This window comes from Salinarimonas rosea DSM 21201, assembly GCF_000429045.1.
In the GTDB taxonomy this organism is placed as follows: Bacteria; Pseudomonadota; Alphaproteobacteria; order Rhizobiales; family Beijerinckiaceae; genus Salinarimonas; species Salinarimonas rosea.
Genome location: NZ_AUBC01000012.1, coordinates 167214 through 208534, shown reverse-complemented (window position 1 = coordinate 208534; position 41321 = coordinate 167214). Strand labels below are relative to the sequence as shown.

Below are 41321 nucleotides of genomic sequence, written 5' to 3'. Positions count from 1 at the left end.
CGGCGGCGGCAACGGCGGCGGCGGCAACGGTGGCAACGGCGGCGGCGGCAACGGCGGCGGCGGCAACGGTGGTGGCGGCAGCGGCGGGTTCGGCGTGACGGTCGACGTCGACGTGGGATCCGGCGGCGTCGGGGTCGAGGTCGGCATCGGCGGGACGGGTCCCTCCGGCGTGTCCGTGGGCGTCGGCGGCAGCGAGCTCGGTCTCGGCTTCGGCCGCTGAGCGCGCCGGCACGCATGACCCTGCACGTTCGGGTATCCCCTCGGGAACCCCGCGCGACGGGACGCCTTTCCCAGGCTCGGACCATGCGGGCCCGAGACATTCGAGACCGGAGACGACCCATGTTGAAACGGACCGCCCTCCTCACCGCGATCCTCCTCGCCGCCCCCGTCGCGCCGGCGCTGGCGCAGAGCAACGATCGGCTCTGCCAGCCCTACATGCAGAGCGGAATGTACGAGGCCTGCCGCCTCGACACCGCCGCCGACGGCCAGCAGGAATGCGTCTGCCGCGAGTTCACCGACAGCACCGGCAGCCTGCTGATGGACATGGCGCCCGAGGGCGGCACCGAGGCCGACACGCTCTACGACCAGTGAGCGCTCGCCCCGGCGCACGCCTTCACACGCCGGAGGGGCGGCGCCGGTGCGCCGTCTCTCACCCCTCCACCGGCACGAGCCCCGGATCGATAGCGCTCGTGCGCTCGAGCCAGGCCGGCACCGGCAGGCCCTTGCTGCGCAGGAAGCCGGGATCGAACAGCTTCGACTGGTAGCGCGTGCCGTAGTCGCACAGGATCGTCACGATCGTGTGGCCCGGCCCGAGGTGCTTCGCCATGCGCATCGCGCCGGCGATGTTGATCCCCGACGAGCCGCCGAGCACGAGGCCTTCGTGCTCGATCATGTCGAAGACGATCGGGATCGCCTCCTCGTCCGGGATCTGGAAGGCGACGTCGACCGGCGCGCCCTCCAGGTTCGCGGTGATGCGCCCCTGCCCGATGCCCTCGGTGATCGAGGATCCGCTCGAGGCGAGCTCGCCCGTCGTGTAGTAGGAATAGAGCGCCGCCCCCATCGGGTCGGCGAGGCCGATCGTGACGGTGCGATCGCGCTCCTTGAGCGCCATGCCGACGCCCGCGAGCGTGCCGCCGCTGCCCACCGCACAGACGAAGGCGTCGATCTCGCCCCCGGTCTGCTCCCAGATCTCCGGGCCGGTGGTGCGGTAGTGCCCCGCGCGGTTGGCGACGTTGTCGAACTGGTTCGCCCAGATCGCCCCGTTCGGCTCCTCGCGCGCCAGCCGCTCGGCGAGGCGTCCGGAGAGCTTCACGTAGTTGTTCGGGTTCCTGTAGGGAACGGCGGGCACCTCGACGAGCTCGGCACCGACGAGGCGCAGCATGTCCTTCTTCTCGCGGCTCTGCGTCTCGGGAATGACGATCACGGTGCGATAGCCGAGGGCGTTGCCGACGAGCGCGAGGCCGATGCCCGTGTTCCCGGCCGTCCCCTCCACGATCACGCCGCCGGGGCGCAGGAGGCCCTTCTCCTCCGCGTCGCGGATGATGGCGAGCGCCGCGCGGTCCTTGACCGACTGGCCCGGGTTCATGAACTCGGCCTTGCCGAGGATCTCGCAGCCCGTCGCCTTGGACGGCCCCTCGAGCCGGATGAGCGGCGTGTTGCCGATGGCGTCGATGATACCCGTCGCGATCATTCCATCCTCGTGCCGATGCTGCCTGCGTGCTCGCGGTGATAGCGCATTCCACGACAGGAGACGAGGAACATTTCAAATCCCGAGAACGGAGGAGAATTGCGGAGTCAGCAGGCGCGCAGCACCCGCTCGGCGGGCAGCTCGAGCCGGTAGGAGAGGCCCTCCGGCGCCCAGCGCGTCTCCACACGCGCGCCGAGGAATCGCTCGGGCATGCGCTGGGTCACGGTCGTGCCGAAGCCGCTGTGCGTCGGCGGCGTCACCGTCGGGCCGCCCTCCTCGCTCCAGACGAGGACGACCGTCTCGCCCTCGTGGCGGCAGGCGACGCGCACGAAGCCGTTCTCGTCGCTGAGCGCGCCGTGCTTGGCGGCGTTGGTCGCGAGCTCGTGGACGATCATCGCCAGGACCTCCGCGGCGCGGCCCTCGAGCGCGAGGCCGCAGCCGGCGATCACGTTCGGCCGACGCCGCTCGCGAAAGGGCTCGAGCTCGCGGGCGACGATCTCGTCGACGTCGGATGTCCGCCAGCCGGATTCCGCGAGGCGTGTCTGCGCGGCCTCCAGCGAGGCGAGGCGGCTCTCGACGGCGCGCTTGTAGGGCGCGGCTTCCGGATGGCTGCGGATCGAGAGGTTGAGGATCGTGCCCACGATGGTGAACAGGTTCTTGATGCGGTGGCGCATCTCGCCGATCACCAGACGGTCGCGCTCCTCGCGCTGCCGATCGGCCTCGGCCTGCCGGCGCTCGGTGATGTCGGCGACGACGCCCACCACGTGCGCCTCGCCGCCGCGTCGCACCAGCCTGCCGCGCAGCGCCACCAGGCGCTCGGCGCCCTGCGCCGCGCGCACCCGCAGCTCCGCATCCAGCGCTCCGCCGCCGATGGCGTCCCCCAGCGCGTCGGCCAGGCGGCGCACGTCGTCGGGCACGAGCCGCGCTTCGACGTCCGCGCAGGTCGGATCCCCGTCGAACGGGAGGTCGAACGCCTCGCGGGCGCGCCGGTCGGCCTCGATCGTCCGCGACGCCAGCGAGATGTCGAAGGAGCCGAGCCCGCCCGCCTCGAGCGCGAGCGCGAAGCCGACGGCGCTCTCGTCGAGCACCTCGCTGCGGCGCTGCGCCGCCTGCCGCTCGGCAGTCGTCTCGACGCGCCGCACGAGACAGGCCCGCGCCCCGGCGATGGGTCGCGCCTCCAGGCGGAAATGGCGCCGCGCCTCGCCCTCCCCCGCTGAATACGCTCCGCTCGCTGTCTGCGCGCCCGCGTCGAGCGCCGCCCGCAGGCGCGCCACGAGGCCGGTGGTCTTGGGGCCGGCGAGGCAGGGCGCCCGGCGCCAGGCGGCGTTCGCGTGGCGGATCGAGCCGTCGGCCTCGACGAGCGCCGCCGGTTCGTCGGCTGCGTCCAGCAGGTCCTGCGCGCGCACGGTCATGGCGGTCCGCCGAGCTCCGTCCGGTCCTGTGCGGAATGCACGTATTGCACACGGGAAACGAGACATTCGGACTCGGCCCGCCCGGCTTGTCAACCTCGCGCACCGCGCGGGAAGCGGCCCGCACAACGCAGGGGTTACTGCCCCGGCATCCGTGACGCGGGGTCGACGGGCGTGCCCGTCGTCCTCCTCGACCTGCCTCGTCGCAAATGCGCTCGTCGTCGGGCGTCTCCGGCTGGCTCTCGGCGCTGCCGGCGTGAGCCGCCTCAGCCCACCTGGATCTTCGGCTCGCGCTCGAGTACCCGCCCGAGTTGCTTGAGCCGGCCGATCAGCCGCTCACCGACGAGATCGCTCATGTCCTCGGGCAGGTTGAGGACGATGCGCGGGCCCTTCGAGCCGCCCCGCGCGATCAGCGCCGTCTTCGGGAGCACGCCCTCCATCGCCACCGAGACCGGATAGGCCACGCGGAAGGCGCCGCCGAGAATGCGCGCCAGCGTGATCAGCCGCGGCGTGGCGAGGCCCTTCAGCTGCGCGCTCGCCTTCTCCAGCGACAGGCCCTCGTGGCGGAAATAGTTCGACAGCGCGAGATAGGCGCGGCCCGGATGGTCGATGCCGATGAAGGCCCCGTTGGCGATGATGTTGAGGCTCTGCTCGCCGCGATAGTCCGGATGCGCCCGCCAGCCGATGTCGGCGAGGAGGCAGGCGGCGTGGCGCAGCCGCCGCTCCTGCGGCGTCTCGTCGAGCCCGAGCGTCTCGAACAGCGTGTCCGTCCACGCGACGAGCTCGACCCCGTGCCCGGGCGAGCGGGCGCGCAGGACGTTGAAGTCCGCCGCCGCGGTGATCAGCGGGTCGCGGCTCTTGAGGGCGTCGTCGAGCCGCTCGAACAGGATGCCCTCGCGCACGCCGAGCGCCGAGACGGCGATGCTCGCCGGGCGCCCGAGCTTGATGATCTCCTCGAGCACGATCGCGCCGTAGGCGAGCAGCGGCCGGCGGGCGTCGGAGACCGCGTCGATCTCCTTGAGCGCGGCGGCGGGCGTACGCTCCACCATCTCGAGGAAGGCGAGCCCGTCGGCGGGATCGATGCGGTAGTCGTGCATGACGCGCAAGGGATAGCCGCGCTCCGCCATGTGCAGGCGCGCGAGGTTCCGCCAGGTGCCGCCGACCGCGTAGAAGGTGCGTCCCTTGAGGCGGGCGAGCTGGGTTGCGCGCGGCAGCGCCTCGCGCACGAGGCGTCGCGCCTTCCTGGGGCTGTCGTCGGACAGGTCCTGGAGCGTCAGCCCGCCGAGCGGCAGCGTCACGCCCTGCCCCGCCTCGAGACCGGCCACGTCGACGAGCTCGAGCGAGCCGCCGCCGAGGTCGCCGACGATCCCGTCCGCCTCGTGGAAGCCCGATATCACCCCGAGCGACGAAAGCTCCGCCTCGCGGGCGCCCGAGAGCAGCTCGATCGGCCGCCCGACGATCTCCTCGGCACGCGCCAGGAAGTCCGGCCCGTTCTGCGCGTCGCGCGCCGCCGCGGTGGCGAGGACGAGGATCTCGCCGACCCGGATCGTCTCGCACAGGACCTTGAAGCGGGCGAGCGCCTTCAGCGCGCGCGCGACCGCCTCGTCCTCGAGCCGCCCGGTCGACACCACGTGACGGCCGAGCCCGCACAGGACCTTCTCGTTGTAGATCGGCATCGGGGCGCGGGTGAGGCCCTCGTACACGACGAGGCGCACCGAGTTGGAGCCGATGTCGATGATCGCGATCGGTCGCCCCACCTTGAGGCGGCCGGGCGCGGCGTCCCGCGGGCTGGTCTTGTCGCTCGTGCTGTCCAACGATATCGCCCCTGTCCGCCCCCGCCGCACGGCGTCGCAGCCGTGCGCGCTAGCTCCTCGAGCGCCTGCGCCGCGACAGCTCCCGCGGGCTCGACGTCTTCAGCGACTTCCCTCGACCCGACAGGCTCGGGTTCGTCATGAAGAACTTGTGCGCGTTGAAAGGTTCCTCGTCCGGTTCCGGAACGACCCGCTCGCTCGACCCGTCGGGCAGGACACGCCAGCTCTGCTGGTTGTCCAGCAGATTCGCAAGCATGATCTGATCGAGCACCTGCTGGTGCACGGTCGGGTTCGTGATCGGCAGCAGCGCCTCCACGCGCCGGTCGAGATTGCGCTGCATCAGGTCCGCGGACGAGATGTAGACGTGCGCCTTCGCGTGCGGCAGGCCGTGGCCGTTGCCGAAGGCGTAGATGCGCGAGTGCTCGAGGAAGCGCCCGACGATCGACTTCACGCGGATGGTCTCGGACAGGCCGGGGATGCCGGGCCTGAGGCAGCAGATGCCGCGCACGACGCAATCGACCTGCACGCCGGCGGCGGAGGCGTCGTAGAGCGCGTCGATGATCTGCGCGTCGACCAGCGCGTTGCACTTGAGCCAGATCGCGGCGGGCCGCCCCGCCTTCGCGTGGGCGATCTCCTCCTCGATGTGCTGGAGGAGCCGCTTCTTGGCGGTCACGGGCGAGACCGCCATGCGCTCGAGCTCCGCGGGCTCCGCGTAGCCGGTGATGTAGTTGAAGATCCGCGAGACGTCGCGGGCGATCACCGGGTCGGCGGTGAAGAACGAGAGGTCGGTATAGATCCGCGCCGTGATCGGGTGGTAGTTGCCCGTGCCCACGTGGCAATAGGTGACGAGGTTGCCGCCCTCGCGCCGCACCACCATCGACAGCTTGGCGTGGGTCTTCAGCTCGATGAAGCCGAACACGACCTGGGCCGACGCGCGCTCGAGGTCGCGCGCCCAGCGGATGTTGGCCTCCTCGTCGAACCGCGCCTTCAGCTCGACGAGCGCGGTCACGGACTTGCCCGCCTCGGCCGCCTCGGCGAGCGCCGCCACGATCGGCGACTGCGAGGAGGTGCGATACAGCGTCTGCTTGATCGCCACCACGTTCGGGTCTCGCGCCGCCTGCTCCAGGAAGCCGACGACGGAGTCGAAGCTCTCGTAGGGGTGGTGAACGACGATGTCCTTCTCGCGGATCGCGGCGAAGGCGTCCCCGCCCTTCTCGCGGATGCGCTCGGGGAAGCGCGGCGTGTAGGGCTTGAATTTCAGCTCCGGCCGCTCGAGCCCGACGATCTGCGAGAGATCGTTCAGGGCGAGCACGCCGTCGACCTGGAAGACCTCGTCGGGCGCGACGTCGAGCTCGTCGGCGACGAACTGGGCGAGGTCGTCGGACATCGAGGCCTCGATCTCGAGCCGGATCACGCTGCCGCGCCGGCGCTGCTTGAGCGCCGTCTCGAACACGCGCACCAGGTCCTCCGCCTCCTCCTCGATCTCGAGGTCGCTGTCGCGAATCACGCGGAAGCAGCCCTGCCCGATGCGCTCGTAGCCCGGGAAGAGCCGCGAGGCGTGCATCTCGATCGCCTGCTCGAGCGCCACGAAGCGCAGGCCCGCCCCGCCGTCCGGCAGCTTGATGAAGCGGTCGATCTTCAGCGGCAGGCGGATCAGCGCATTGAGCAGCCGCCCGTCGCTCTGGCGGCGCAGCTTGAGCGCGATCGAGAGGCCGAGGTTCGGGATGAACGGGAACGGATGCGCCGGGTCGATGGCGAGCGGGGTCAGGATCGGGAAGACGTGATGGAGAAAGTGGTCCTCGAGCCAGGCGCGCTCGGCCTCGTCGAGATCCCCTTCGCCCACGATGGCGATGCCCTCCTCCAGCAGCTCCGGCGCCAGCACCCGCCACCGGGCCTGCTGGTCGCTCGCGAGCGTCGACACCGCCTGGGCGATCCGCGCGAGCTGCTCGGAGGGGATGAGCCCGTCCTGGCTCACGGCGGAGACGTTGGAGCGCACCTGGCCCTTCAGGCCGGCGACGCGCACCATGAAGAACTCGTCCAGGTTGTTTGCCGAGATCGACAGGAACCGGAGCCGCTCGAGCAGCGGATGATTCGGGTTCTGCGCCTCCTCCAGGACCCGGCGGTTGAACTGCAGCCAGGAGAGCTCGCGGTTGACGAACCGGTGAGGGGTGCCGCGCAGGTCCGCCCCTTCCGGCGCCTCGCCCTTCTGCACGACCGGTGGAGTCTCCACCTCGGCGATCGCCTGCGCTTCCTCGCGGGTGATGTTGGCGCGCAAGATCCTCTCCCTGTCGTCGCGTCGGGACCCGCACTTGGACGACACCGATGTGACAGGCCGATGATAGAGGCACGCGCCGCGCGCCGAAAGGCCCCCCGCCTCCTCAGCCGTCTCGGCAGGGAGCGATGCGCGCGCGCAGGCCCGCGGCGGCCTCTTCGTCGAGCTCCGCGAACAGGTCCGGGCTGCGCGTAAGCGTGGCGAATCCGGCCTCGGGGCTGGTGCGCAGGAAGGTGCGCGTCGGCAGCGTGGCGGGAACGGCGCCGGTCCGGCAGCCGCCGCGCACCGCCACGGCGAGCGTACCGGTGCCGCGCACGCCGCTTTCGCGCAGTGCCCGAATCCGCGCCTGCGCCGCGCGGAAGCGCGCCGCCTCCTGCGGGGCGACGCCGGCGAGGAAGATCCGCTCGCCCGCCCGGGGCTCCGGTGCGCCGGCGCGGCCCGCGCCCTCCACGATGGCGAGCGGCACCGTCTCGTCGACCACCGGCGCGTCCGCGCCGTCGCGCGTGAAGGCGATGCGCAGCGTCGCGTCGCCGTCACGCAGGCGGATCGTCTCGGGCAGGCCGAGGCCGACGGAGACGGCCTGCGGATCGCTGCCCAGCGGATCGAGCCGCGCCGCCGCGATCAGGCCGGACGGCGCGACGCTCGCGCAGGCGGCGAGGGTCGCCGGCAGGCAGAGGACGACGACGAGCGCGCGCGCAATCCGCGCACGGGGAGACGAGAGGCGCATGGCAAATCCTTCCACGGCGGTTCGAGACCAGCCGCATCATTATCGTCATGCGATAATTTTTTCAATCATTCCATTCAGGAATTCTCGTCGTCTTCGTATCCACCGTCGTCGTCCCCGGCCCGTCCGGTGGCGCGCAGCCACGCGGCCGCCATGGGCCGGGTGATCCGGCGCTTCTGCGCCAGCGCCTCGGCGTCGAGCCCCGCCACCGCCTCGCCCGCCGCAGCCAGAGAGCGCTCCAGGCGCACGGCGAGAAAGTCCACGACGCTGGTGTCGACGACCAGCTGGCGATCGAGGAAGAGCTTGACGAGCACGGCCTTGAACAGCCCGTCGTCCGGCGCGGCGAGCCGCGCCACCGGCGCGAGCCGCAGCCGGGAGAGGAGGTCGCGGATCGTGACGCCCCAGGCTTCCGGCGGGCTCGCCGCCGTGATCAGCACGAAGCCGCCGCGCTCGCGCACCCGGTTGAGGAGGTGGAACAGGGCCGGCTCGTCGAGCGGGCCGGCGTCGGCGTCCTCGACGAGGATCGCGCCCGCGGCGGCGAGGTGCGGCACGTCCTCGTCGCGCACGAGGCGCGCGGCGATGCGCACGGGGCCGGCGCGGGCCGCCCAGATCGCGCCGAGATGCGTCTTACCGGAGCCCCGCGGACCTTCGAGCCGCAGCACCGGGTCGCTCCAGCGCGGCCAGGACTCGATCGCGGCATAGGCCTCCTCGTTCGAGGGGCCGACGAGGAAATCCTCCTCGGCATGGCTCGGCGCGCCGGCGAGGTCGAGGGGCAGCTGGCGCATGCGCCCGCCCGGCTCAGCCATCCCCGTCCTCCGCGGGACGGCGCGGCGCGGGGCCGATACGGGGGTCGTAGAAGGGGCTGTCGAGGTAGCGCGAGAGCGCGAAGCGGGTGAGCACGCCCACCATCGCCGCGAGCGGCACGGCGATCAGCAGCCCGACGAAGCCGAACAGAGACCCGAAGGCGAACAGGGCGAACATCAGCCAGACCGGGTGGATGCCCACCGCCCCGCCGAGCAGCTTGGGGGAGAGGAAGTTGCCCTCCACGAACTGGCCGAACAGGAAGATCGCGAGCGTGGCGACGATCCAGATCCAGTCCGGCCAGAACTGGACGACGGCGACGCCCACCGACAGGAGGAGCCCCGTGATCGAGCCGACGTAGGGGATCACGGAGAGGAGCCCCGCCACGAGCCCGATCAGCGCGCCGAAGTTCAGGCCGATCGCCATCAGCGCGAGCGCGTAGAAGGCGCCCAGGATGAGGCACAAGGTCGCCTGCCCGCGCACGAAGCGCGAGAGCACGTCGTCGATGTCGCGCGCCAGCCGCCGGATCGTGGCGCGGTTGCGCAGGGGGAGCCAGCCGTCGACGGTGGCGACCATCCGATCCCAGTCGACGAGGAGGTAGAAGGCGATGATCGGGGTGAGCACGAGCAGCGAGAAGACCGAGATCACCGTCTGCCCGCTCGCCAGGATCGTGCCGAGCACGGCGCCGAGATGTCCCGCCCCGCGCGAGACGAGGTCGCCGATGTTGCGCTGCAGCTCGGGCCCGGCGATCTCGACGCCGAGATACTCGAGGAGCGGCGCGCCGCGCTCCACGATCAGCGCCTGCAGCCGCGCCACGTAGTCCGGCAGCGACTCGAGGAAGGCGGTGAGCTCGCGCACGACCAGCGGCAGGATCAGCACGAGGACGAGCACGACGAGCAGCACGAACGCGAGCAGGATGACGAGCGTTGCCCCCAGCCGCCCGAGCCCGAGCCGCTCCAGCCGATCCGCCACCGGATCGAGCAGGTAGGCGAGTGCCAGCGCGGCCACGAAGGGCAGCAGGATGTCGGAGAACAGCCACAGGAAGAACGCCGTGGCGACGAATGCCGCGAACCAGAACCCGGCCTGCTTCTGGATGGTCATCGATCACGCCTCGAGCCGCGCCCCGACTGTCGAGGCCGGCGACACCCGCAAAGGGCTACGCCGTGGCGCGGCGCGAGGCAAGACGGCACGCGGGCGGGGTGGAATGAGCGAACCCGAGGACGTCACGGTCGGCGACCGCACGGTCGCGACCCGACGCTCGCTGCGGCCGTGAGCGGGACGAACGGGGGGCGGGGAGACGCCGCCGGAGGCGACGGGACGCTGTCGCCCCTCGCGCTGGTTCCCGCCGGCATCGCCATCGTGGGCGCGACCTACGGCCTCGCGCGCTACACCTACGGCCTGTTCGTGCCGCAGATCGGCGCGGCGTTCGCGTTCGACGCCTTCGCGCTCGGGCTGATCGCCAGCGGCTCCTACGCCGCCTACCTGCTCGCGACCCTGTTCGGCTCGACCGTGTCCGCGACGCTGGGGCCGCGCCTGCCGGTCGTGCTCGGCGGGCTCGCTGCGGCGGGCGGCATGGCGCTGATCGGCATGTCGCCGAACGTCTGGGTCCTGGCGGCGGGCGTCGTGCTCGCGGGCGCGAGCCCCGGGCTCGCCTACCCGCCGATGTCGGACGCGGTGATGCGCCTCGTCGCCGAGCGCCACCAGAACCGCAGCTACGCCTGGATCAATTCCGGCACGAGCTTCGGCGTCATGCTCTCGGGCCCCGTCGCGATGCTGGCGGGCGCGCAATGGCGCACGGCCTGGCTCGTGTTCGCCGCGCTCGCGCTCGCCGCGACGATCTGGAACGCGCTCCTCCTGCCCGGCCGGGAGCGCCACGGACGGGCCTCACCGGACACGGCGGCGCGGCCGCCGCGGCTCACCCGCGCCTTCCTGATGCGCCGAGAGGCGCGCCCGCTCTTCGCCGGCGCCTTCGCCTTCGGCCTCGTGACCTCCGTCTTCTGGACCTTCGCCGTCGAGCTGGTGGTCGCGCAGGGCGGCCTCCCGCCCGACGCGGGGCGCGCGTTCTGGATCCTGATCGGGATCGCGGGCGTCGCCGGCGGGCTCGCCGGCGATCTCGTGCGCCGCTTCGGCCTCTCGGCCGTGCTCGCGGGCGGGACGGCGGCCATCGCGCTCGTCACCGCCGCGCTCGCGGCGGCGCCCGGCAGCGCCCCCCTGGTGCTCGCCGGCGCAGCGGTCTACGGGGCGGCGTTCATCCTGGTGACGGGGCTCTACGGGATCTGGAGCGTCAACGTCTTCAACGATCGCCCCTCGGCGGGCTTCGGGGCGACCTTCTTCCTGATCTCGGCGGGCCAGCTCGTGGGGCCGGCGCTCGCCGGCGCGGCGGCGGACGAGGTCGGCCTGCCCGCCGCCTTCTTCGCCGCGGCGGCGGTCGGCCTCGCCGTAGCCGTGCTGCGCCCGACGCACGACGTGCGCGCCATGGCCCGCGAGGAGCCGTGACGCCCGCGCCGGCGCGTCACTGCGTGTGCGGCCCGCCCGGCTGCGTCACGCCGCTCATGGCGATGCCGGCGGCCTCGGTGTCGTGGTCGCGCGCGGAATCGGCGAGCGAGACCACGCCCACGAGCTTCTTGTCGCGATCGACGACGGGCAGGCGGCGGACCTGCAGGTTGCCCATGTTCTGGACGACGTGGTCGAGATCCTCGTCCTCGAAGCAGTAGCGCACGTCCGTCGTCATCACCTCGGAAACCTTGACGGAATTCGGGTCGCGCCCCTGCGCCACGGCGCGCACGACGATGTCGCGGTCGGTGATCATGCCGACCATCCGCGCGTCGTCGCCCACCGGCAGGAAGCCGAGATCGTCGTCCGCCATGCGCTTGGCGACGGCGGCGATCGTGTCGGTCGGGCTCGCGAGAGCGGCCCCTCGGGTCATGACGTCTGAGACCTTCATGATGTAACTCCTGTCTTCTGGTGGCCGTGCCGAGACCCGCGCCGGGCTCAGCCCGAGCGGGAATGGACGTGGAACGGCGGCGCCGTGGCCTCCACGCAGGTGAAGGGCTCGAGGATGCGGTAGGTGTGCTCGGCGTCCGCGGGCACGAGCCAGCTGTCGCCGGGCTCGAGCGTCACGGTCTGGCCCTCGAGCTCGAGCTCGGCGCGCCCGCCGATGCAGAAGCCGAGCACCTCGTACTCGTGCTTGTGGACGGGCTTGTCCTGCCGCGGCGCCTCCTCGCGCCACATGCGCATCGCCATGCGCTTGCCGCTGGCGAGGTAGACGAGGCCGTTGTCGCCGGTCGGAGAGCTCGCGCTCGCGACCTTCTTGACGGTGGTGTCGGTCATCGGATTACTCCGCTCGTGTGTCGGTGCTCCAACGGGCCCCCGCGACCGGTGTTCCGGGGCGGTCGGAACCCGTCCGCGAGGGGTCCGTTCACCGGGCTCCGGAAAGGCCCGCCGCGATCGGCGGGAGACGACGAGGAGGAAGGCCATGACAGCGACCGGCAAGCATCCGAAGACGCAGGTGCCGAGCGACCGCGACCTGAAGAGCGACCCCGGCATCGGGCGCTCCAAGGGCCAGCGGATGGCCGGCACCGAAGGCCGTCCGCTCCAGGGCGAGAACACCTGGGAAGGCGACGTGATGAACGACGTCGACGACACCGGCGCAGTGAAGCCGGAGGACACCGGCCGCACCAACCGGTGAGGCGTCCCCAGGCGCCGCGGCGGTCGCGGGCGGTCGCCCTCGCCCGCACCGCGAGCGCCTTCGACCCTCGGTGACGGGGGCGCGCCCACGGCTCGGTCCTCGACCGCGCCCGATCACCGTGGCCGGCATCCCGGGCGGTGCCGTGCTCGCAAGGCCGTCGACAACGCCACGGTCGCGAGCGGCGCGGCCGGGCGCGGCGCGGCGCGGCTCAGGCCGCCGCCGTCTCGATGATCCGGGGCAGCGCCTGCTCGCGCTCGTCGAACACGTGGCAGAGCGCACCGTCGAAGCCCAGCGTCACCGTGTCGCCCTCGTGCTGCGGCGCGTCGCCGGCGATCTTCGCCGTCACCAGCGACCCGTCCGCGAGGCGCACGTGCAGGAGGTAGGCCTCGCCGAGCTGCTCGATCACGTCGATCCGGCCGGACACCTGCGATTCCGACGGCTCCAGCACGATGTGCTCGGGGCGGATGCCGAGCGTCACCTTCTGGCCCGGACGAACCCGCGAGCCGTCGACCTTCGCCACCGCGCGCCCGCCGCCGGGCAGGCCCATCGTGACGGTGTCGCCGGAGGCGCTGTCCACCGCCGTCTCGATGAAGTTCATCCGCGGCGAGCCGATGAAGCCCGCGACGAAGAGGTTCTGCGGGTTATGGTAGAGCTGGAGCGGATGGCCCACCTGCTCGACGTTGCCGGCGTTGAGCACGACGATCTTGTCGGCGAGCGTCATCGCCTCCACCTGGTCGTGCGTCACGTAGATCATCGTCACGCCCATGTCCTTGTGGAGCTTGGCGATCTCGATGCGCATCTGGACGCGCAGCGCCGCGTCGAGGTTCGACAGCGGCTCGTCGAACAGGAAGACCTTGGGCTCGCGCACGATGGCGCGGCCGATGGCGACGCGCTGGCGCTGGCCGCCGGAGAGCTGCTTCGGCAAGCGATCGAGCAGCGGCGTCAGCTCCAGGATGTCGGCCGCCTTGAGCACGGCGTCCTTGATCTCGGCCTTCGACGACTTCGCGAGCTCGAGCCCGAAGGCCATGTTCTCGTAGACCGTCATGTGCGGGTAGAGCGCATAGGACTGGAACACCATCGAGATGCCGCGCTCCTTCGGGGAGAAGGCGTTGACCCGCCTGCCGCCGATGAAGAGATCCCCGTCCGTGATGTCCTCGAGACCCGCGACGAGACGCAGCAGCGTCGACTTCCCGCAGCCGGATGGGCCGACGAAGACGACGAACTCCCCGTCCTCGATGTCGAGGTCCACCGCATGGATGATCTCGACGTTGCCGAAGCGCTTGGTGACCTTCTTCAGAACGACATCCGCCATCGCCTCGTCTCCTCCGTCGTTGGGCGCTCCGGGCGCCGTCCTTCCACTCTAGCGTTACGCGTCGAGGCGCGACGCCGGCGTCGAGCCCAGGCCGATCCTCACCCCTTGACCGCACCGGCGGTGAGGCCGGAGACGATGCGCCGCTGGAAGATCAGCACCAGCACGACCACCGGCACCGTCACGGTGACCGAGGCCGCCATGATGTTGCCCCAGGGCAGCTCGAACTGCGTGGCGCCCGTGAGCAGCGCGATCGCCACCGGCACCGTGCGCTGCTCCGTCGACAGCGTGAAGGTGAGCGCGAACAGGAACTCGTTCCAGGCGACGATGAAGGCGAGCAGCCCCGTCGTCACCATCGCCGGCCACATCAGCGGCAGGAAGATCCGGCGCACCACCGTCCACGGCGAGGCCCCGTCGACGAAGGCGGCCTCCTCCAACTCCTTGGGCAGCTCCCGCATGAAAGTGGTGAGCACCCACACGGTGAAGGGCAAGGTGAGGATCATGTTCGAGAGGATGAGGCTCCACAGGCTGTTGTAGATGCCGAAGGCGCGCACGAGCTCGAACATGCCCGACAGGACCGCCACCTGCGGGAACATCGACACCGACAGGATGGTGAAGAGCAGGAGCCCGCGCCCGCGGAAGCTCACGCGCCCGAGCGCGTAGGCCGCGGTGACGCCGAGGAACAGCGAGAGCGCCACCACCGACACCGCGACGATCACGGAGTTGAGGATGTTGCGCCCGAAGGGCTGGCCGGTGAACACCGAGACGTAGTTCGCGATGCTCACCGAATCCGGCCACACGGCCGCGGAGAACAGCGCCTGCCCCGAGCGCAGGCTCGAGATCACGGCGTAGTAGAACGGGAAGATCGCGAAGATCACGATCGCCACGATCAGGAGCCAGAAGCCGGTCCTGGCGAGCACGGACGTTCTCATCGCGGATCCTCCCCGAGACGCACGCGCCCGACCATCAGGGTGACGACGACGAGGAGCGCGATGATGAGGAACAGGAGCGTCGAGGCGGCGGAGCCGTAGCCCACCTCCTGGAAGTCGACGAGCTGCTGGCGCGCGTACACGGACATCGAGGCGGTGTCGCGCGAGTTCGAGGTGAGCACGTAGATCAGGTCGAAGATGCGCAGCGCGTCGAGCGCGCGGAAGATGATCGCCACCATCAGCGCCGGGCGGATGAGCGGCAGCGTCACCTTGAAGAAGACCTTCACCGGGTTGATGCCGTCGACGCGGGCGGCCTCGTAGCAGTCCGACGGGAGCATCTGCAGCGCCGCCAGGATCAGCAGCGCCATGAACGGCGTCGTCTTCCACACGTCGACCATCACGACCGCCCACAGCGCGGTGTCGGGCGAGGCGGTCCATGCGACGGGCTCGGAGATGATCCGGAACGTCATCAGGATCTCGTTGAGGACGCCGAACTGGTCGTGCAGCATCCAGCCCCACATCTGCGCCGAGACGATGGTGGGGATCGCCCACGGGATCAGGATCGCCGCACGCAGCATGCCGCGGCCGGGGAAGGCGGCGTTGAGGGTGAGCGCCACGATCATGCCGAGCACGAGCTCGAGGCCGACCGAGACGACCGTGAACCAGATCGTGTTGTAGACCGCGCGCCACCAATCCGGGTCGGCGATGACTCCGTACCACTCGCCCTCGTAGTACTCGAGGAAGTTGGCGAAGCCGATGAACTCGTAGTCCGAGATGGACGACAGCCGCGCGTCCGTGAAGCTGAAGAAGATCGTCCGGATCAGCGGCCAGCCGGCGACGAGCGCGAGCACGATCAGCATCGGCGTGAGGAAGAGCCAGGCCGAGCGAACACGGGCGCGGGTCAGCTCGGTGGACTTGGCGGACATCGCCATGGGGACGGCCTTTCCGTGTCTCCCCGTCGCGCGGCGGCGGTGTGCCGCTCCTCGCGCGAGGACGCGAGACCAGAGGTGCGTGTGGCGGGCGCCGCCCGGAGCGGAGCGCTCCGGGCGGCGCCGATGTCCCGGGCCCCGGAGGGGAGCCCGGAGCGGCTCACCAGCCCCGACGGCTCATGCGCTCGAGCGCCGACTGCAGATCGGCCAGCGCCTGCTCCGCGGTCTCGCTGCCGGTCAGCACGTTGTGGCTCGCCTCCCAGAACTCCGCCGAGACCCGATTGTAGGACTCGCCGGTCGGACGCGAGGGACGCGCCACGGCGTTGACGAACGTGTCGTACAGGTCGCCGAAGAACGGCACCGCGTCGAGCACCTCCTGGTCCTCGTAGAGCGCGGCGATCGTCGGGTTGTAGGCGCCGACGATGGCGCGGCGCTTCTGCTCCTCGTAGGAGGTCAGGTAGCGCACGAGGTCCGCCGCCGCCTCCTGCTCCTCGGAATAGCGTGACACCGCGAGCTGCCAGCCGCCCAGCGTGCCGGTGTTCTTGCCCTCCTCGCCGCCCTTCGGCAGGGCCGCGACGCCGACGTTGCCGGAGATCGGGCTGTCCGCGCCGTTGGCGAGCGGGTAGGCGTAGGGCCAGTTGCGCATGAAGACGGCGTTTCCGGACTGGAACACGCCGCGCGCCTCCTCCTCGGCGTAGTTCAGCACGCCCTCGGGCGCGATGTACCCGATCCAGGTGGACGCCAGCTCGAGCGCGGCGACGGCGTTCGGGTTGTCGATCGTCACCTCGCCCTCGGCATTCACGATCGAGCCGCCGCCGAAGGCGTCGATCCACTCGAGCGCGTTGCAGGTCAGGCCCTCGTAGGCGCGGCCCTGGAAGACGAAGCCCCACATCTGGCTATTGCCCTCGGCCCGCTCGGCCTCCTGGATGGCGCGCGCGGTCTCGGTCATCTCCTGCCAGGTGGTGGGCACCTCGAAGCCGTGCTTCTCGAGCAGGTCGGAGCGGTAGTAGAGCAGGCCCGCGTCCGTGAACCAGGGCATGGCGACGAGACGGCCCTCGATCGTGTTGTTCTCCACGATCGCCTCGAAATGCTCGTCCTGCTGGCCGTCCATGAAGGGCGCGAGATCGATGAAGTGGTCGGCCAGGATGCCCGGCCAGATCACGTCGATCTGGAAGACGTCGATGTCGGCCGCGCCGGCCGCCAGCAGCTGCTGGTAGAGCGCGAGGCGCTCCGTCGACGAGTTCGGCGTCGAGACCACCGTCACGGAGTTGCCGGTCGCCTCGGCCCAGGCCTCGGCGCCGTCGCGGCAGATGTCGAGCTCCTGGCCCAGCGCGCCGCAGGAGATCGAGATCGAGGCGCCCTGCGCCTGCGCCCCGCCCGCGGCGAGCGCCGCGGTCAACGCCAGCGCCGAGGCGCCGATGAGAGTGCGAACGTGCATGCGTGATGTCCTCCCTTGCTGCCGGCGTGCGCGCGCGCCTCGCCGCCCATGGATTTCACTCGGACCGACGCCTCGGACATTCCACATCGGGGATCGCGCCGGAGCGGACCGGCGCGCCCCACGTTGCGCATCCAAAGCGCTTTGGGGAAGGCGTAGAACGCCGTAGGGCAACCTGTCAAGGAAGCGTCGCAGCATTTTCTATTTTGCAGCGCAGCAAATCTTTTCGCAGACGCAGAAGAGCTTGCGCGATACTCCAAAAGCCCGCACAATGCATACCCAAAGCGCTTTGGACGAGCGGTATGAATCTGAAGGAACTTGCCGCGCACCTGGGGATCTCGCAGACCACCGTCTCGCGAGCGCTCAACGGCTACCCGGACGTCGCGGAGACCACGCGGCGGCAGGTGCTGGAGGCGGCGCGGCGGTTCAACTACCGGCCGAACCCCGCGGCGCGACGTCTCGCTACGGGGCGGGCCGGCACCGTCGCCATCCTCTTCCCCGTCGAGCGCAACCTGCTGGTCGACCCGCATTTCTTCGAGCTCCTGGCCGGTCTCGCGGAGATGATCGCGCGCACCGAGATGGAGCTGTCGCTGCGCGCGACGCCGCCCCAGGAGGAACTCGAGACGTACCGACGTCTCGTCAACGCCGGACGCGTCGATGGGTTCGTTCTCTCCTCGCCGACGCTGCACGATCCGCGCATCGCCGAGCTCACCGCGCTCGGCGCGCCGTTCGTGGTCCACGGCCGAACGCAGGAGACGCTGCCCTACGCCTACCTCGACATCGACAACGCGGACGCGTTCGCCCGCGCCACCGCGCTCCTGCTGGACCTCGGCCACACCGACGTCGCGCTCCTGAACGGGGACGCCGCGCTCACCTTCGCGCGTGACCGCGAGCAGGGCTACCGGGGCGCGCTCGCCGCGCGCGGGCTCTCGGCGGCGCCGGGGCGGGTCACGAACGCGCCGATGACGGAGGAGGTCGGCTACCGCGTCGCCCGGGCCATGCTGGAAGCGGGCGAGCGGCCCACCGCCTTCCTCGCCTCGAGCGTGCTGCTGGCGCTCGGCGTCTATCGCGCCGCGCGCGATCTCGGGCTTTCGGTCGGGCGCGAGGTCTCCGTCATCGCCCACGACGATGCCCTGCCCTTCCTCAAGGCGGAAACCTTCGACCCGCCGCTCGCGACGACGCTCTCGCCCATCCGCCGCGCCGGCTACCGCATCGCCGAGATGCTGATCGAGCGCATCTCGGGGGTGGATCCGAAGGCGCTCCAGGAGCTTTGGAAGGTCGACGTCGTCTTCCGCGCCTCCGTCGCCCCGCCGCACGGGGTCCGCCGCGGCGCGGCCGCCGTTCGCGCCGCGGGCGACGACGCCGCAGCCCGCCGCCCGGCGCGGTGAGGCGGATCAGCGCGGGCGTCGGCCACGACGGAGCGGGTCGCCGGGCGGCGGCATCGACGACAGGTCGCTTCGTTCACGTCCGATGCGGTGCTACGACGTCCCCGCCGCGCAGCGACCTGCCGTATCCGACGAGGTCCCGACCTTTGCCCTTCCCGACCGCCTCCCGCCTCGCGCTCGTCGCGCTCGCCCTCCTCGCCTTCGGCGTGGTCGCCGCACCCGGCGTCGCGGCCGAGCGGACGATCGTTCCTCGCGCGCCGCACGCCGCCATGATCGGCGATCGCGAGGTCGCCTTCCTCGCCCGCGACCTCGGCAGTGATCGGGAGGTCGTGCTCGAGGGCAGCGACCTGGAGACGCGCCGGGTTCCCTGGTCCACCTTCAAGATCCCCAACCTGGTCATCGCGCTCGAGACCGGCATCGCCGGGGACCTGGACGCATCGAGAGCCTGGGACCCGGCTCGCCGGCCGGCCGCCGGATACTGGCCGGACGACTGGCGCACCGATCAGACGCTCGCGTCGGCGTTCCGGCGTTCCGCCGTGTGGTACTTCCAGGAGCTCGCGCTCGAGGTCGGCGTCGCGCGGTACCGCGAGCTTCTGGACGCGTGGAGCTACGGCAACCGGTCGATCGGGACGCCCGACGCCTTCTGGCTCGACGGCTCGCTGCGGATCTCCGTCTCGGAGCAGGTCGCGTTCCTCGCCGATCTCGTGACGGGAAGGCTGGACGTCTCGGATGCAACGCTTCGGGCCCTCGAGGTCGTCAGCGCCGATCCGCGCCACGACGGCCTTCACGGCAAGACCGGCTCCGGACGGGTCCGTCCGGCCGCATCCTCGTCACGCTTCGAAGGCTGGTACGTGGGTTACGTCCGAACGGGTGCGCAAGACGCACCCGTGGTGTTCGCCCTCTGGACCCAAGGGTCGTCGTTCTCGCAGATTCGCGACTTCCGCCGCGCCTTCGCGGTCCACCTGCTGACGCGATCGGGCCTGCTCGAGCCGTGAGGGGAGATCCGGAGGATCCGCATCCCCGGCGGCTTCCTCGCCCGCGTGCCTCGTCGCGACGACGGCTTCGCCGCCGTCCCGCGGGCCCTCAGCCCTTGTCGAACGGGTTCTTGCCCACGCGCAGCGAGTAGCGGATCGGCACGCCGGGCAGATCGAAGGTCTCGCGCAGGCTGTTGACGAGGTAGCGCGTGTAGCTCTTCGGCAGGGCGTGGAGCTGGTTGCCGAAGAAGGAGAAGTGCGGCGGGCGGGCCTTCACCTGGGTGCAGTAGCGGATCTTGATGCGCCGGCCGGAGACCGCCGGCGGCGGGTTGGCGGAGATCGCGTCGCCGAGCCAGCGGTTGAGCTTGGCCGTGGAGATGCGCCGATTCCAGGTCGCGTAGACGGCGAAGACCGCCTGCATCAGCCTGTCGATCCCCTCCCCCGCGAGGCCCGACAGCGGCACCACCGGCGCGCCCTTCACCTGCGGCAGCAGCCGCGCCGCCTTCTCGCGCAGCTCCGCCAGGAGCTTGGGCTGGTCGGCGACGAGGTCCCACTTGTTGAGGCCGATCACCACCGCGCGCCCCTCGCGCTCGACGAGGTCGACGATGGTGAGGTCCTGCTTCTCGAAGGGGATCGTCGCGTCGAGCAGCACGACCACGACCTCGGCGAAGCGCATGGCGCGCAGGCCGTCGGAGACGGACAGCTTCTCGAGCTTCTCCTGCACCTTCGCCCGGCGGCGCATGCCCGCCGTGTCGATCAGCTTCACCGCCTTGCCGCGCCATTCCCACGGCACGGTGATGGCGTCGCGGGTGATGCCGGCCTCCGGTCCGACGAGGAGCCGGTCCTCGCCGAGCATGCGGTTGATGAGCGTGGACTTGCCCGCGTTCGGGCGCCCGATCACGGCGATCTGCACCGGCTTGCCGACGGGCGTCTCGTCGCGGTCCTCGTCGACCTCCGGATCGAGCTCGATCGGCGCCGCCCCCCGCGCGAGATCGGCCTCCTCCCCGTCCTCGAAGGCGTCCTGCGCCTCCTCCGGCGGCATGTGGGCGACGAGCGCGTCGTAGAGCTCGCCGAGCCCCTCGCCGTGCTCCGCCGAGAAGGCGATCGGCTCGCCGAGGCCGAGCGCGTAGGCGTCGTAGGCGCCGTCCATGCCGGCGCGCCCTTCCGCCTTGTTGGCGAGGAGAATCACCGGCTTGCCGGAGCGCCGCACCAGCTCCGCGAACGGCTGGTCCGCCGGCAGCAGGCCGGTGCGCGCGTCCATGACGAAGAGCACCACGTCGGCGTCGGCGATGGCGCGCTCGGTCTGCGCGCGCATGCGCCCGGCGAGGCTATTCGGGTCGGCCTCCTCGAGGCCCGCGGTGTCGATGATGCGGAAGCGCAGGTCGGCGAGCTTCCCGTCGCCCTCGCGCCGGTCGCGGGTCACGCCGGGGCGATCGTCGACAAGCGCGAGCTTCTTGCCGACGAGGCGGTTGAACAGGGTCGACTTGCCCACATTGGGGCGGCCGACGACGGCGACGACGAGCGACATGGTGCGTCCCGCGCGGGCGGGCTCTCTCTCAGTTCGCGGCGCCGAGCGGGCCGGCGGCGACGAGGGCGGAATAGACGGCGAGGCGCTGGCGCAGCGCGCCGGGCGTCTGCGGATCGACGGCGACGCGGTCGAACCACTCGCCGGCGGCATCGTAGTCGCCACGCCGGAGCGCGGCGAGGCCGAGCTGCTCGCGGGCGGTATGGCGGAAGGCGCCCTCCCCCGCGGCCAGGCTCTGCAGGACGGGCAGCGCGGCATCGGGCGCGGAATCGACCTGGAGCAGCGCGGCGCGCAAGCGGGCGAGGTCGCGCAGGACGCCGGGCGCGGCCGCGTCGGACGCGATCGCCTCGTAGGCCGCGACGCCCGCGGCGGTATCCGTCTGTGCGGCGAGCGCCGCGAGGCGCAGCCGGGCGAGCACGCCCGCGGCGCCGGGCGCATCCTCGGCGAGGCCGGAGAGCAGCGCGCGCGCCTCGTCGCCGCGGCCCTGCTCGACCAGGCTCGACGCCTCGTACAGCGCGAGCGAGGCCTGCTCCGCGCGCTGGCGCTCGCGCGCCTCCCACCACGTGTATCCGGCGACGCCCACGACGACGACCACGAGCACGCCCACGACGAGCGGCCCGAAGCGCTTCCACAGCGCCGCCATTTGCGCGCGGCGATATTCCTCGTCGACCTCGCGGGTGAACTGATCCATGAACCTCGAACGGCGCGCCCGGGCGCGCCTCCTCGCATGACGGTTTGAGCCGATGCGCCTACCATACGCCGTCCGGCGTGGCGAGCGTTTCGTGACCGCGCCCGGGCGGTCGCCGCGGGCCGTGCGCACCGCCCGTCCTCGCGTTGACTTTCGAGGCCCCATCCTTCATAAGCCGCCCGACTGGAGCGGCGCTCCGCGCGAGCGGCGCCGGCTCACCTGTGCATCACGAAAAGCCGCGGGCGTCGCGCGAGGGTCTCTCGGACCCCTTCCGCGTGGCATCCAGGACGAGCCCGCGAGAAGCGACCGGAGACGAGGCCGTGAAGAGGACGTATCAACCCAGCAAGCTCGTGCGCAAGCGCCGCCACGGTTTCCGTGCGCGCATGGCGACCGTCGGCGGCCGCAAGGTCATCGCCAATCGTCGCGCCAAGGGGCGCAAGCGCCTCTCCGCCTGAGCGGACGAGGGCGGTGGGGGGCGAACGGGCGATGCGCGGGACGAACGACGCGCCGCGTGCCGGTCGCCTGACGAAACGACGGGAGTTCGTCGCGGCGGCCTCGGGCCGCCGTTTCCATTCCGAGCGCATGACGGTGCAGGGCCTCTTGCGCGAGGACGACGCCTCGCTGCGTGTCGGCTTCACGGTGACGAAGAAGGTCGGCAACGCCGTCGAGCGCAACCGCATCAAGCGGCGCCTGCGTCACGCGACCCGCGATGCGCTCGCGGCGCGAGGGGCCCCGGAGGCCCTCGACCATGCGCGGCACGACGTCGCGGCGGACCCGGCCGCCGGCGCGCCGCGCCCGCCCGATCCGCTTCCCCCGGCGGACGTCGTCGTGATCGCCCGGCGCCCGGCGCTCGTGGCGCCGTATTCCTCCCTCATTGACGATTTCGCGCGCGCCCTCCACGTGGTGACCAAGCCCGGCGGCGCGCGGCCCGACCGCGGGGGTGCCCCGCGCGGGCGCCGCCGCGGCAGCGGCACGAGCCGGCGCGACGCGCCTCCCCCCGGCAATCCCGAAGCGACCCCGTAGAGCTCATGCGCGACGAAGACTCCCGCAACCTGATCCTGGCGATCGTCCTCTCGGTGATCGTGTTCGTCGCCTGGACGTACTTCTACGCGGCGCCGCAGGCGCAGCGCGAGGCCGAGCTCGCGGCTCAGCAGCAGGCGGCGCAGGCCGTCGACCCGGCCCAGCCGAACCTGCCGCTGCCCTCGGACGGCGGCATCGCGCCGGGCGCGCCGATGCAGACGCTCGTGCCGGGGGCGAACCTGCCCGCGACCCGCGAGGCCGCCCTCGCGGCCGCCCCGCGCCTGCCGATCTCGACTCCCTCGAAGGAGGGCTCGATCAACCTGCGCGGCGCGCGCATCGACGACCTCATCCTCAAGGACTATTTCGAGACGCCGGAGCCGGGCTCGGACCCGATCGTGCTGCTGTCGCCCTCGAACAGCGCCACCCCGTACTACGCCGAGTTCGGCTGGATCGGCGGCGGCGAGGTGCCCGGCGGCGTGCCCGATTCGCAGACCGTCTGGCAGGCGGACGCGCAGGCGCTCACCCCGCAGAGCCCGGTCACGCTCTCCTGGACCAACGAGGCGGGCATCGTCTTTGAGCGCGAGATCTCGGTGGACGAGGACGCGCTCTTCACGATCGAGGACCGCGCGCTCAACCAGTCCGGCGAGCCGATCACGCTGTATCCCTACGGCCTCGTGTCGCGCCACGGCATGCCCGACGTGCTCGGCTACTTCGTCATCCACGAGGGCTTCATTGGCGTCCTGGGCGACGAGGGCCTGCAGGAATGGGGCTACGACGACGTCGTCGAGGCCGACCCGCTGCGCACCTCGGTCACCGGCGAGGCCTGGCGCGACGTGACCGGCGGCTGGGTCGGCATCACCGACAAGTACTGGGCCACCGCCATCGTCCCCGACCAGGAGACGAGCTTCACCGGTCGCTACACGGCGGAGAGCGCCGGCGGCGCGCCGATCTTCCAGGCCGACGCGCTCGGCGCGGCGCGGACCCTCGCCCCCGGCGAGACCGCGACCTCGACCAAGCGCCTCTTCGCGGGCGCCAAGGAGGTCGACGTCGTCGACGGCTACGGCGAGGCCTACGGCATCCGGCAGTTCGACCTGTTGATCGACTGGGGGTGGTTCTACTTCATCACCAAGCCGATGTTCTACGCGCTCGACTTCTTCTTCGGCGTGTTCGGCAACTTCGGCGTCGCGATCCTGATCGTCACCGTCATCCTGAAGATCTTCTTTCTGCCGCTCGCCAACAAGTCCTACGCCTCCATGGCGAAGATGAAGGCCGTGCAGCCTGAGATGGTGGCCATCCGCGAGCGCTACGGCGACGACCGGATGAAGCAGCAGCAGGAGCTGATGGACCTCTACAAGCGGGAGAAGATCAACCCGGTCGCCGGCTGCTGGCCGGTGCTGATCCAGATCCCGGTCTTCTTCGCGCTCTACAAGGTGCTGTTCGTCACGATCGAGATGCGCCACGCGCCGTTCTTCGGCTGGGTGCAGGACCTCGCCGCGCCGGACCCGACCTCGATCTTCAACCTGTTCGGGCTGCTGCCCTACGACACGCCGGCGCTCTTGACGGTCGGCGTCTGGCCGCTCGTCATGGGCGCGACGATGTTCGTCCAGATGAAGATGAACCCGGAGCCGCCGGACCCGGTGCAGAAGGCGGTGTTCACCTGGATGCCGGTGATCTTCACCTTCATGCTGGCCTCCTTCCCGGCCGGCCTGGTGATCTACTGGGCCTGGAACAACTTCCTCTCGGTGCTGCAGCAGGGCTTCATCATGCGCCGGCACGGCGTGAAGATCGAGCTGTGGGACAACCTCAAGAAGATGCTCGGCGGCGGGCGGGCCGCCGCCAAGGGCGGCTGAGCGGCGCACGGCCGCGAAAATCGAGACCCGACGAGAGGGCGGTCCCGCGGGGCCGCCCTCTCGCGTTCCGGCGGCGCTGCGCCGAGCGTCGCCGCGTTGCGCCATGCGGTCGGCGGGCCTATGCTGACGAAGGCGACGCAGTCCGGCGAGGCGGAGGAGCAGTTTGAGCGACGAGGCGATGGACAGAACGGGTTTGCACGTCGATCCGGCCCTGCTCGAGCGGGCGCGCGCGCACGATGTCGACCTCGTCCGCGCTGCGGAAGACGGCTTGAGGCGCGCCCTGCGCAGCGTGCAGGCGGATCGTTGGCGCGAGGAGAACGCGGAGGCGATCCGGGCGGCGAACGCTTGGGTGGACGAGCACGGCCTTCCGCTCGAGCGCTACCGCATGTTCTGATGGCGCGTCTCGACGTCTTTCCCAATCCGGGCGGCGTCGGATATCTGCTCGACGTGCAGGCCGACCTGCTCGAGGAGCTCAACACCCGGGTCGTGGTGCCTCTGCTCCCGAAAAACGTCGCGCCCAAGCCGATCGGACGCCTCAACCCGGTCTTCACGATCGGGGTGACCGAGTACGTCATGGCGACGCAGCTGCTGGCGGCCATACCGAGACGAGCCCTGGGGACCGCGGTCACGAACCTCGGGCCCCATCACAGCCGGATCGTCGAGGCGCTGGATATGCTCATCACCGGAGTCTGATGCGCGTTCGCGTGCAGGGCGGCGAGTCGCGCGATCACCGCTGCCAATCTCCCGGCCCTACTCCGCCGGTATCGGCGCCGCCGCCGGCCGCGACAGCACCGTCTCGCGCCCGGCGTCGGGGTGGCGCGGCACCAGGAAGGCCAGCGCCAGCGAGCCGCAGGCGATCGCCGCGCCGATGAGGAAGACGGCAGACGGGTCGCTCATCCAGATCACGCCGAAGGTCACCGGCATCGCGACGGCGGCGATGTGGTTGATGGTGAAGGCGACCGACGCCGTGGGCGCGATGTCGGCGGGGTCGCCGATCTTCTGGAAGTAGGTCTTCTGCGCGATCGTCAGCGTGAAGAACACCCCGTCGAGCACGAACAGCGCGCCGGCCACCAGCGCCGAGCCGGTGAAGGCGTAGCCGAGGAAGACGACGACGAGCACCATGTTCTCGGCGAGGATCGTCGCGCGCTCGCCGAACCGGCCGATGGCGCGCCCGAGCAGCGGCGCGGCGACGACGTTGACGGCACAGGTGAGGAAGAGGAGCTGCGCCAGCGTGCTCACCTCGTAGCCGAAGCGCTCGACGAGCAGGAAGGCGCCGAACGCCATGAAGATCTGCCGCCGCGCTCCCGACAGGAAGGTGAGCGCGTAGTAGAGCCAGTAGCGCCTGCGCAGCACGATGCCGCGGTTCTGCCTCGTCTCGCCCTGGAAGCGCCGGAAGCCCGCCATCGCCAGGAGTCCGAGCCCGATCGTCGCCCCGCCGGCGACGAGGTACATGACCTCGTAGGACGGCTGCATGACCAGGAAGGCGCCGGCAATGCCGCCGTAGGCGACGAGCTGCGCCGCCGCAGCGGCCCCGTAGATCTTGCCGATCCCGCGCGGGGCTTCCTTCTTCGTCAGGAGCTGCAGCGAAAGCGCCTGGTTCGCCGTCTCGAAATAGTGGAAGCCCACCGACATGATCGTCGTCGTCAGGATCAGCCCCCAGAACGAGGGCAGGTACCCGGTCAGCGCGACGCCGACGCCGAGCATCAGGATCGAGAGATAGGCGAGCGTCTGCTCGCGCATGATCATGAACAGGAAGGCGGCGGTGAAGGCCAGGAAGCCGGGGATCTCGCGCACCGACTGGAGCACGCCGATCTGGAAGCCGTCGAATCCCGCCGCGTCCTTGGCGAAGTTGTTGAGCAGCGCCTGCCAGCTCGCGAAGCCGAGCCAGTTCACGAAGGCGAGCGTCATCAGGAAGACGATCGGCGAGGCGGCGGCGGCGCGGAGCCGGGAGGGTGCTGGGGACGGCAACGGACGGGCTCCGGACGGGCAATCTCGCACGAGACGCCAACACGCGCGCCCCGTCAAATGGCGCGCACGCCCGCACGCGTCTGCGCAGAGGCGCCTCGCGACGCGATCCCGGCCTTGCGATCGATCAACGTGAACGGGTCGCGCGCCGCCTACGTTTCTCCTCGAAGCCACGCGCGAGGCGCGGGCACCCGCGAGGAGGTCCCCCATGTACAAGACGATCCTGGTTCCCGTCGATCTCGCCGAGCCCGCGGCCTCCGAGGGCGCGCTCGCCACCGCCGCCCGCCTCGCGGATGCCGGCGACGGCACGATCCGGCTGATCTACGTCCGCCCGCTGATGCCGGTGACCTACATGGAATACGTGCCGGCCTCGTTCGAGCAGGACCAGCAGCGCGAGGCCGAGGAGAAGCTCGGCGACATCGCCGCGTCGGTGCCGCTGCCCAAGGAGCGCGTCTCGGCCGTGGTGCGGCTCGGCTCGATCTACCACGAGGTCCTGGCGGAGGCGGAGGATGCGGGCGCCGACCTCGTCGTGGTCGGCTCGCACCGCCCGACGATGGCGACCTACCTGCTCGGCTCGAACGCGACGACCATCGTGCGCCACGCGACATCGTCCGTGCTCGTGGTGCGCTGACGGCGGGCGGGATCACGGCCGCGGGGCGAGACTCTCGGGCGGGTCGTCCGGGGAAAAGTCCCGCGGCTTGTTGAGGCGCACCATCGGCTCGAGCTGCCAGACGCCGAGCAGTGCCACCGCGACCGCGACGAGCGCGATCGCGGTCTCGCCGATGCGGTAGATCTCCAGCGCGAAGACCGCGAGCGCGCCGACGATCAGCAGCGAGACCACCGCGAGGACGATCCAGATCGGCCACGGGCGTCCCGCGACGAAGCGGGCCTCGGGCGCGGCCTTGGCCGTGCGGCGCAAGAGCTCGCGCAGGAAGCGGCCGTAGGCCGCGTCCTGCCGGCGGGCATCGAACATGGCGCGGTAGGTCACCGACGAGAGCGCGACCGAGCGCCCGTCGTCGAGCTTGAGCTTCGCCTCGCGCCGCCCCGGCGCGAAGGAGGCCGGGGCGTAGGTGAGGCGCACCTCCCGCACCCGCTCGAGCGGCAGCCGGTCGACGCGGCCCATCCGCTCCACCTCCAGCGCCTTGCCCTTGAGGCGGAACGTGATCGGGAAGCCGACCGGCCGGGGCGTCTGCTCGTAGGCGAACGCCTCGCGGGCGGTCTCCGCCGGGGGCTCTGGAAAGGGTGCGGGGGCGTCGCGCGTCATGCCGGTTCCATGGACGCGCGCCCGAGGAATGGCAAGCGGGGAAACGCGAGCGGCGCGCTCACCCCGGCGGCGGCGCGAGCCCCGCCACCGCGAGCGCGTCGCGCTGGCGCGCGGCGAGCGCCTCGAGATCGAAGCGGGCGATCTCCTCCTCGAAGAGCCGGTGGTAGTTCAGCTCGGAGCGCAGATGCAGGTACACCGCGCCGAGGCCGATCGCGGCGCGGTCCATGAACACGAACTCCCGCGGCACCGTCACCGGCCCCTTCTCCTTGAGCGCCTTGTGCACCTCGAAGGCCTCGCGCCGGCCGTAGGCGCCGGGCGAGACGCCGTCCGCGATGGTGCGGGTGCGGTCCTCCAGCAGCGGGCCGTAGATGAAGCGCGCCCAGATGTTGAGGATGTCGATCAGCTCGTCGTTGAGCCGCTTGAAGCCCCACGTCTCGTAGGCGTGGACCATGCGGGCGCGGTCGTTCTCCTGCAGGCCTCGGTAGAGGTCGACGACGCCGCCGACGAACTTCGGCGGGAAGATGCGCACGCAGCCATAGTCGAGCAGGTTGATGCCCCGGGCCTCGCCGTCCTCCTCCCAGACGGAGTAGTTGCCGAGGTGGGGGTCGCCGTGGATCATCGCCGCCGACGAGAAGGGGTGCCACCACGCCTTGAACATCGCGATGGCGAGGCGGTTGCGCACCTCGACCGGCTCCTCCTTGTAGCCGAGGATCTTGTTGCCCTGGAGCCAGCCGAGCGTGAGGAGCCGCTTTGTCGAGAGATCGTCGAGGATGTCGGGCACGCGCACCTCGGGCACCGTCGCGAGCGTGTGGGCGTAGATGCGCGCGTGCTTGGCCTCGCGGACATAGTCGAGCTCCTCGCGCACCCGCTCGGCGATCTCCTTCTTGATCTCGCTCGTGTCGATCGCCGGGTCCATGCGCCGGTGCAGCGCGAAGGCGAAGTCGAGCTGGCGCAGGTCCGCCTCCACCGCGGACTGCATGTCCGGGTACTGCAGCTTGCAGGCGACGTCGCGCCCGTCGAGCGTGGTCGCCTTGTGGACCTGGCCGAGCGAGGCGGCGGCGGCGGGCTTCAGGTCGAACTCGCCGAATCGCGCGCGCCAGCCCTGGCCGAGCTCGGCCTGCATGCGCCGCTTGACGAAGGCCGCGCCCATCGGCGGCGCCTCGGCCTGCAGCTTCTGGAGCTCGGCGGCGTATTCCGGCGGGACGACGTCGGGGATGGTGGCCAAGAGCTGCGCCACCTTCATGATCGGGCCCTTCAGCCCGCCCAGCGCCTGGGCCAGCGCGGCGGCGCTCTGCGCGTCCTCGCGCCCGAACATCCGCGCCCCGGCCATGCGCGCGGCGACGCCGCCCATGTTGGCGCCCACCCGCGCATAGCGGACGGCGCGGGCGGAGAAGCGGTTGGCTTCCGCGTCGCGGCCCTCGCCGCGCGTATCCTTGCGATCGCTCATCGGGCGCTGCGTGTCCTTGCCGTCGTCCATCGCCCTTTAGGTAAGGCGCGCCCGCCCGCCCGCCAGCTCCGCCGGGAGAGGTCTATGGCCGCAGGGGAGCACGACGGCCGAAGGCCGGAGAGGGTGGAGAGGGTGGAGAGAGTGGAGAGAGTGGAGAGGGCGGCGGGCCGGCACGCCCGGCTCTCGGACGGCCCCACCGCCCGCGCTTCACGCGGACTCCTCCCCTGCGGGGAGGACACGCCCGTCAGCCCTCCTCCATCGCTTCCAGCTCCCCGATCAGCCGCTCGATCATCGACAAGCCGATGCGCCAGAACTCGGGCGTGGTGGCGTCGAGACCGAAGGGGGCGAGGAGCTGGGAATAGTGCTTGGTGCCGCCGGCGGCGAGGAGCTCGAAATAGCGCTCGACGAAGCCGTCCGCGGCGTTCTCGTAGACGCCGTAGAGCGAGTTCACCAGGCAGTCGCCGAAGGCGTAGGCGTAGACGTAGAAGGGCGAATGGACGAAGTGGGGGATGTAGGCCCAGTAGGTCTCGTAGCCCTCCGAGAGCCGGATCGCCGGCCCGAGCGAATCCGCCTGCACCGACATCCAGGCGGCGTTGAGGTCCTCCGTCGTCAGCTCGCCCTCGCGCCGGGCGAGGTGGACCTTGCGCTCGAACTCGTAGAAGGCGATCTGGCGCACGACCGTGTTGATCATGTCCTCGACCTTGGCCGCGAGCATGGCGCGGCGCTCGGCGGGCTTCGTCGTCTGGTCGAGGAGACGCCGGAAGGTCAGCATCTCGCCGAACACGCTCGCGGTCTCCGCCAGCGTCAGCGGCGTCTGCGCCATCAGCGCGCCCTGCGGCGCGGCGAGCACCTGGTGGACGCCGTGGCCGAGCTCGTGGGCGAGCGTCATCACGTCGCGCGGCTTGCCCTGGTAGTTCAGCAGCACGTAGGGATGCGCCGAGGGCACGGTCGGGTGCGCGAAGGCGCCCGGCGCCTTGCCCGGCCGCGTCGGCGCGTCGATCCAGCCCTCGTCGAAGAAGCGCCGCGCGATGTCCGCCATCTTCGGCGAGAAGCCGGCATAGGCGTCGAGCACCGTGGCGCGCGCGTCCTCCCAGCGGATGGTGCGCTGCTCGACCTTCGGGAGCGGCGCGTTGCGGTCCCAGAACTCCAGCGCCGGCTTGCCGAACCACCTGGCCTTCAGCGCATAATAGCGGTGCGACAGCCGCGGATAGCCCTCGCGCACGGCGGCGACGAGGGCCTCCACCGTCTCCCGCTCGACGCGGTTGGCGAGGTGGCGCGAATCCGCCACGTCCGCGAAGCCGCGCCAGCGGTCGGAGATCTCCTTGTCCTTGGCCAGCGTGTTGGTGATCAGCGTGAAGGTGCGCAGGTTCTCGCGGAAGGTCTCGGAGAGCGCGGCGGCCGCATCGCGGCGCAGGGTCTCGTCGCGGTCCTGCAGCTTGTTGAGCGTGGGCTCGATCGGCAGGTCCTCGCCGCGCACGCGAAAGCGCAGGGAGGCGATGGTCTCGTCGAACAGCCGGTTCCAGGCGCCGCGGCCGGTCACCGCCTTCTCGTGGAACAGCTCCTCGATCCGGTCCTCGAGCTGGAACGGCTTGTCCTTGCGCAGGTCCTCCAGCCAGGGCCGGTAGCGCGAGAGCGGCTCCTCGGCGACCAGCGCGTCGATGCGCGCGTCGTCGAGCCGGTTGAGCTCGAGCGGGAAGAACAGGAGCTGCGAGGTGGCCGAGGTGAGCCGCTCCTGCGTGTCGCCGTAGAACTTCGCGCGCTTCGGATCGGTGGTATCGCCGGCGTAGACGAGGCCCGCATAGGACATCAGCCGGCCGAGCAGGTCCTCCAGGCGGTCGTAGCGGGCAATCGCCTCGTAGAGCGCCCGCGCCGCCCCATCCCCCGCCGCGATCTCGGCGAGCCTGCCGCGATAGGCCTGCGCGAAGGCGGCGCACTCGTCCTTCGCCGCCGCCATGTCGCGGGCGAGCTCGGGCGCGTCCATGGCCGGGTAGAGGTGGCCGAGGTCCCATTCGGGCAGCGTGCCGAAATCGGCGTTCGCGGCGCCCTTCGCGGTGACGCCGGTCCCGGCGGCGGCCTTCGGGGCGCGGGGAAGCGTGCGGACGGGCGAGCGGTCGATCGTCATGCGGGAGCGGTCCTCGTCGGGAAGCGGTGGCGATACGTGCGTCGCCATATTGGCCGCTCGACGCGCGGGCGCAACCGTCGCCGTCGCATCGGGTGCCGCCGCCATCCACAACCATGCGCCGCCGCGTCAACACCCCCTTAACCCCTTCCCCCCACTCTGCCCCGAAACGACACATCCCCTCGAGCCCGGTGCCCCCGAATGACCTCGACGATCCTGATCGTGGACGACGACCCCGTACAGCGGCGCCTGCTGGAGGCGATGGTGCGTCGATTCGGCCACGAGGTGCGCGTCGCCGAGAGCGGAGCGCAGGCGCTTGAGACGCTGCGGGCGGAGCCGGGCATCGGCGCCGTCGTGCTCGACCTCGTCATGCCCGATCTCGACGGCATGGGGCTCTTGGCCGCCATGCGCGAGGCGGGCATCGACACGCCGGTGGTGGTGCAGACCGCCCACGGCTCGATCGAGACCGTGGTGCAGGCCATGCGTGCGGGGGCGATCGACTTCGTGGTCAAGCCCGTGGGCGCCGAGCGGCTGCAGGTGTCGCTCACCAATGCGCTCAGGGTCGACCAGCTCGAGGACGAGATCCGGCGCATGAAGCGACGCGCCGAGGGCACGCTCACCTTCAAGGACCTGGCCTCGCGCTCGCCCGACATGGTGCGCGTCATCCGCCTCGCCGAGCGGGCGGCGAAGTCGACCATCCCCGTGCTGATCGAGGGCGAATCGGGGGTCGGCAAGGAGGTGCTCGCCCGCGCGATCCAGGGCTCCGGCGACCGGCGCGGCAAGCCGTTCGTCACCGTGAACTGCGGCGCGATTCCCGAGAGCCTGGTCGAATCGACCCTGTTCGGCCACGAGAAGGGCTCGTTCACCGGCGCCACCGAGCGGCACCTCGGCAAGTTCGTCGAGGCGAGCGGGGGCACGCTGTTCCTCGACGAGATCGGCGAGCTCCCCCTCGATGCGCAGGTGAAGCTCCTGCGCGCCATCCAGGAGGGCGAGGTCGACCCGGTGGGCGGCAAGCGCTCGGTGCGGGTCGACATCCGGCTCGTCTCGGCCACGAACAAGAGCCTGCTCGACCTCGTCAAGCAGGGCAAGTTCCGCGAGGACCTGTACTACCGCCTCAACGTCTTCCCGATGACGCTGCCCCCCCTGCGGGCGCGCCGGGAGGACATCCCCGACCTCGTGCGCTCCTTCGTGGCGCGGGTGGCGGCCGAGGAGGGCAAGCGCGTGCGCGGCGTCGCGCCCGCCGCGATGGAGCTCCTCGTGCGCTACGACTGGCCGGGGAACGTGCGCCAGCTCGAGAACGCGATCTTCCGCGCGGTGGTGCTGTGCGACGGCGACCAGCTCACGGTGGACGAGTTCCCGCAGATCGCCGCGCAGGTCGCCGGCTACGACGTGCGCATCCCGCCCGCCCCGGTCTTCGCCGAGACTGGGACCGCGCAGGCGCCGGTGCGCGAGGTCGTGCACGTCGAGGTGAAGGACCCGAGCGCGCTGCCCCTCCTCGACGAGGACGGGCACGCGCGCACGCTCGAGGAGCTCGAGCTGGAGATCATCCGCTTCGCCCTGCGGCACTATCGCGGGCACATGTCGGAGGTCTCGCGCCGGCTCGGAATCGGGCGCTCGACACTCTACCGCAAGCTCAAGGATTTCGGGCTCGAGGACGAGGCCGCCGCCTGAGCGGCGCCGCCGTTCGAGGGCTTGCGGCGCGGCTGCAACAGCGCACGGGAAAACGTGTGCCGCCACCGCGCGGCAATTGATAACAAACGTCAAGGTTGGCAGGCTCGCCCGCATGATCGCGTTCGCCTCGATTCCCGCTCGCCGTCGCGCCGCGCCCGCCCTGGCGCTCGCCGCGCTCCTCGTCGCCGCGCCGGGGCTCGCGGTGCCGAGTCTCGCGGTGCCGGATCTCGCGGTGCCCGCACTCGCGCAGGCGGACGGCGCACCGGCACGGCTCGCGCCCCGGATCGCGGCCCTCGGCACGCCCGATCTTTCGGCGCCCGATCTCGCCGCGCCCGATCTCGCCGCACCCGTCGACCTTCCGGCGCCGCCGCCTCCCGCCGCGCCCTCGCCGCTCGACGCGATGCCGGAATACCCGCCGCGCACGGGCTCCATCCCGCAGATCGCGCTGCCGCCGACGATCGGCGCCGAGGCGCTCGTGGGGCCGATGCTCGCCGGGCGGCTCGCGGCGGTCGGCGTCGATCTCGGGCTCGAGCACGGCGAGGCGGACGTCGCGGGCCTGCGCGCCTTCTACGACGCCCGCGGCTTCGCGCCCGCCTGGATCGTGCCGTCGCGCGAGGGGGGCCTCTCCTGGACGCCCGCCGCGCGCGCGCTGATGGGCGTCCTCGCCGCGGCGGCCGACGAAGGGCTCGACCCCGCCGCCTATCCCGCGCCGGCCCTGCCGGCCGGCCCGGGTCTCGATCCCGCCGGCGCGGCCGACGCCGAGATCGCGCTCTCCGCCAGGCTCGTGCGCTACGCGCAGGACGCGCGCGGCGGGCGCCTGGAGCCCACGCGCCTGCACCCGCTGATCACGCCGACCCTCGACATCCCGAGCGCGCAGGCCGTCCTCACCGGGCTCGCCGACGCCGCCGACCCCGCCGCCGCGCTCGCCGCGCACAACCCGCCACACGAGGGCTATCGCCGCCTGCGCACGGCGCTCGCGGCGCTGCGCGCCGCCGCCGAGCCGGCCGAACCGATGGTGCGCGTCCCGCCGGGCCCCACCCTCCGCGTCGGCGCGCGGGACGCGCGCGTGCCGCTCCTGCGCGCCCGCTTCGGCATGGACGCACCGGCCGAGACGGACGAGCGCGTCTACGACGTGGCGCTGGCCGAGGCGGTCGAGGGGTTCCAGCGCGAGAACGGGCTCGTCGTCGACGGCGTCGTCGGCAACCAGACGATCGCGGCGCTCGCCTCCGCCGATCCCGCCCGGCGCGAGGGCGATCTCCTCGCCAACATGGAACGTTGGCGCTGGCTCCCGCGCGAGCTCGGCGCAGGCAAGGCGATCTTCGTCAACGTCCCGGCCTACCGGATGGAGGTGCGCGACGGGGGCGCCGTGGTGCACGAGGCGCGCGTCATCGTCGGCAAGCCCGGGCAGGAGACGCCGATCTTCTCCGACGAGATGGAGTACGTCGTCGTCTCTCCGTCCTGGACGATCCCGCCGTCGATCATGCGCAACGAGATCCTGCCGGGCCTGCGGGCGGACCCGGGCTACGCGGCCGCGCGCGGCTACGAGGTGATCCGCAACGGCAACCAGATCACCGTGCGCCAGCCGCCGGGGCCGCGCAACGCGCTCGGGCAGATCAAGTTCATGTTCCCCAATGGGCACCACGTCTACCTGCACGACACGCCGAGCCGCGGGCTGTTCGACACGATCCGCCGCGCCTACTCGCACGGCTGCGTGCGCGTGGAGGACCCGTTCGCGCTCGCCGACCTGCTGCTGGCCGAGCAGGGCTGGCCTGCCGAGCGGCTGCGGGCGCTGATCGGCTCGCGCGAGCGCTACGTGCACCTCGACGAGCCCGTGCCGGTGCACCTCGCCTACTTCACGCTCGAGGCCGACGCGGACGGCCGCATCGTCCCGCACGAGGACATCTACGGCTTCGACGGCAGGACGCGGGAGGCGCTGGGCCTGGATCCGTGACACGAAAGCCACGGGGGTGGCGAAAACGCGGCGCGGGCCGGGCGCGTCTCCCGGCGGCCGCATCGTCGCCGCAATCCGCTCCCAATCCGGCATCCCGGGCCGGACGAAGTGGCGACTCGGGCGCCGCGCCGGTCGCGTATCCCGGCGGGGCTTGGTTCACGACCCCTTAACGGTTTGCCTCGAAACATCCGGAAGCACCCGAACGCGCACCCTCGCCAGCAGCCGGATCCCGACATGCCGCGGTCCCTTCAACCGCCGAATGAGAGAGACGAGACGCTCTTGACCGTTCAGCGCCCCTCCCGGATCCGTCGCGGCCTGTCTCGCGGGCTCGCCTGCCTGGCGGTGACCCTCGGCCTCCTCGTCGCCGGCACCTCCGGGACCCAGGACGCCATCGCCAACGGCGACACCCGCACCCTCTCCGTCAAGCAGATGCACACGCGTGAGCAGGTCACGGTCACCTTCCGGCGCAACGGGCGCTACGACCGCGAGGCGCTGAGCCAGCTCGACTGGATCATGCGCGACTGGCGGCGCGACCAGAAGCGCGACATGGACCCGCGGCTCTACGATGCGCTCTGGGAGGTGCATCGCCAGTCCGGCTCGCGCCAGCCGCTGCACGTGGTCTCCGCCTACCGTTCGCCGCAGACGAACGAGATGCTGCGCTCGCGCTCCCGCGGCGTGGCGCGCACGAGCCAGCACATCGAAGGTCGCGCCACCGACTTCTACCTGCCGGACGTGCCCGCGGCCCGCCTGCGCACCCTCGGCATGCGGCTGCAGCGTGGCGGCGTCGGCTTCTACCCGCGGGCGAACACGCCGTTCGTCCACATCGACGTCGGCTCCGTGCGGCACTGGCCGCGGATGACGCGCTCGCAGCTCGCGCAGATTTTCCCGGACGGCCGCACCGTGCACCTGCCGTCGGACGGGCGCCCGCTGGCGGGCTACGACGACGCCCGCCGCCAGATCCTCGCCGCCGGCGGTATCGTCCAGGGCGAGCAGGGCACCGCGGTCGCCGGCGCCGGCGGCACGCGCCGAAGCCTGTGGGCGGCGCTGTTCGGCGACGACGAGGGCGAGGCGAGCGGCGACGAGGCCTACGCCGCGCTGCCGACCGCCGTCTCGGAGATCGACCAGCGCTACGCGCTGATGCACGCCCAGCCCGCCGCCGCACCCCAGCCGCGCGCGCCGGAGCCGGAGCCCGCGCCGACCCGCGTCGCGTCGGCCTCACCGAATCTGCCGGTTGCGTCCGTACCCGTCCCTTCGGCGCCGGTCCCCTCGGCGCTCGTCCCCTCGGCGCCCGTCCCCTCGGCTCCCGTGCCGATCGCGCCGATCCTCACCACGGCGCCGCGCGTGCTGCCGCCGGCGCGGCCGGCGCTGCCCGCCCTCGCCCCCGTCGCCCCCGAGGAGCGCACGCGGATCGCCGCGCTCGCGGAGGAGGCCGCCCGCACCGACGCCGCGCCGACGTTCGCCACCGCCGCGAGCCCCACCGTGCTGGCCGCGATCCCGGCGCCCCGCCCCGCCGCCTTCGGCGGTGCCGGCACCGTGGCCGCCACGCCGTCCGCCGCCCCGTCGGCCCCTTCGGCACCCGCGGATGCAGGGCCGCGCCTCGTCTGGCAGACGGGGCCGCAGGGCGTGCCTGCGGCGGGCGCCGCCCCGGCGACCGAGGCCGTCCAGGTCGCCCTCGCGCCCGTCCCGCCCCCGCGCTTCGATCGGCAGGCGCCGAGCGCCGCGCCGGCCGCACCCGCGTCCCCGCCCGTCGTGGCGAGCGCCTTCGCGCCGATCCCGCCGCTGCGCGGCGGTGCCGACGCCTTCGCCGCGGTCGCCGCGCCGCCCGCGACGCCGGCCGCGCCGACCACGACCGCGAGCGCCGCACGGGCGGCGTCTCCGGCGGCGTCTCCGGCGGCTGACGGGGTCGCCTCGCTGCCGGAACGCGAGCGCAGCGCGCTCCGCACGCTGTTCGCCGGCCACAGCCTCGCACCTGCGGCCTCCGCGGGCGCGCCGGTGCGCGTCGCCTCGGCGCGCGTCTCCGGCGCCGCGCCGTCCGGCCTCGTCGCCGTCCCGGCGGCGGGCGTGGCGCAGGGCTTCCGGCCCGGCCGCCCGTCGGTCACGACCGGGGGTTTCGCAGGTCCCGCCGTCCGGCAGATCGCCTCGGTCCGCTGATGCGAATTCGTCGGGTCGCGACGATCCTGTAAGCGGAGATTCACGTCTATCGGCTCTTCTCTACGGTGAACCGTGAGGAGGGTCGGTACATGTCGATTCGTTCCCTGGGCCTGGCCGTCTGCCTCGCCGTTTCCGCCCTGCTCACGCTGGCGCTCGGCCTCGTGCTCCACCTCAACCTGCGCGCCATCGACGATGCGCGGCAGATCGAGGAGGTCGCCGCCGTCAAGGCGCAGCTCGGGGCGGTGAGCACCGCGCTGTCGACGGAGCGCGGGCTGGCCCAGATCGCGCTCACCCTGCACACGCCGATCGACGAGACGCTGGCCGGCGACATCGCCGCCGTCCGTCCGCGGGTCGACGCAGCGCTCGCCGCGCTGCGCGAGACGGTGGCCGGCCTCGAAAGGCTCCCCGCCCGCGCCGACCTCGCCCGCGAGATCGACGCCGTGCCCGCCCGGCTCGCGGCCCTGCGCGAGGCGCTCGACACCGAGGCGGGCCTCACCGCCTTCCGGCGCTCGAACGCCGCGCAGACGGTCGTCCCCGCCCTCGACGCCATGACCCGCGACGTCTTCGACATCGGCGCGCTGGCCGAGCCGACGGGCGCGCGCATCCCCTCCGTCGTCGCCCACGGCCTGACCCTCCAACGGCTCGGCTGGGAGATGCGCGAATACGCCGACCGCGATCGCACGGTTCTCCTGATCGGCGCGATGGCCCGCTGGCCCCTCGACGCGGTGACCGTGCAGGGAACGCAGATGCAGTTCGACCGGGCCGCGCAGACCGCAGCCGCGGTGGCGCGGCTCGCGCTCCATCCCGAGACCACCCCCGCCCAGCGCGCCGCCGCCGAGGAGGTGGCGAGCGGCCTCCTGGGTGCCTATGGCGCGCTGCGCGCGCAGATGCTGGTCGAGGCGACGAGCGGCGCCTTCCCGCTCTCGGCGGAGGACTTCGTCACCCGCTCGGATGCCCTGCTCGCGCCGGCGAAGGCGCTCTCCGACGCCGGCGCGGAGGGCGCCGTCGCGGCGGCGCGTGCGCTCGCCGCCGAGGCCCGTCTCCACGCGATCCTCGCCGGCGTCGGCCTCGGCGTCGGGCTCGTCGCGCTCGCCACGCTGATGTGGTTCATGCTGCTGCGCGTCTCGGGCCGGCTCGTCGCCATCAGCGACCTGCTCCAGCGCCTCGCCGCGGGCGACCTCGCGGTCGATGCGCGGCGCTTCGCCGGTCGCGACGAGATCGGGGGCCTCGCGTCCGCGCTCGAGGTGTTCCGGACGAACGCGCAGGAGATGGAGCGCCTGCGCGCGGCGCAGGAGGCGGACCGCGTGGCCGCCGAGGCCGCGCGCCGGCGCACGCTCGAGGAAATCGCCGCGACGCTGGAAGAAACGGTCGACGCCGCCGCGGCGAGCCTCGTCGCGGCCGCGCAGGAGGCCGAGACGGCGAGCGGCGCGCTGGCGGCCTCGGTCACCGTCACCGCCGAGCGCTCGGGCTCGGCCGCCCGGCAGACCGGCGAGAGCCGCGGCGTCATGGCCGGGGTCGCCGCTGCGACGGAGGAGCTCACCGCCTCCCTCGGCGAGGTGACCTCCCGGGTGCGCCGCGCGGCGACGGTTTCGACGGAGGCCGCCCGCTCCGCCGAGCGGACCGGCGCCACCGTGGCCGAGCTCACCGCCGCCGCCGGGCGCATCGAGGGCGTGCTGCGCCTCATCGCCGAGATTGCCGAGCAGACGAACCTGCTGGCGCTGAACGCCACCATCGAGGCCGCCCGCGCCGGTGAGGCGGGGCGCGGCTTCGCCGTCGTCGCCGCCGAGGTGAAGACACTCGCGGGCCAGACCGCGCGCGCGACCGAGGAGATCTCCGCGCAGATCGCGGCCATGCAGGAGACGACCGGGCGCGCCGTCGCCGCCGTCGACGATATCGGCGGCGTCGTGCGCGAGATCGACACGATCTCGGCGGCGATCGCCGGCGCGGTCGACCAGCAGGCGGGCGCCACGTCCGAGATCGCCGAGCGCATCGCCGCCGCCGCCGCGCGCACCGACGGCGTGGCACGGGACGTCTCCGATCTCTCCCGCGCCGCCGAGGAGGCCGGCGGGGCGGCCCACGCCGCGCGCGAAGCGGCGGCGACGATGCGCGCCCAGGCCGACGGCCTCGCCGGGCGCGTCGCCGATTTCGTCGGGCGGCTGCGCGCCGCCTGATCCTCACGCGGTCGTGAAGCGTCCGCGAGGCGGGCGCAGGCCACTCTCCAAGGGCTTATCAGTGCAGAGCTTTCCGTGCGAGCGGCGGGGTCGCCCCGCCGCTCGCACGCGTTCGCGCCTCCGATTCCCGCCTCGAGCCGAAACCGGACGGCGGCGGCGCCCGAACATCCCCGGCGACGAGTGCACTGCACGCTCGTCGCGGGGGATCCTCGAATCTGCACAAACACGGATCTGTGAGCAGGCTGTGAGGAAGCTAGGCGGCTGGAACGAAATGAAGGCGGAATCGAGGCGAACGCGCCAATGCTTTTTCTTCGTAGAGTTTTATCGCCCCTCACAGCTCTTCGCCTGCACGCTGTTCGCATCGGCGCGCCCCTTCGTTACTTGCATGGACGCAAGCTCATGCGTGCGAGCGGGGCCGTAGCAATTCGCACCGTCGCACCGAAATCCAGGGCATCGGACGGGATGCTGCACCGCACCCGCTCCCCGAACGACACGAAAGGAAACACGATCATGAAGACGCTCCGTACCCTCACCGTCGCCGCCTTCGCCGTCGCCCTCGCCGGCCCGGCCTTCGCCGCCGCCACCGACGTCACCGTCTACGACGCGCCGCAGCAGATGGACGGCTTCTTCCAGTTCCAGCGCGGCGTGGCGCCGGACGTGAACGCGACCGGCTCCCTCGCCGCCCCGGCGCATGTCGACGTCTCCGGCGAGACGCCCTTCTGGGCGACCCGTGAGGCCCTCCGCCTGCAGGCCGAGGACAACGGCTGAGCCACGGCCGCCGAGCCGCGGCACTCCCGGCCGCGCTACGCCCCCGGGGCGGGGCGGCCTCGCGCCGCCCCTCCCCGGACGCCATCCCCCACAGTTCTGCGTACCCGACAAGAGAGACACAGATGAAGACGCTCCGCACCCTGACCGTCGCCGCCATCGCCGTCGCCCTCGCCGGCCCGGCCTTCGCCGTCTCCTCCGAGATCACCGTCTACGACGCCCCTCAGCAGACGGACCGCTTCGTCCAGACCCAGCGCGGCGTGACGCCGGACGTGAACGCCACCGGCTCGCTCGCCGCCCCGGCGCATGTCGGCGTCTCCGGCGAGATGCCGTTCTGGGCGCCCCGCGAGGCGATCCGCCGGCAGGCCGAGGACAACGGCTGAGCCACTGCGGCCGAGCCGCGGCACTCCCGGCCGCGGCACTCCCCAGGGGCGGCATCGCGCCGCCCCTCCCCGGACGATGTCCCCCCGATGTCCCAGACCCGAAAAGAGAGACACAGATGAAGACGCTCCGCACCCTCACCGTCGCCGCACTCGCCGTCGCCCTCGCCGGCCCGGCCTTCGCCGCCGCCACCGAGGTCACCGTCTACGACGCCCCGCAGCAGACGGACGGCTTCTTCCAGTTCCAGCGCGGCGTCGCGCCGGACGTGAACGCCACCGGCTCCCTCGCCGCCCCGGCGCATGTCGGCGTCTCCGGCGAGACGCCCTTCTGGGCGGGCCGCGAGGCGATCCGCCGGCAGGCCGAGGACAACGGCTGAGCGGCACCCCGCTCGCCGAAGCACGCGAACGACGACGCCCGCCGGACCGACCGTCCGGCGGGCGTCGCGCGTTCACGATGGCGTCAGGGCTCGAACGCCCGGCGCGCTGCGTCGTCCGCGGCGCGCTGGGCGACCAGCGCCCAGACGGTGGCGATCGGCCATCCGAGGATCGTCGCCTGCAGGAGCAGCGCGCCACAGGCGGCGAGATAGCGCTCGAGCATCGCGAGCGCGGCGAACGGCAGGACGAGGGCGAGCACGAAGGCGGCCATGGCGGGGCTCCCGGGGCGAGCGGCGACATGCGGCCCGGAGCCTATCAGAGCCGCCGGGTGCCGGAATCGGGAGGAGCCCCGATGCGCGCGGCTCAGCGCGCCACGCGTTCGCTGCCGACGTAGGTCCCCAGCACCGTGCGCCCCTCGTCGCCGAACGAGACGACCTCGTAGCGCTCCGGCGCGTAGCCGGGGGCCTCCATCCCGGGCGAGCCCATCGGCATGCCCGCCACCGCGATCCCGTCGACGTCCGGCCGCTGCGCGAGCAGCGCCTCGATGGCGGAGACCGGCACGTGGCCCTCGACGACATAGCCGTCGATCTCCGCCGTGTGGCAGGAGACGAGGTCGTCCGGCACGC

The 41321-nt window shown here is 72.0% G+C and carries 39 protein-coding genes and 1 pseudogene (1 of these 40 only partly in view); 19 read left to right on the top strand and 21 right to left on the bottom strand.

The window, feature by feature from the left end; translation table 11 throughout:
- Both G407_RS32295 and G407_RS0111030 read left to right on the top strand, forming a co-directional pair.
- Positions 1 to 220 (top strand): annotated as a pseudogene (locus tag G407_RS32295) (hypothetical protein); the annotation flags it as partial.
- A 119-nt stretch (positions 221 to 339) separates the two neighbouring features.
- A complete protein-coding gene (locus tag G407_RS0111030) occupies positions 340 to 591 on the top strand; it encodes a hypothetical protein (protein WP_029030842.1) in 252 nt (83 codons plus the stop codon).
- Between the two features lie 58 nt (positions 592 to 649).
- Here the strand turns inward: G407_RS0111030 and G407_RS0111025 are convergent, their stop codons facing one another.
- The 7 genes from G407_RS0111025 to G407_RS0111000 form a co-directional block, all read right to left on the bottom strand.
- Positions 650 to 1690, bottom strand: a complete 1041-nt coding sequence (locus G407_RS0111025) for a cysteine synthase A (RefSeq protein WP_029030841.1) — start codon at positions 1688 to 1690, stop codon at positions 650 to 652.
- Between the two features lie 104 nt (positions 1691 to 1794).
- A complete protein-coding gene (locus tag G407_RS0111020) occupies positions 1795 to 3099 on the bottom strand; it encodes an HWE histidine kinase domain-containing protein (protein ID WP_029030840.1) in 1305 nt (434 codons plus the stop codon).
- A gap of 263 nt (positions 3100 to 3362) precedes the next feature.
- Positions 3363 to 4910, bottom strand: coding sequence for an exopolyphosphatase (gene ppx / locus G407_RS0111015; RefSeq protein WP_029030839.1), 1548 nt, complete (start codon positions 4908 to 4910; stop codon positions 3363 to 3365).
- Positions 4911 to 4959: 49 nt separating this feature from the next.
- On the bottom strand, positions 4960 to 7182 hold the full coding sequence (locus G407_RS27135; RefSeq protein WP_425337493.1) for an RNA degradosome polyphosphate kinase: 2223 nt from the start codon (positions 7180 to 7182) through the stop codon (positions 4960 to 4962).
- 103 nt (positions 7183 to 7285) lie between these two features.
- Positions 7286 to 7906 carry a hypothetical protein gene (locus G407_RS27130; protein ID WP_043539493.1) on the bottom strand — a complete coding sequence of 207 codons (621 nt, stop codon included), beginning with the start codon at positions 7904 to 7906 and terminating at the stop codon, positions 7286 to 7288.
- 74 nt (positions 7907 to 7980) lie between these two features.
- Positions 7981 to 8709, bottom strand: a complete 729-nt coding sequence (locus G407_RS27125) for an HdaA/DnaA family protein (RefSeq protein ID WP_043539492.1) — start codon at positions 8707 to 8709, stop codon at positions 7981 to 7983.
- Positions 8702 to 9805 (bottom strand): AI-2E family transporter, encoded by a 1104-nt coding sequence (locus G407_RS0111000; protein ID WP_029030838.1) that lies wholly within the window; start codon positions 9803 to 9805, stop codon positions 8702 to 8704. The genes G407_RS27125 and G407_RS0111000 overlap by 8 nt, the downstream gene beginning before the upstream one ends.
- Positions 9806 to 9973: 168 nt before the next feature.
- Between G407_RS0111000 and G407_RS27120 the strand changes: the two genes are divergently transcribed.
- Positions 9974 to 11200 carry an MFS transporter gene (locus G407_RS27120; RefSeq protein WP_052341232.1) on the top strand — a complete coding sequence of 409 codons (1227 nt, stop codon included), beginning with the start codon at positions 9974 to 9976 and terminating at the stop codon, positions 11198 to 11200.
- 16 nt (positions 11201 to 11216) lie between these two features.
- Here G407_RS27120 and G407_RS0110990 read toward each other — a convergent pair whose 3' ends face one another.
- Together G407_RS0110990 and G407_RS0110985 are read right to left on the bottom strand one after the other, a co-directional pair.
- Positions 11217 to 11648 (bottom strand): CBS domain-containing protein, encoded by a 432-nt coding sequence (locus G407_RS0110990; protein WP_029030837.1) that lies wholly within the window; start codon positions 11646 to 11648, stop codon positions 11217 to 11219.
- A 47-nt stretch (positions 11649 to 11695) separates the two neighbouring features.
- The gene (locus G407_RS0110985; RefSeq protein WP_029030836.1) at positions 11696 to 12034 is read right to left on the bottom strand and encodes a cupin domain-containing protein; all 339 of its coding nucleotides are present in this window, start codon (positions 12032 to 12034) and stop codon (positions 11696 to 11698) included.
- Between the two features lie 145 nt (positions 12035 to 12179).
- Here G407_RS0110985 and G407_RS0110980 point away from each other — a divergent pair, with 145 nt between their 5' ends.
- Positions 12180 to 12392 carry a hypothetical protein gene (locus tag G407_RS0110980; RefSeq protein WP_029030835.1) on the top strand — a complete coding sequence of 71 codons (213 nt, stop codon included), beginning with the start codon at positions 12180 to 12182 and terminating at the stop codon, positions 12390 to 12392.
- 208 nt (positions 12393 to 12600) lie between these two features.
- On the opposite strand, the gene G407_RS0110975 is transcribed toward G407_RS0110980, so the two are convergent.
- The 4 genes from G407_RS0110975 to G407_RS0110960 all read right to left on the bottom strand — a co-directional run bounded on the left by G407_RS0110975 (position 12601) and on the right by G407_RS0110960 (position 16997).
- Entirely contained in the window at positions 12601 to 13704 is a 1104-nt protein-coding gene (locus G407_RS0110975; RefSeq protein ID WP_029030834.1) for an ABC transporter ATP-binding protein, read from the bottom strand.
- Between the two features lie 98 nt (positions 13705 to 13802).
- Positions 13803 to 14633 (bottom strand): carbohydrate ABC transporter permease, encoded by an 831-nt coding sequence (locus G407_RS0110970; RefSeq protein ID WP_029030833.1) that lies wholly within the window; start codon positions 14631 to 14633, stop codon positions 13803 to 13805.
- Positions 14630 to 15562, bottom strand: coding sequence for a carbohydrate ABC transporter permease (locus tag G407_RS0110965; RefSeq protein ID WP_029030832.1), 933 nt, complete (start codon positions 15560 to 15562; stop codon positions 14630 to 14632). The genes G407_RS0110970 and G407_RS0110965 overlap by 4 nt, the downstream gene beginning before the upstream one ends.
- 157 nt (positions 15563 to 15719) lie before the next feature.
- On the bottom strand, positions 15720 to 16997 hold the full coding sequence (locus tag G407_RS0110960; RefSeq protein ID WP_029030831.1) for an ABC transporter substrate-binding protein: 1278 nt from the start codon (positions 16995 to 16997) through the stop codon (positions 15720 to 15722).
- Between the two features lie 299 nt (positions 16998 to 17296).
- Here G407_RS0110960 and G407_RS27115 point away from each other — a divergent pair, with 299 nt between their 5' ends.
- Together G407_RS27115 and G407_RS30405 are read left to right on the top strand one after the other, a co-directional pair.
- The gene (locus G407_RS27115) at positions 17297 to 18382 is read left to right on the top strand and encodes a substrate-binding domain-containing protein (protein WP_084327457.1); all 1086 of its coding nucleotides are present in this window, start codon (positions 17297 to 17299) and stop codon (positions 18380 to 18382) included.
- A 266-nt stretch (positions 18383 to 18648) separates the two neighbouring features.
- Positions 18649 to 19374: a penicillin-binding transpeptidase domain-containing protein gene (locus tag G407_RS30405; protein WP_156917551.1), complete on the top strand. Its 726-nt coding sequence runs from the start codon at positions 18649 to 18651 to the stop codon at positions 19372 to 19374.
- Between the two features lie 88 nt (positions 19375 to 19462).
- Here the strand turns inward: G407_RS30405 and der are convergent, their stop codons facing one another.
- On the bottom strand, positions 19463 to 20881 hold the full coding sequence (gene der, locus G407_RS0110945; protein ID WP_029030830.1) for a ribosome biogenesis GTPase Der: 1419 nt from the start codon (positions 20879 to 20881) through the stop codon (positions 19463 to 19465).
- 28 nt (positions 20882 to 20909) lie between these two features.
- Positions 20910 to 21569, bottom strand: coding sequence for a tetratricopeptide repeat protein (locus tag G407_RS0110940; RefSeq protein WP_029030829.1), 660 nt, complete (start codon positions 21567 to 21569; stop codon positions 20910 to 20912).
- A gap of 317 nt (positions 21570 to 21886) precedes the next feature.
- Here G407_RS0110940 and rpmH point away from each other — a divergent pair, with 317 nt between their 5' ends.
- The 5 genes from rpmH (at position 21887) to G407_RS0110915 (ending at position 25129) form a co-directional block, all read left to right on the top strand.
- Positions 21887 to 22021 (top strand): 50S ribosomal protein L34, encoded by a 135-nt coding sequence (gene rpmH / locus G407_RS0110935; RefSeq protein WP_029030828.1) that lies wholly within the window; start codon positions 21887 to 21889, stop codon positions 22019 to 22021.
- 31 nt (positions 22022 to 22052) lie between these two features.
- Positions 22053 to 22589 carry a ribonuclease P protein component gene (gene rnpA / locus G407_RS27105; RefSeq protein ID WP_052341230.1) on the top strand — a complete coding sequence of 179 codons (537 nt, stop codon included), beginning with the start codon at positions 22053 to 22055 and terminating at the stop codon, positions 22587 to 22589.
- 5 nt (positions 22590 to 22594) lie between these two features.
- Positions 22595 to 24436, top strand: a complete 1842-nt coding sequence (yidC, locus tag G407_RS0110925) for a membrane protein insertase YidC (RefSeq protein WP_029030827.1) — start codon at positions 22595 to 22597, stop codon at positions 24434 to 24436.
- Between the two features lie 163 nt (positions 24437 to 24599).
- Positions 24600 to 24830 carry a type II toxin-antitoxin system CcdA family antitoxin gene (locus G407_RS0110920; RefSeq protein ID WP_029030826.1) on the top strand — a complete coding sequence of 77 codons (231 nt, stop codon included), beginning with the start codon at positions 24600 to 24602 and terminating at the stop codon, positions 24828 to 24830.
- Entirely contained in the window at positions 24830 to 25129 is a 300-nt protein-coding gene (locus G407_RS0110915) for a CcdB family protein (protein WP_029030825.1), read from the top strand. The genes G407_RS0110920 and G407_RS0110915 overlap by 1 nt, the downstream gene beginning before the upstream one ends.
- Before the next feature lie 57 nt (positions 25130 to 25186).
- Here G407_RS0110915 and G407_RS0110910 read toward each other — a convergent pair whose 3' ends face one another.
- Positions 25187 to 26404 (bottom strand): MFS transporter, encoded by a 1218-nt coding sequence (locus G407_RS0110910; protein WP_029030824.1) that lies wholly within the window; start codon positions 26402 to 26404, stop codon positions 25187 to 25189.
- A gap of 205 nt (positions 26405 to 26609) precedes the next feature.
- On the opposite strand from G407_RS0110910, the gene G407_RS0110905 reads away from it, so the two are divergent.
- Positions 26610 to 27032, top strand: a complete 423-nt coding sequence (locus G407_RS0110905) for a universal stress protein (RefSeq protein WP_029030823.1) — start codon at positions 26610 to 26612, stop codon at positions 27030 to 27032.
- Between the two features lie 12 nt (positions 27033 to 27044).
- Here G407_RS0110905 and G407_RS0110900 read toward each other — a convergent pair whose 3' ends face one another.
- From G407_RS0110900 to G407_RS0110890, 3 genes are all read right to left on the bottom strand, one after another.
- Positions 27045 to 27665, bottom strand: a complete 621-nt coding sequence (locus tag G407_RS0110900; protein WP_029030822.1) for a hypothetical protein — start codon at positions 27663 to 27665, stop codon at positions 27045 to 27047.
- 58 nt (positions 27666 to 27723) lie between these two features.
- A complete protein-coding gene (locus G407_RS27100) occupies positions 27724 to 29112 on the bottom strand; it encodes an ABC1 kinase family protein (RefSeq protein ID WP_052341239.1) in 1389 nt (462 codons plus the stop codon).
- 244 nt (positions 29113 to 29356) lie between these two features.
- Positions 29357 to 31234, bottom strand: a complete 1878-nt coding sequence (locus G407_RS0110890; protein ID WP_084327456.1) for a M3 family oligoendopeptidase — start codon at positions 31232 to 31234, stop codon at positions 29357 to 29359.
- Positions 31235 to 31432: 198 nt separating this feature from the next.
- Here G407_RS0110890 and G407_RS0110885 point away from each other — a divergent pair, with 198 nt between their 5' ends.
- The 7 genes from G407_RS0110885 to G407_RS0110855 all read left to right on the top strand — a co-directional run bounded on the left by G407_RS0110885 (position 31433) and on the right by G407_RS0110855 (position 40697).
- Positions 31433 to 32902, top strand: a complete 1470-nt coding sequence (locus G407_RS0110885) for a sigma-54-dependent transcriptional regulator (RefSeq protein ID WP_029030820.1) — start codon at positions 31433 to 31435, stop codon at positions 32900 to 32902.
- 112 nt (positions 32903 to 33014) lie between these two features.
- A complete protein-coding gene (locus tag G407_RS27095; protein ID WP_052341229.1) occupies positions 33015 to 34853 on the top strand; it encodes a L,D-transpeptidase family protein in 1839 nt (612 codons plus the stop codon).
- A 279-nt stretch (positions 34854 to 35132) separates the two neighbouring features.
- Positions 35133 to 37004, top strand: coding sequence for a peptidoglycan L,D-endopeptidase MepK (locus G407_RS32290; protein WP_052341228.1), 1872 nt, complete (start codon positions 35133 to 35135; stop codon positions 37002 to 37004).
- A gap of 89 nt (positions 37005 to 37093) precedes the next feature.
- A complete protein-coding gene (locus G407_RS30400) occupies positions 37094 to 39175 on the top strand; it encodes a methyl-accepting chemotaxis protein (RefSeq protein WP_052341227.1) in 2082 nt (693 codons plus the stop codon).
- A 510-nt stretch (positions 39176 to 39685) separates the two neighbouring features.
- On the top strand, positions 39686 to 39943 hold the full coding sequence (locus G407_RS0110865; protein WP_156917550.1) for a hypothetical protein: 258 nt from the start codon (positions 39686 to 39688) through the stop codon (positions 39941 to 39943).
- Between the two features lie 122 nt (positions 39944 to 40065).
- Entirely contained in the window at positions 40066 to 40323 is a 258-nt protein-coding gene (locus G407_RS0110860) for a hypothetical protein (RefSeq protein WP_029030818.1), read from the top strand.
- Positions 40324 to 40439: 116 nt separating this feature from the next.
- Positions 40440 to 40697 (top strand): hypothetical protein, encoded by a 258-nt coding sequence (locus tag G407_RS0110855; protein WP_029030817.1) that lies wholly within the window; start codon positions 40440 to 40442, stop codon positions 40695 to 40697.
- Positions 40698 to 40780: 83 nt separating this feature from the next.
- Here G407_RS0110855 and G407_RS0110850 read toward each other — a convergent pair whose 3' ends face one another.
- Both G407_RS0110850 and G407_RS0110845 read right to left on the bottom strand, forming a co-directional pair.
- Positions 40781 to 40966 carry a hypothetical protein gene (locus tag G407_RS0110850; RefSeq protein ID WP_052341226.1) on the bottom strand — a complete coding sequence of 62 codons (186 nt, stop codon included), beginning with the start codon at positions 40964 to 40966 and terminating at the stop codon, positions 40781 to 40783.
- A gap of 92 nt (positions 40967 to 41058) precedes the next feature.
- Positions 41059 to 41321: the 3' portion of a DUF411 domain-containing protein gene (locus G407_RS0110845; RefSeq protein WP_029030816.1), read on the bottom strand. It continues 214 nt past the right edge of the window; only the last 263 of its 477 coding nucleotides appear in the window; the start codon falls outside the window, past its right edge; it ends in the stop codon at positions 41059 to 41061.

What these genes read in the sequence shown, in the direction of transcription:
- G407_RS0110855 (WP_029030817.1), top strand. Translation starts at nt 40,440, where the DNA reads ATGAAGACGCTCCGCACCCTCACCGTCGCCGCACTCGCCGTCGCCCTC.
- G407_RS0110985 (WP_029030836.1), bottom strand. Translation starts at nt 12,034, where the DNA reads ATGACCGACACCACCGTCAAGAAGGTCGCGAGCGCGAGCTCTCCGACC.
- der (WP_029030830.1), bottom strand. Translation starts at nt 20,881, where the DNA reads ATGTCGCTCGTCGTCGCCGTCGTCGGCCGCCCCAATGTGGGCAAGTCG.
- G407_RS0110905 (WP_029030823.1), top strand. Translation starts at nt 26,610, where the DNA reads ATGTACAAGACGATCCTGGTTCCCGTCGATCTCGCCGAGCCCGCGGCC.
- G407_RS0110890 (WP_084327456.1), bottom strand. Translation starts at nt 31,234, where the DNA reads ATGACGATCGACCGCTCGCCCGTCCGCACGCTTCCCCGCGCCCCGAAG.
- G407_RS0110965 (WP_029030832.1), bottom strand. Translation starts at nt 15,562, where the DNA reads ATGGCGATGTCCGCCAAGTCCACCGAGCTGACCCGCGCCCGTGTTCGC.
- G407_RS0111000 (WP_029030838.1), bottom strand. Translation starts at nt 9,805, where the DNA reads ATGACCATCCAGAAGCAGGCCGGGTTCTGGTTCGCGGCATTCGTCGCC.
- G407_RS27130 (WP_043539493.1), bottom strand. Translation starts at nt 7,906, where the DNA reads ATGCGCCTCTCGTCTCCCCGTGCGCGGATTGCGCGCGCGCTCGTCGTC.
- G407_RS27115 (WP_084327457.1), top strand. Translation starts at nt 17,297, where the DNA reads ATGAATCTGAAGGAACTTGCCGCGCACCTGGGGATCTCGCAGACCACC.
- G407_RS30400 (WP_052341227.1), top strand. Translation starts at nt 37,094, where the DNA reads ATGTCGATTCGTTCCCTGGGCCTGGCCGTCTGCCTCGCCGTTTCCGCC.
- G407_RS27100 (WP_052341239.1), bottom strand. Translation starts at nt 29,112, where the DNA reads ATGAGCGATCGCAAGGATACGCGCGGCGAGGGCCGCGACGCGGAAGCC.
- G407_RS0110960 (WP_029030831.1), bottom strand. Translation starts at nt 16,997, where the DNA reads ATGCACGTTCGCACTCTCATCGGCGCCTCGGCGCTGGCGTTGACCGCG.
- G407_RS0110980 (WP_029030835.1), top strand. Translation starts at nt 12,180, where the DNA reads ATGACAGCGACCGGCAAGCATCCGAAGACGCAGGTGCCGAGCGACCGC.
- G407_RS0110860 (WP_029030818.1), top strand. Translation starts at nt 40,066, where the DNA reads ATGAAGACGCTCCGCACCCTGACCGTCGCCGCCATCGCCGTCGCCCTC.
- G407_RS0110975 (WP_029030834.1), bottom strand. Translation starts at nt 13,704, where the DNA reads ATGGCGGATGTCGTTCTGAAGAAGGTCACCAAGCGCTTCGGCAACGTC.
- yidC (WP_029030827.1), top strand. Translation starts at nt 22,595, where the DNA reads ATGCGCGACGAAGACTCCCGCAACCTGATCCTGGCGATCGTCCTCTCG.
- G407_RS0111025 (WP_029030841.1), bottom strand. Translation starts at nt 1,690, where the DNA reads ATGATCGCGACGGGTATCATCGACGCCATCGGCAACACGCCGCTCATC.
- G407_RS0110865 (WP_156917550.1), top strand. Translation starts at nt 39,686, where the DNA reads ATGAAGACGCTCCGTACCCTCACCGTCGCCGCCTTCGCCGTCGCCCTC.
- G407_RS30405 (WP_156917551.1), top strand. Translation starts at nt 18,649, where the DNA reads ATGATCGGCGATCGCGAGGTCGCCTTCCTCGCCCGCGACCTCGGCAGT.
- G407_RS0110900 (WP_029030822.1), bottom strand. Translation starts at nt 27,665, where the DNA reads ATGACGCGCGACGCCCCCGCACCCTTTCCAGAGCCCCCGGCGGAGACC.
- G407_RS0110915 (WP_029030825.1), top strand. Translation starts at nt 24,830, where the DNA reads ATGGCGCGTCTCGACGTCTTTCCCAATCCGGGCGGCGTCGGATATCTG.
- G407_RS0110885 (WP_029030820.1), top strand. Translation starts at nt 31,433, where the DNA reads ATGACCTCGACGATCCTGATCGTGGACGACGACCCCGTACAGCGGCGC.
- G407_RS27125 (WP_043539492.1), bottom strand. Translation starts at nt 8,709, where the DNA reads ATGGCTGAGCCGGGCGGGCGCATGCGCCAGCTGCCCCTCGACCTCGCC.
- G407_RS0110940 (WP_029030829.1), bottom strand. Translation starts at nt 21,569, where the DNA reads ATGGATCAGTTCACCCGCGAGGTCGACGAGGAATATCGCCGCGCGCAA.
- G407_RS0111030 (WP_029030842.1), top strand. Translation starts at nt 340, where the DNA reads ATGTTGAAACGGACCGCCCTCCTCACCGCGATCCTCCTCGCCGCCCCC.
- rnpA (WP_052341230.1), top strand. Translation starts at nt 22,053, where the DNA reads ATGCGCGGGACGAACGACGCGCCGCGTGCCGGTCGCCTGACGAAACGA.
- G407_RS0111020 (WP_029030840.1), bottom strand. Translation starts at nt 3,099, where the DNA reads ATGACCGTGCGCGCGCAGGACCTGCTGGACGCAGCCGACGAACCGGCG.
- G407_RS0110990 (WP_029030837.1), bottom strand. Translation starts at nt 11,648, where the DNA reads ATGAAGGTCTCAGACGTCATGACCCGAGGGGCCGCTCTCGCGAGCCCG.
- G407_RS27095 (WP_052341229.1), top strand. Translation starts at nt 33,015, where the DNA reads ATGATCGCGTTCGCCTCGATTCCCGCTCGCCGTCGCGCCGCGCCCGCC.
- G407_RS0110970 (WP_029030833.1), bottom strand. Translation starts at nt 14,633, where the DNA reads ATGAGAACGTCCGTGCTCGCCAGGACCGGCTTCTGGCTCCTGATCGTG.
- G407_RS0110850 (WP_052341226.1), bottom strand. Translation starts at nt 40,966, where the DNA reads ATGGCCGCCTTCGTGCTCGCCCTCGTCCTGCCGTTCGCCGCGCTCGCG.